Source organism: Pseudomonas sp. AU11447, assembly GCF_001672555.2.
Taxonomy (GTDB): Bacteria; Pseudomonadota; Gammaproteobacteria; order Pseudomonadales; family Pseudomonadaceae; genus Pseudomonas; species Pseudomonas nitroreducens.
In genome coordinates this window covers 111323-167588 of the sequence record NZ_LZDG02000089.1, presented here as the reverse complement: position 1 = coordinate 167588, position 56266 = coordinate 111323, and the positions used below count along the sequence as shown (strand labels likewise).

The 56266-nt window shown below is 65.6% G+C and carries 52 protein-coding genes and 1 other RNA gene (2 of these 53 cut by a window edge); 36 read left to right on the top strand and 17 right to left on the bottom strand.

Annotated features, from left to right (window positions below):
* A protein-coding gene (locus A6723_RS28580; protein WP_054910207.1) for a TIGR02444 family protein crosses the window boundary here: on the bottom strand, positions 1-276 show its 5' portion. The gene continues 189 nt to the left of window position 1, outside the view; the window shows 276 of its 465 coding nt (coding positions 1-276); the start codon lies at positions 274-276; its stop codon lies beyond the left edge, outside the window.
* Positions 277-323: 47 nt separating this feature from the next.
* Here A6723_RS28580 and A6723_RS28575 point away from each other — a divergent pair, with 47 nt between their 5' ends.
* The 6 genes from A6723_RS28575 (at position 324) to A6723_RS28550 (ending at position 7029) form a co-directional block, all read left to right on the top strand.
* Positions 324-2234: an ATP-binding cassette domain-containing protein gene (locus A6723_RS28575; protein WP_054910208.1), complete on the top strand. Its 1911-nt coding sequence runs from the start codon at positions 324-326 to the stop codon at positions 2232-2234.
* Entirely contained in the window at positions 2234-2797 is a 564-nt protein-coding gene (locus A6723_RS28570; protein ID WP_054910209.1) for a mechanosensitive ion channel family protein, read from the top strand. Before A6723_RS28575 ends, A6723_RS28570 begins: the two co-directional genes overlap by 1 nt.
* 15 nt (positions 2798-2812) lie before the next feature.
* A complete protein-coding gene (locus tag A6723_RS28565; protein ID WP_054910210.1) occupies positions 2813-3571 on the top strand; it encodes a TerC family protein in 759 nt (252 codons plus the stop codon).
* 245 nt (positions 3572-3816) lie between these two features.
* Complete coding sequence (locus tag A6723_RS28560) at positions 3817-4446, top strand: LysE family transporter (RefSeq protein WP_054910211.1); 630 nt, start codon at positions 3817-3819, stop codon at positions 4444-4446.
* 139 nt (positions 4447-4585) lie between these two features.
* Complete coding sequence (locus A6723_RS28555; protein ID WP_054910212.1) at positions 4586-6487, top strand: cytochrome c/FTR1 family iron permease; 1902 nt, start codon at positions 4586-4588, stop codon at positions 6485-6487.
* A 71-nt stretch (positions 6488-6558) separates the two neighbouring features.
* Positions 6559-7029: a YaiI/YqxD family protein gene (locus tag A6723_RS28550; protein WP_054910213.1), complete on the top strand. Its 471-nt coding sequence runs from the start codon at positions 6559-6561 to the stop codon at positions 7027-7029.
* 145 nt (positions 7030-7174) lie between these two features.
* Here the strand turns inward: A6723_RS28550 and elbB are convergent, their stop codons facing one another.
* On the bottom strand, positions 7175-7825 hold the full coding sequence (elbB, locus tag A6723_RS28545) for an isoprenoid biosynthesis glyoxalase ElbB (RefSeq protein WP_054910214.1): 651 nt from the start codon (positions 7823-7825) through the stop codon (positions 7175-7177).
* A gap of 127 nt (positions 7826-7952) precedes the next feature.
* Here elbB and A6723_RS28540 point away from each other — a divergent pair, with 127 nt between their 5' ends.
* A complete protein-coding gene (locus tag A6723_RS28540; RefSeq protein WP_054910215.1) occupies positions 7953-9191 on the top strand; it encodes a sterol desaturase family protein in 1239 nt (412 codons plus the stop codon).
* A 13-nt stretch (positions 9192-9204) separates the two neighbouring features.
* Here A6723_RS28540 and A6723_RS28535 read toward each other — a convergent pair whose 3' ends face one another.
* Positions 9205-9765 (bottom strand): DedA family protein, encoded by a 561-nt coding sequence (locus tag A6723_RS28535; RefSeq protein WP_054910216.1) that lies wholly within the window; start codon positions 9763-9765, stop codon positions 9205-9207.
* 232 nt (positions 9766-9997) lie between these two features.
* Here A6723_RS28535 and hemB point away from each other — a divergent pair, with 232 nt between their 5' ends.
* Together hemB and ppk1 are read left to right on the top strand one after the other, a co-directional pair.
* Positions 9998-11017 (top strand): porphobilinogen synthase, encoded by a 1020-nt coding sequence (gene hemB, locus A6723_RS28530; protein ID WP_054910217.1) that lies wholly within the window; start codon positions 9998-10000, stop codon positions 11015-11017.
* 20 nt (positions 11018-11037) lie between these two features.
* Complete coding sequence (ppk1, locus tag A6723_RS28525) at positions 11038-13242, top strand: polyphosphate kinase 1 (protein ID WP_054910218.1); 2205 nt, start codon at positions 11038-11040, stop codon at positions 13240-13242.
* A 199-nt stretch (positions 13243-13441) separates the two neighbouring features.
* Here ppk1 and ppx read toward each other — a convergent pair whose 3' ends face one another.
* The gene (gene ppx / locus A6723_RS28520) at positions 13442-14944 is read right to left on the bottom strand and encodes an exopolyphosphatase (protein WP_054910220.1); all 1503 of its coding nucleotides are present in this window, start codon (positions 14942-14944) and stop codon (positions 13442-13444) included.
* A gap of 190 nt (positions 14945-15134) precedes the next feature.
* Here ppx and trxA point away from each other — a divergent pair, with 190 nt between their 5' ends.
* From trxA to A6723_RS28500, 4 genes are all read left to right on the top strand, one after another.
* Positions 15135-15461, top strand: coding sequence for a thioredoxin TrxA (trxA, locus tag A6723_RS28515; protein ID WP_015475045.1), 327 nt, complete (start codon positions 15135-15137; stop codon positions 15459-15461).
* A 237-nt stretch (positions 15462-15698) separates the two neighbouring features.
* The gene (gene rho, locus A6723_RS28510) at positions 15699-16961 is read left to right on the top strand and encodes a transcription termination factor Rho (protein ID WP_015475046.1); all 1263 of its coding nucleotides are present in this window, start codon (positions 15699-15701) and stop codon (positions 16959-16961) included.
* Positions 16962-17066: 105 nt separating this feature from the next.
* Entirely contained in the window at positions 17067-18533 is a 1467-nt protein-coding gene (gene ubiD, locus A6723_RS28505; protein WP_054910221.1) for a 4-hydroxy-3-polyprenylbenzoate decarboxylase, read from the top strand.
* 120 nt (positions 18534-18653) lie between these two features.
* Positions 18654-19622 (top strand): CDP-6-deoxy-delta-3,4-glucoseen reductase, encoded by a 969-nt coding sequence (locus tag A6723_RS28500; RefSeq protein ID WP_054910222.1) that lies wholly within the window; start codon positions 18654-18656, stop codon positions 19620-19622.
* A 135-nt stretch (positions 19623-19757) separates the two neighbouring features.
* Here A6723_RS28500 and A6723_RS28495 read toward each other — a convergent pair whose 3' ends face one another.
* Positions 19758-20663: a LysR substrate-binding domain-containing protein gene (locus A6723_RS28495; protein WP_054910223.1), complete on the bottom strand. Its 906-nt coding sequence runs from the start codon at positions 20661-20663 to the stop codon at positions 19758-19760.
* Between the two features lie 249 nt (positions 20664-20912).
* On the opposite strand from A6723_RS28495, the gene A6723_RS28490 reads away from it, so the two are divergent.
* The 7 genes from A6723_RS28490 (at position 20913) to A6723_RS28460 (ending at position 29337) form a co-directional block, all read left to right on the top strand.
* Positions 20913-22031 carry an ABC transporter ATP-binding protein gene (locus tag A6723_RS28490; protein WP_054910224.1) on the top strand — a complete coding sequence of 373 codons (1119 nt, stop codon included), beginning with the start codon at positions 20913-20915 and terminating at the stop codon, positions 22029-22031.
* A 12-nt stretch (positions 22032-22043) separates the two neighbouring features.
* Positions 22044-22970 (top strand): ABC transporter permease, encoded by a 927-nt coding sequence (locus A6723_RS28485; RefSeq protein ID WP_054910225.1) that lies wholly within the window; start codon positions 22044-22046, stop codon positions 22968-22970.
* Entirely contained in the window at positions 22970-23776 is an 807-nt protein-coding gene (locus A6723_RS28480; RefSeq protein ID WP_054910226.1) for an ABC transporter permease, read from the top strand. The genes A6723_RS28485 and A6723_RS28480 overlap by 1 nt, the downstream gene beginning before the upstream one ends.
* A gap of 60 nt (positions 23777-23836) precedes the next feature.
* Positions 23837-24832 carry an extracellular solute-binding protein gene (locus A6723_RS28475; RefSeq protein ID WP_371914085.1) on the top strand — a complete coding sequence of 332 codons (996 nt, stop codon included), beginning with the start codon at positions 23837-23839 and terminating at the stop codon, positions 24830-24832.
* A gap of 167 nt (positions 24833-24999) precedes the next feature.
* Entirely contained in the window at positions 25000-26460 is a 1461-nt protein-coding gene (locus A6723_RS28470; RefSeq protein ID WP_054910228.1) for an amidase, read from the top strand.
* Positions 26461-26484: 24 nt separating this feature from the next.
* Entirely contained in the window at positions 26485-27804 is a 1320-nt protein-coding gene (locus A6723_RS28465) for a malonyl-CoA decarboxylase (RefSeq protein WP_054910229.1), read from the top strand.
* Between the two features lie 9 nt (positions 27805-27813).
* Entirely contained in the window at positions 27814-29337 is a 1524-nt protein-coding gene (locus A6723_RS28460; protein WP_065348214.1) for a malonyl-CoA synthase, read from the top strand.
* Between the two features lie 602 nt (positions 29338-29939).
* Here the strand turns inward: A6723_RS28460 and A6723_RS28455 are convergent.
* Entirely contained in the window at positions 29940-30917 is a 978-nt protein-coding gene (locus tag A6723_RS28455; protein ID WP_054907760.1) for an NADPH:quinone oxidoreductase family protein, read from the bottom strand.
* Positions 30918-31076: 159 nt separating this feature from the next.
* On the opposite strand from A6723_RS28455, the gene A6723_RS28450 reads away from it, so the two are divergent.
* From A6723_RS28450 to A6723_RS28435, 4 genes are all read left to right on the top strand, one after another.
* Entirely contained in the window at positions 31077-31490 is a 414-nt protein-coding gene (locus A6723_RS28450) for a flagellar basal body-associated protein FliL (protein ID WP_037013440.1), read from the top strand.
* Positions 31491-31718: 228 nt separating this feature from the next.
* Entirely contained in the window at positions 31719-32792 is a 1074-nt protein-coding gene (locus tag A6723_RS28445; protein ID WP_054907761.1) for an HlyD family secretion protein, read from the top strand.
* Complete coding sequence (gene rbbA / locus A6723_RS28440; RefSeq protein ID WP_054907762.1) at positions 32789-35524, top strand: ribosome-associated ATPase/putative transporter RbbA; 2736 nt, start codon at positions 32789-32791, stop codon at positions 35522-35524. The genes A6723_RS28445 and rbbA overlap by 4 nt, the downstream gene beginning before the upstream one ends.
* Before the next feature lie 3 nt (positions 35525-35527).
* A complete protein-coding gene (locus A6723_RS28435) occupies positions 35528-36652 on the top strand; it encodes an ABC transporter permease (protein ID WP_054907763.1) in 1125 nt (374 codons plus the stop codon).
* Positions 36653-36765: 113 nt separating this feature from the next.
* On the opposite strand, the gene A6723_RS28430 is transcribed toward A6723_RS28435, so the two are convergent.
* Positions 36766-38604, bottom strand: coding sequence for a diguanylate cyclase (locus A6723_RS28430; protein ID WP_054907764.1), 1839 nt, complete (start codon positions 38602-38604; stop codon positions 36766-36768).
* A gap of 44 nt (positions 38605-38648) precedes the next feature.
* Positions 38649-39110, bottom strand: coding sequence for an EVE domain-containing protein (locus A6723_RS28425; RefSeq protein WP_054907765.1), 462 nt, complete (start codon positions 39108-39110; stop codon positions 38649-38651).
* Between the two features lie 307 nt (positions 39111-39417).
* Between A6723_RS28425 and A6723_RS32535 the strand changes: the two genes are divergently transcribed.
* Positions 39418-39552: a hypothetical protein gene (locus A6723_RS32535; protein WP_128082560.1), complete on the top strand. Its 135-nt coding sequence runs from the start codon at positions 39418-39420 to the stop codon at positions 39550-39552.
* A 24-nt stretch (positions 39553-39576) separates the two neighbouring features.
* On the opposite strand, the gene A6723_RS28420 is transcribed toward A6723_RS32535, so the two are convergent.
* From A6723_RS28420 to A6723_RS28405, 4 genes are all read right to left on the bottom strand, one after another.
* Positions 39577-40206, bottom strand: coding sequence for a 5-formyltetrahydrofolate cyclo-ligase (locus A6723_RS28420; protein ID WP_054907766.1), 630 nt, complete (start codon positions 40204-40206; stop codon positions 39577-39579).
* Positions 40207-40215: 9 nt separating this feature from the next.
* Positions 40216-40394: non-coding RNA, 6S RNA (gene ssrS / locus A6723_RS28415), on the bottom strand.
* A gap of 32 nt (positions 40395-40426) precedes the next feature.
* Positions 40427-40756 (bottom strand): cell division protein ZapA, encoded by a 330-nt coding sequence (locus tag A6723_RS28410; protein WP_024765744.1) that lies wholly within the window; start codon positions 40754-40756, stop codon positions 40427-40429.
* Positions 40753-40962: a TIGR02449 family protein gene (locus A6723_RS28405; protein WP_017521390.1), complete on the bottom strand. Its 210-nt coding sequence runs from the start codon at positions 40960-40962 to the stop codon at positions 40753-40755. Before A6723_RS28405 ends, A6723_RS28410 begins: the two co-directional genes overlap by 4 nt.
* A 182-nt stretch (positions 40963-41144) precedes the next feature.
* Between A6723_RS28405 and A6723_RS28400 the strand changes: the two genes are divergently transcribed.
* The 7 genes from A6723_RS28400 (at position 41145) to A6723_RS28370 (ending at position 47563) form a co-directional block, all read left to right on the top strand.
* Positions 41145-41699, top strand: coding sequence for a UPF0149 family protein (locus tag A6723_RS28400; RefSeq protein WP_054907830.1), 555 nt, complete (start codon positions 41145-41147; stop codon positions 41697-41699).
* 8 nt (positions 41700-41707) lie between these two features.
* Positions 41708-43042 (top strand): Xaa-Pro aminopeptidase, encoded by a 1335-nt coding sequence (gene pepP / locus A6723_RS28395; protein WP_054907767.1) that lies wholly within the window; start codon positions 41708-41710, stop codon positions 43040-43042.
* Between the two features lies 1 nt (position 43043).
* On the top strand, positions 43044-44228 hold the full coding sequence (gene ubiH, locus A6723_RS28390; RefSeq protein WP_054907768.1) for a 2-octaprenyl-6-methoxyphenyl hydroxylase: 1185 nt from the start codon (positions 43044-43046) through the stop codon (positions 44226-44228).
* A 4-nt stretch (positions 44229-44232) separates the two neighbouring features.
* A complete protein-coding gene (locus A6723_RS28385; protein ID WP_054907769.1) occupies positions 44233-44715 on the top strand; it encodes a DUF4442 domain-containing protein in 483 nt (160 codons plus the stop codon).
* Between the two features lie 50 nt (positions 44716-44765).
* The gene (locus tag A6723_RS28380; protein WP_054907770.1) at positions 44766-45983 is read left to right on the top strand and encodes a 2-octaprenyl-3-methyl-6-methoxy-1,4-benzoquinol hydroxylase; all 1218 of its coding nucleotides are present in this window, start codon (positions 44766-44768) and stop codon (positions 45981-45983) included.
* 109 nt (positions 45984-46092) lie between these two features.
* On the top strand, positions 46093-46437 hold the full coding sequence (locus A6723_RS28375) for a hypothetical protein (protein WP_139093092.1): 345 nt from the start codon (positions 46093-46095) through the stop codon (positions 46435-46437).
* Positions 46438-46561: 124 nt separating this feature from the next.
* On the top strand, positions 46562-47563 hold the full coding sequence (locus A6723_RS28370; protein ID WP_054907772.1) for an extracellular solute-binding protein: 1002 nt from the start codon (positions 46562-46564) through the stop codon (positions 47561-47563).
* Positions 47564-47579: 16 nt separating this feature from the next.
* Here the strand turns inward: A6723_RS28370 and A6723_RS28365 are convergent, their stop codons facing one another.
* Positions 47580-47918 carry a hypothetical protein gene (locus A6723_RS28365; RefSeq protein WP_024765738.1) on the bottom strand — a complete coding sequence of 113 codons (339 nt, stop codon included), beginning with the start codon at positions 47916-47918 and terminating at the stop codon, positions 47580-47582.
* Positions 47919-48095: 177 nt separating this feature from the next.
* Between A6723_RS28365 and A6723_RS28360 the strand changes: the two genes are divergently transcribed.
* The 4 genes from A6723_RS28360 (at position 48096) to gcvP (ending at position 54318) form a co-directional block, all read left to right on the top strand.
* Positions 48096-49715: an iron ABC transporter permease gene (locus tag A6723_RS28360; RefSeq protein WP_054907774.1), complete on the top strand. Its 1620-nt coding sequence runs from the start codon at positions 48096-48098 to the stop codon at positions 49713-49715.
* Positions 49716-49827: 112 nt separating this feature from the next.
* Positions 49828-50910: a glycine cleavage system aminomethyltransferase GcvT gene (gcvT, locus tag A6723_RS28355; RefSeq protein WP_054907775.1), complete on the top strand. Its 1083-nt coding sequence runs from the start codon at positions 49828-49830 to the stop codon at positions 50908-50910.
* A 66-nt stretch (positions 50911-50976) separates the two neighbouring features.
* The gene (gene gcvH / locus A6723_RS28350; protein WP_054907776.1) at positions 50977-51366 is read left to right on the top strand and encodes a glycine cleavage system protein GcvH; all 390 of its coding nucleotides are present in this window, start codon (positions 50977-50979) and stop codon (positions 51364-51366) included.
* 75 nt (positions 51367-51441) lie between these two features.
* Positions 51442-54318: an aminomethyl-transferring glycine dehydrogenase gene (gene gcvP, locus A6723_RS28345; RefSeq protein WP_054907777.1), complete on the top strand. Its 2877-nt coding sequence runs from the start codon at positions 51442-51444 to the stop codon at positions 54316-54318.
* A 97-nt stretch (positions 54319-54415) separates the two neighbouring features.
* Here gcvP and A6723_RS28340 read toward each other — a convergent pair whose 3' ends face one another.
* The 4 genes from A6723_RS28340 to A6723_RS28325 form a co-directional block, all read right to left on the bottom strand.
* Entirely contained in the window at positions 54416-54637 is a 222-nt protein-coding gene (locus tag A6723_RS28340; protein WP_024765734.1) for a hypothetical protein, read from the bottom strand.
* Between the two features lie 95 nt (positions 54638-54732).
* Positions 54733-55059, bottom strand: a complete 327-nt coding sequence (locus A6723_RS28335; protein ID WP_054907778.1) for a DUF2388 domain-containing protein — start codon at positions 55057-55059, stop codon at positions 54733-54735.
* 111 nt (positions 55060-55170) lie between these two features.
* Positions 55171-55488: a DUF2388 domain-containing protein gene (locus A6723_RS28330; RefSeq protein WP_024765732.1), complete on the bottom strand. Its 318-nt coding sequence runs from the start codon at positions 55486-55488 to the stop codon at positions 55171-55173.
* Positions 55489-55562: 74 nt separating this feature from the next.
* A protein-coding gene (locus A6723_RS28325; RefSeq protein ID WP_054907779.1) for a tetratricopeptide repeat protein crosses the window boundary here: on the bottom strand, positions 55563-56266 show its 3' end. 1684 nt of this gene lie beyond the right edge of the window; the window shows 704 of its 2388 coding nt (coding positions 1685-2388); its start codon lies beyond the right edge, outside the window; the stop codon is at positions 55563-55565.

Here is a 56266-nt window from a genome sequence, read left to right as displayed (position 1 = left end):
TCGCAGCGGCGCCAGTTCTGCGTCCTGCATCGCCGATTCGCGCCAGCGCTGACGCAGCGAACGCAGCGGCACTATCACTTCCTCGCGCCACTCCCGCGCAGCACATTCCAGCGCGCTCATCCGCGATGGCGAGAAGGTCACGCCAGCGCTTCCCAGCCAGGCCGAAGCGAGCAGCAGGCAGACATCCGCACCGCCTTCCTGCAACGACAGGCAAGCCGCTTCAACCCCAGGGCGGGCGTAGAGTTTCAGCGCATACGACCAGACATCATCAGACATAGAGCACCCACAGCGATTGCCAGGCGAAGCTGATAAACTCCGCCGCCATGATTCGACTACAAAATCTTACGCTACAGCGTGGCCCCCAGCGCTTGCTGGAAGGTGCCGAACTCACCCTGCACGCCGGACAGAAAGTCGGCCTGATTGGCGCCAACGGCGCCGGCAAGTCGAGCCTGTTCGCCCTGCTGCGCGGCCAGCTTGGCCAGGATGCCGGCGACTGCTACCTGCCAGCGGACTGGCGTATCGCGCACATGCGCCAGGAGGTCGAGACCCTCGACCGCCTCGCCGTCGACTACGTGCTCGACGGCGACGTGCACCTGCGCAAGATCCAGGCGGACCTTGCCGCGGCCGAAGACGCCCACGATGGCACTGCCCTGGCGCGCCTGCACAGCGAGCTGGACAGTGCCGACGGATACACCGCCGACGCCCGTGCGCGCAAGCTGCTGGCGGGGCTTGGCTTTACGCCCGAGCAGATGGACCGCCGCGTCGGCGACTTCTCCGGTGGCTGGCGGATGCGCCTGAACCTCGCGCAGGCGCTGATGTGCCCGTCCGAACTGCTGCTGCTCGACGAACCGACCAACCACCTGGACCTCGACGCCATCCTCTGGCTGGAAGAGTGGCTCAAGGGCTATCCGGGTACGCTGCTGCTGATCTCCCACGACCGCGATTTCCTCGATGCCGTGGTGGACAACATCGCCCATCTCGAACAGCGCAAGCTGACCCTGTATCGCGGCGGCTACTCGGCCTTCGAGCGCACCCGCGCCGAACGCCTCGCCCAGCAGCAACAGGCGTACGAGAAGCAGCAGGCGCAACGCGCGCACATGGAAAAGTACATTGCCCGCTTCCGCGCCCAGGCCACCAAGGCCCGTCAGGCGCAGAGCCGGATCAAGGCACTGGAACGCCTGGAAGAACTGGCGCCGGCCCACGTCGATTCGCCGTTCGACTTCGCCTTCCGTGAGTCCGACAAGATCTCCAGCCCGCTGCTCAACCTCTCCGAGGCTCGCCTGGGCTACGGCGACAAGACCGTGCTGGAGAAGGTCAAGCTGCAGCTGGTGCCCGGCGCGCGCATCGGCCTGCTCGGCCCCAACGGCGCGGGCAAGTCGACCCTGATCAAGACCCTGTCCGGCGACCTGTCGCTGCTGGACGGCGAGCTCGCCCGCGGTGAAAACCTCGCCATCGGCTACTTCGCCCAGCACCAACTCGACTCGCTGGACCCCAAGGCCAGCCCGCTGCTGCACCTGGCACGCATCGCGCCGGCTGAGCGCGAGCAGACCCTGCGCGATTTCCTCGGCGGCTTTGACTTCCGCGGCGAGCGCTGCGACGAGCCAGTATTGAACTTCTCCGGCGGCGAGAAGGCGCGCCTGGCCCTGGCGTTGATCGCCTGGCAGAAGCCCAACCTGTTGCTGCTCGACGAACCGACCAACCACCTCGACCTGGAAATGCGCCTGGCGCTGACCCTGGCGCTGCAGGAGTTCTCCGGTGCCGTGGTGGTGGTGTCCCACGATCGTCACCTGCTCAAGAGCACCACCGACGAATTCCTGCTGGTGGCCGATGGGCGCATCCGCGAGTTCGATGGCGACCTCGACGATTACGCGCGCTGGCTGGTGGACTTCCGCGCCCGTCAGACGCCGTCTTCGCCCGCTGCTCCCGCCGGCGACAAGACCGACAAGCGCGCCCAGCGTCAGGCGGCCGCTGCGCTGCGCCAGCAACTCGCCCCGCACAAGCGCGAAGCCGACAAGCTGGAGAAGGAGCTGGGCAAGGTCCACGAGCAGCTCGCCGAACTGGAGGAGCGCCTGGGCGACAGCGCCCTCTACGAAGCTGCGCGCAAGGACGAACTGCGTGACCTGCTGGCTCGCCAGGCAACTCTCAAGACCCGCGAAAGCGAGCTGGAAGAGTCCTGGCTGATGGCCCTGGAAACCCTCGAAGAACTGCAGCGCCAGCTCGAGGCCAGTGAGTGATGGGTGACGTGAACCTGCTGGTGGCGTGGAGCGAACCACTGCTGCGTGGCGGGCAGATCATCCTCATCCTGCTGCTGGCCTGGGTGGTGCAGCGCATCGTGACGCGCGCACTCAGTCGCCTCGGTGAGCGCTACCCGATGCCGCCGGAACTGCTGCTGCCCCTGCGCGGCGGCCTGCGCTGGCTGATCATGGGCTCGGCGGTAATGCTGGTGCTGGAGCGCCTGGGTGTGTCCGCGGACGTGCTGTGGGCTGCGCTGACCGGCTTTGCGGCCGTCGCCGCCGTGGCCTTCTTCGCCATCTGGAGCGTGCTCTCCAACCTGTTCTGCGCCCTGATGATCTTCACCATGGGGCCGTTCCGCCTGGGCGACCGGGTGGAAGTCATCGAGTCCGCCGACAAGCCCGGTGTGAAAGGCCGGGTGGTGGCAATCAACCTGCTCTACACCACGCTGGAAGAAGTTGCCGAGGACGGCGCGCCCGGCGCACTGCTGCAAGTACCGAACAATCTGTTCTTCCAGAAGGCCATTCGCCGTTGGCGCGGGCCGAACTTTCCCACCACCCCCTGACGGACGTCTCCCACTATGGAATGGCTCACAAGCCCTGAGATCTGGGTTGCCTTTCTGACCCTGACTGCCCTGGAAATCGTACTGGGCATCGATAACATCATCTTCATCTCGATCCTGGTCGGCCGCCTGCCGCCCGAGCAGCAACCCAAGGCGCGCTTCTTCGGCCTGGCCCTGGCGATGGGCACGCGTATCCTGCTGCTGCTGTCGATCACCTGGGTCATGCGCCTCACCGCGGACCTGTTCACCGTGTTCGATCACGGCATTTCCGGGCGCGACCTGATCCTGTTCTTCGGTGGCCTGTTCCTGCTGTTCAAAAGCACCATGGAAATCTTCCACAGCCTCGAAGGCGCGGAAGAGGGCGGCCAGCAGGGCGGCAAGTCCCGCGGCTTCATGGGCATCATCATCCAGATCGCGATCATCGACATCGTCTTCTCCCTGGACTCGGTGATCACCGCCGTGGGCCTGGTGCAGCATGTACCGGTGATGGTGGCGGCCATCGTCATTTCGGTCGGCGTGATGATGCTGTCGGCCAGCACCATCAGTGCCTTCATCGAGAAGCACCCGTCGCTGAAGATGCTGGCGCTGTCGTTCCTCATCGTGGTCGGCACCGTGCTGATCGCCGAAGCCTTCGAGATCCACGTGCCCAAGGGCTACGTGTACTTCGCCATGGCCTTCTCGCTGGCAGTGGAGGCGATCAACATTCGCCTGCGCGGCGCCCTGGCGCGCAAGCGCGGCGAGGAGCCGGTGAAGCTGCGCAAGGACATTCCGAGCTGATCGGCCTGCGTTGACGAAAAAAAGCCCGGCCTGTTGCCGGGCTTTTTCTTGGGCCCTTCGCAGGAGCGAACTTGCTCGCGAAGAGAGTTTCCAGCGACTCCGCAGCTGAGGCGGTTCGCGAGCAAGCTCGCTCCTGCAAGGTTCACCCGACCTTCGTCGGTAGCGCTGGGCGGCGCAGCCTGACTGAGGCACACTGGGCCTCCGTAACAAATTATTGCGCCTGCCTGGGCGCCGTGAGGTCCGCAATGCTCGCCAGTACCTGGTTCGCCTTCTTCATTGCCTGCTGGGTGATCAGCCTGTCGCCCGGCGCCGGGGCCATCGCCTCGATGTCCTGCGGGCTGCAATACGGCTTCTGGCGCGGCTACTGGAATGCCCTTGGCCTGCAGATCGGCCTCGCCCTGCAGATCGCCATCGTCGCGGCCGGCGTCGGCGCGCTGCTTTCGGCATCGGCAGTGGCCTTCAGCGCGATCAAGTGGTTCGGCGTGGTCTATCTGGTCTATCTCGCCTACCGCCAGTGGACTGCTGCCCCGCAGGTGATGGCGGCGAGTGGCGAGCGCCCCATCGGGCGGCCGCTGACCCTGGTGCTGCGCGGCTTCCTGGTCAATGCCAGCAACCCCAAGGCGGTGATCTTCATGCTCGCGGTACTGCCGCAGTTCGTCGACCCGCATCGGCCGATGGCGATCCAGTACGTGATCATGGGCGCCACCATGATCACCGTCGACCTGATCGTCATGGCCGGCTACACCGGTTTGGCCGCCCGCGTGCTGCGTGCGCTGCGCTCGCAGCGCCAGCAGCGGGTGATGAATCGTACTTTCGCTACCCTCTTCGTGGGTGCCGCCGCGCTGCTTGCTACTGTGCGCCGAGCCCCGGCCTGAGGGCGTTTGAGGGGCGCTGGCGGAAGTGCGGGCGTGGCCGCACGAATACTTCGGGCGCAGCTCTGCGGGACATTGTCCTTGCATAGACGGAAACCTGAGGTGACAATTTAATCTCTTTCATTCTCATTTAACTTCCCGTATGCGCCCCTCCAAACTTTTCGTCTGGCTGTTGCCGCTGGTCGGCCTTTTCAGCCTTGGAGCTCACGCCGACCCGGCTGTCGACCCGGCTCAAGCGCTTCACCTGCTCAGTTACCTCGCTGCTGACTACCCCGCCACCGTCGCCGACGGCAAGGTAATCAACAACAGCGAATACAAGGAGCAGTTGGAATTCGTCGGCAATCTCCATTCGCTGATCCTCACCCTGCCGGCGCGCCCTGAGCGCGCCGACCTGGAAAAGGACGCCGCGAGCCTCAAACAGGCCATCGAGCAGCGTCAGCCGGGCAAGCAGGTTGCCCAGCAGGCTCGTCACCTGGAGGCACGCGTCGCCGACATCTACCAGGTGGTACAGACCCCCGCGATCACCCCGGACCCGGCCCGCGGCGCCGAGGTGTACGCCCAGCAGTGTTCGATCTGCCACGGCGACGCCGGCAAGGGCGATGGCCCGGCCGGTATTGGCCTGGAGCCGCCGCCGGCCAACCTGACCGACCGCGTGCGCCTCGACCAGCTCAGTCTTTACGATCTGCGCAACGTCATCGGCCTGGGTGTTTCCGGTACCGACATGCCGGCCTTCGCCGACCAGCTCGACGAGCGTCAGCGCTGGGACCTCGCGTCCTATGTCGCCAGCCTCAGCGCCGGCCAGGCCAAGGTCGACCCGGCTCACGCCTACCCGCTGGCCACCCTGTCGACCCAGACGCCAGCGGATGTCGCCGATCACGACGGCGAGGCCGCGGCCGAAAGCTTCCGCGCCCTGCGTGCGCACCCGCCGCTGGAACACCGTGGCCCGGCGCAACTGATCGACTACACCAGCGCGACCCTGGACAAGAGCTTCGTCGTGTACCGTTCCGGCGACCACGACCAGGCGTACGACCTGTCCGTCGCCGCGTACCTGGAAGGCTTCGAGCTGGTGGAGTCGTCGCTGGACAACGTCGACGCCGACCTGCGCAAGGCCACCGAGAAGCAACTGATGGCCTACCGCCAGGCGCTGCGTGATGGCCTGCCGGAAGCCGAGGCGGCCCAGCAGCTGGAGCTGGCCAAGGCCAAGCTGGTGGATGCCGCCAAGGCCCTGAGCGGCGACTCGCTGAGCTTCTCCATCAGCTTCCTCTCGGCGCTGCTGATCCTCCTGCGCGAAGGCGTGGAAGCGATCCTGGTGCTGGCGGCGATCCTCGCCTTCCTGCGCAACACCGGGCAGGAGAAGGCCGTGCGCGGCGTGCACATCGGCTGGGGCCTGGCCTTCGTCGCCGGCTTCGCCACCTGGGCAGTCGCGGCGTATGTGATCGATATCGGCGGCGCCCAGCGCGAGCTGATGGAGGGCTTCACCTCGCTGTTCGCCTGCGTGATGGTGCTCTGGCTCGGCGTGTGGATGCACGACCGCCGCCATGCCGCTGCCTGGCAGGACTACATCCGCAGCAGCCTGGTGGGCGGCGGCGGACGCTTCGGCTTCGCCGTGCTGGCATTCTTCTCGGTCTACCGCGAGCTGTTCGAGGTCATCCTGTTCTACGAGACCCTCTGGCTGCAGGCCGGCCCGGCCGGTCACAACGCGGTGATCGCCGGTGCGGGCACCGCCGTGGTGGTCCTGATCGCGATTGCCTTCGTGATCCTGCGCGGCTCGGCGAAGCTGCCGCTGAAGCTGTTCTTCACCGTCAACGCCGCGCTGCTCTGCGCCTTGTCGGTGGTCTTCGCCGGCCACGGCGTGGTCGCCCTGCAGGAAGCCGGCGTGATCGGCACCCGCCCGGTGCCGTTCTTCGACTTCGACTGGCTCGGCATCAAGGCCGACGCCTATTCGCTGTCGGCCCAGGTCGCGGCATTGCTGGCAGTGGCTGTGCTTTACGGGCGCAGCTACTTCTCCGAGCGCCGCAAGGCGGCCGAGGTGGCCTCTTCCTGAGGCGATAGCTGAGCGATACACGACGGCCAGTGCGATACTGGCCGTCGTGCTTTCTGGAGAATGGTTTTCCGATGCGTATCTGGATCGATGCCGACGCCTGCCCGCGCGCGGCCAAGGACCTGGTGGCGAAGTTCGCTCTCAAGCGCAAGCTGGAGGTGGTGATGGTCGCCGGGCAGCCCGTGGCCAAGCCGCCGTTCGCCTGCGTCAGCCTGATTGTCGTGCCCAGCGGGATGGACGCCGCCGACGATTACCTGGTGGAGCAGGCTGAGCCGGGCGACCTGGTGATCTGCAGCGACGTGCCGCTGGCCGACCGGCTGGTGAAGAAGGGAGTCGATGCGCTGGACCCGCGAGGCCGCGAGTTCGACGAGAAGAACATGGGCGAACGCCTGGCCGTGCGCAACCTGTTCACCGACCTGCGCGAGCAGGGCCAGGTGGGAGGAGGGCAGGCGCCCTACGGCGACAAGGACCGCCAGGCCTTCGCCAACAGCCTGGACCGCCTGCTGACGCGCCTCATGCGCGAGGCGGAGAGCCGCAAGGCCTGAAACGAAAACGCCCGGCAATGCCGGGCGTTTTTATTCCGCTGGGCTACGTCGGCGTTGCGGCAGTTCGCGAGCAGGCTCGCTCCTGCAGGTCGCAGCCGCTCTTCGCAGGAGCGAGCTTGCTGGCGAACGCCTCAGTCGAGGAGCCTCAGGCCAGCTCCAGCACCCGATCGACCGCCTTGTTGATGCCGCTGGCGGCTTCGGCGATGGATTGCGCGAGCATGTAGGCGGGAGTGGTGACCAGCTTGTGCTCCTTGTCTTCGACTATGTCTTCCACGGCACAGTCGATGTGCTTGGCGCCCATGCTGGTCAGCGCTTGGGCAGTGCTCTCGTCGGTGCCGATGGTGCACTCGACGCCTTCACCGAAGATGCGCGCGGCCATGGCCGGGGCGATGCAGATCAGGCCAACCGGCTTCTTCGCGGCGGCGAAGGCTTTGGCCAGCGCCAGCACGTCCGGCTGCACCTGACACTGGTCGCCCTTGAAGGCGAAGTCGCTGAGGTTCTTCGCCGCGCCGAAGCCGCCGGGCACGATCAGAGCGTCGAAGTCCTCGGCCTTGGCCTCGAGAATATCCTTCACCTCGCCACGGGCGATACGTGCAGACTCCACCAGGACGTTGCGCTTCTCGGCCATTTCCTCACCGGTCAGGTGGTTCAGCACGTGGTGCTGCTCGATGTTCGGCGCGAAGCACTGTACCTGGGCGCCGCGCTGGGACAGGCGCAGCAGGGTGATCACGCTTTCATGGATTTCCGCGCCGTCGTAGACGCCACAACCGGAAAGGATAACGGCAACTTTCTTCATGGACTGCTCCTGTTCAAGGGGGCCGGGGCTGTCGCGATATGCCGCCCGGGCTGTCGCCGGCGGCCGTGGCCGGCGGCGGGCAAGGGACTAGGATCCTTCCTCATAAGCATAACGATTCGGTCGTGCCATGAACTACATCCTCTTCGCCGTGCCATTCTTTTTCCTGCTGATTGTGGTCGAGTTGCTCGCTGACCGCTGGCGCGGCCTGCGCACCTATCGCCTGAGCGATGCGCTGAACAGCCTCAGTGCGGGGGTCCTGTCGACCACCAGTGGCCTGCTGACCAAGGGGCTGGCAGTGGTGACCTACACCATCGCCTGGCAGCACCTCGCGCTGTTCGACCTGTCGGCGAAAAGCCTGTGGGTCTGGGCGTTCGCCTTCGTCTTCTACGACTTCTGCTACTACTGGAACCACCGCCTCGGCCATGAGCGCAACGTGCTCTGGGCCGCGCATTCGGTGCACCACCAGAGCGAGGACTACAACCTCTCCACCGCGCTGCGGCAGACCAGCACCGGCTTCCTCTTCGGCTGGATCTTCTACCTGCCCATGGCCATCGCCGGGGTGCCGCCGCTGGTGTTTCTTACCGTCGGCGCGCTGAACCTGCTCTACCAGTTCTGGGTGCACACCCGGCACATTCCCAAGCTGGGCTGGTTCGAATGGGTTTTCATTACCCCGTCCAACCACCGCGTGCACCACGCACAGAATCCTGTCTATATGGATCGCAACTACGGTGGCGTGTTCATTCTCTGGGATCGCCTGTTCGGCACCTTCCAGGAAGAGCTGGACGAAGAGCCGGTGGTGTTCGGCGTGACGGTCCCCCTGGCCAGCTGGAACCCGCTGTGGGCCAACCTGCAGGTCTATGCGCACCTGTGGAACGATGCGCGCCGTGCCGGCAGCCTGTGGGACAAGCTGCGCATCTGGTTCATGCGCACCGGCTGGCGCCCCGAGGACGTCGCCCAGCGTTATCCCATGGCCAAGCCTGACCTGGCGGCCTTCCGCAAGTTCGAGGTGCCGCTGACGCGCGGCCGGCAGTGGTACGCCGCTCTGCAGTTCGCCACCTATGTGGTGGTCGGTACCTGGTTGCTGGGCGTGGGGGAGGGCTGGCAAGTGCTGCCCCTGGTGATCGGCTGGGGCTGGATGGCTTTCGGTCTCTACGCCATCGGCTGCTGGCTGGAGAACCGCGCCTGGGCGTTGCGCCTGGAACTGCTGCGATTGGCGCTGAACGTGCCGGCAGTCGCGGCGCTGGCGCTATGGGGAGGGATTGAGTTGCCGCAGTGGGCGCCCTGGGCGCTGGCGGTCTACTCGCTGCTCAGCCTGATCGGTCTGCTCGGCCTGCGGCGCGCCGAGCGTCTGCCGCAGGCGGCCTGATCAGTCAGCGCGATTACTCGGACTTGCTGGCCTTGTAGCGGCGGCGGAGCCAGAACAGCAGGCCGATCACCACGAGTCCGCCAAGGACCATGAGCTCGTACTTCTTGATGTTGCCCAGCACACCTTCGAGCACGCTGCCGAAGTAGAAGGCGGCGCTGCCCAGTACTGTGGCCCAGACGATGGCCCCGATGCCGTTGAGCAGCAGGTAGCGCGCCGGCGGGTAGCCGGACAGGCCGATGGCCACCGGCATCACGGTGCGCAGGCCGTAGACGAAGCGGAAGCTCAGCACCCATAGGTCGGGATGCTTGCGCACATGCTCCAGCGCCTTGTCACCCATCTTCTGCCAGCGCGGCTTGCGCGCGAGCAGCTTGCGACCGTGGCGGCGGCCGAGGAAATACCAGAGCTGGTCGCCCGCGTAACTGCCGAAGAACGCCACCGCGATGACGTACTCCAGCTGCATGTAGCCGCGGAAAGCCAGGAAGCCGGCCAGGACCAGAATGGTCTCACCCTCGAAGAACGTGCCGAGAAACAGCGCGAAGTAGCCGAAATCCTGCAGGAATTGTTGGAGCATTATCGAGGCAACGCAGCGAAATGAACGCGAAGCCTAACCCGGTTGTCGCCCGCAGGGAAGGTATCCCGGTCCGCACAACTGACCTGGAACAAGTCTGTGCCCGTGCAGAGCGGCGGCATGCCGCTGCGGCAGGATGCCGCGACCAAGGGTCACTGTTACCGGTTGTTACCAATCGGTCATAATTCAGGGCTATAACTGTCAGACTGTGCCTGCTGTTCAGGCCCTGGAGTACGCCGTGAGCTTCATTCCCGCCGATCGTGCCTTCCCCTTCACTCGACTGCGTCGTAACCGTCGTGACGAATTTTCCCGCCGCTTGGTGCGCGAAAACGTCCTGACCGCCAACGACCTGATCCTTCCGGTGTTTGTCCTCGACGGCAAGAACCAGCGTGAAGCAGTGCCCTCGATGCCTGGTGTGGAGCGCATGTCCATCGACCTGCTGCTCAAGGAAGCCGAAGAGCTGGTGGAGCTGGGCATCCCGGCACTGGCGCTGTTCCCGGTGACCCCGCTGGAGAAGAAATCCCTCGATGGCGCCGAAGCCTTCAACCCCGATGGCATCGCCCAGCGCGCCACCCGCGCCCTGCGTGAGCGCTTCCCGGAGCTGGGCATCATCACCGACGTGGCGCTGGACCCGTTCACCAGCCACGGCCAGGACGGCATCCTCGACGAGGACGGCTACGTTCTGAACGACATTTCCGTCGATGTGCTGGTCAAGCAGGCGCTTTCCCACGCCGAAGCCGGCGCCCAGGTCGTGGCTCCGTCGGACATGATGGACGGCCGCATCGGCGCCATCCGTGAGGCCCTGGAGTCCACCGGCCACATCAACACCCGCATCATGGCCTACTCGGCCAAGTACGCCAGCGCCTACTACGGCCCGTTCCGCGACGCCGTCGGTTCCGCCGCCAACCTGGGCAAGGGCAACAAGGCCACCTACCAGATGGACCCGGCCAACAGCGACGAAGCGCTGCACGAGATCTACGCTGACCTCGCCGAAGGCGCCGACATGGTCATGGTCAAGCCGGGCATGCCCTATCTCGACATAGTGCGCCGTGCCAAGGACGAATTCCGCGCCCCGACCTTTGTCTACCAGGTCAGCGGCGAGTACGCGATGCACATGGCCGCGATCAACAATGGCTGGCTCAGCGAGGCGGTGATCCTCGAATCGCTGTTGGCCTTCAAACGCGCGGGCGCAGATGGCATCCTGACCTACTTCGCCAAGCGCGCGGCACAACAATTGAAAATGAAAAGCGGGGGCTGACCCCGTCGATGAGACGAGCGATGAATACCGAAGGCATTAGCGAAACCGAAGTTATCGAAGCTGACACCACTGCTGAAGTCACCGAAGTCGTCGTAGCGGAGGTGGTCGAGACGCCGGCACCGCCCGTCGAACCGGCGGTGCCGGCAATCAACGTGGACGACAGTGCCCTCTACATTCATCGCGAACTCTCGCAGCTGCAGTTCAACATCCGCGTGCTGGAGCAGGCGCTGGATGAGTCCTACCCGCTGCTGGAACGCCTGAAGTTCCTGCTGATCTTCTCCAGCAACCTCGACGAATTCTTCGAGATCCGCGTTGCCGGCCTGAAGAAGCAGATCACCTTCGCCCGCGAGCAGGCCGGCGCCGACGGCCTGCTGCCGCACCAGGCGCTGGCTCGCATCAGCGAGCAGGTGCACGAGCAGGTTGCCCGCCAGTACAGCATCCTCAACGACATCCTGTTGCCGGAGCTGGCCAAGCACGACATCCGCTTCATCCGCCGCCGCTACTGGACGCCGAAGATCAAGGCCTGGGTCCGTCGCTTCTTCCGCGACGAAATCGCCCCCATCGTCACCCCGATCGGCCTCGACCCGACCCACCCGTTCCCGCTGCTGGTGAACAAGAGCCTGAACTTCATGGTCGAGCTCGAAGGCCTGGACGCCTTCGGTCGCGACTCCGGCCTGGCGATCATCCCGGCGCCGCGCTCGCTGCCGCGGATCATCCGCTTGCCGGAAGAAGTCGCAGGGCCGGGCGACAACTACGTGTTCCTGTCGTCGATGATCCACGCCCACGCCGACGACCTGTTCCACGGCATGAAGGTGAAGGGCTGCTACCAGTTCCGCCTGACCCGTAACGCCGACCTCTCGGTGGACGCCGAGGACGTCGAGGACCTGGCCCGCGCGCTGCGCGGCGAGCTGTTCTCGCGCCGCTACGGCGATGCCGTGCGCCTGGAGGTAGTGGATACCTGCCCGGTGCCCCTGTCCAACTACCTGCTCAAGCAGTTCGGCCTGTCCGAGACAGAGCTGTACCGCGTCAGCGGGCCGGTCAACCTGACGCGCCTGTTCAGCGTCACCGGTTTGGCCAGCCATCCGGAGCTGCAGTCGCCGCCGTTCACCCCGACGATCCCCAAGCTGCTGCAGAAGAAGGAAAACCTGTTCAACGTGCTGGGCAAGCTCGACGTGCTGCTGATGCACCCGTTCGAGTCCTTCACCCCGGTGGTCGACCTGCTGCGACAGGCTGCCAAGGACCCCAGCGTGCTGGCGATCAAGCAGACGCTGTACCGCTCCGGCGCCAACTCCGAGATCGTCGACGCGCTGGTGGAAGCCGCGCGCAACGGCAAGGAAGTGACCGTGGTGATCGAGTTGCGGGCGCGCTTCGACGAAGAGTCCAACCTGCAACTGGCCAGCCGTCTGCAGCAGGCCGGTGCAGTAGTGATCTACGGCGTGGTCGGCTTCAAGACCCACGCCAAGATGATGCTCATCCTGCGTCGCGAGGATGGCGAGCTGCGCCGCTACGCGCACCTGGGTACCGGCAACTACCACGCCGGCAACGCGCGCCTGTACACCGACTACAGCCTGCTGACCGCCGATGTGGCGCTCTGCGAGGACCTGCACAAGCTGTTCAACCAGCTGATCGGCATGGGCAAGACGCTGCGCATGAAGAAGCTCCTGCACGCGCCCTTCACCCTGAAGAAGAACCTGCTGGAGATGATCAACCGCGAGGCTGCCCAGGCCGCCGAGGGCAAGCCGGCGCACATCATGGCCAAGGTCAACTCACTGACCGATGCCAAGGTCATCCGTGCGCTGTACAAGGCCAGCCAGGCCGGCGTGAAGATCGACCTGGTGGTGCGCGGCATGTGCTGCCTGCGTCCGGGCGTGCCGGGGGTTTCGCACAACATCCAGGTGCGCTCGATCATCGGCCGTTTCCTCGAGCACAGCCGGATCTACTACTTCCTCAATGGCGGCGAGGAGAAGCTCTACCTCTCCAGCGCCGACTGGATGGAGCGCAACCTCGACATGCGCGTGGAGACCTGCTTCCCGGTGGAAGGCAAGAAGCTCGTGCTGCGGGTGAAGAAGGAGCTGGAGTCCTACCTGACCGACAATACCCAGGCCTGGGTGCTGCAGTCCGACGGCAGCTACGTTCGGCAGAGCCCCAGCGGCAACCAGAACGCCCGCAACGCCCAGGCGACGCTGCTGGAGCGCCTGTGCACGCCGGTGATCAGCGTTCGCTGATCAGGCTGGTGGTATCGAAAGCCCTGCCTCGGCAGGGCTTTTTCTTGGGCTGTTCGCAGGAGCGAGCAATTCCTGCTGCGGGCTTGCGGTTCGCGAGCAAGGACTGGGCATCCCCCTCGGTCCTACAGGTCATGGTGACGCTCGAAATGAAAAGGCCCCGGCGTTTGCGCGCCGGGGCCTTTGTCTTTCGCGGGCGCGATCAGCTCACACTGAGCGAATAACCCACGCGCTTGAGCCATTCGGCTTCCTGCTCGAAGTCCGCCTGGGTCAGCGGGTTGGCCGCCAGCCAGCCGTCGGGGAAGCGCACGTCCAGCGATTTGCCCGAAGCCTTCAGGGCCACCGCCGGCATTTCCTGGGTACCACGGATGTGGTGGAAGAGAATGGCGAAGCGCAATACGACGCACAGGCGGATCAGCTTGTCGCCCTCATCGCCCAGCTCGTTGAACTTGTCCACCGGGATGTTGCGGCGGTGGCCGCGCACCAGCAGCGCCAGGGTCAACTGGTCCAGGCGCGAGAAACCGGCCAGGTCCGAGTGCTCCAGCAGGTAGGCGCCGTGCTTGTGGTAGTGATAGTGGGCGATGTCCAGGCCGAGTTCGTGCACGCGGGCGGCCCACATCAGCAACTCGCGGTGGCCTTCGTCGGTCAGGTCCCAGGCCTTGGCGACCTGTTCCAGGGACTCCAGCGCCTTGGCCTCGACGCGCGCGGCCTGCTCCGGGTCGACGTGGTAGCGCTCCATCAGCGCGCCGATGGTGCGCTCGCGGACGTCCTCGTGGTGGTGGCGGCCCAGCAGGTCGTAGAGCACGCCTTCGCGCAGGGCGCCTTCGGAATGGGTCATGCGGGTCAGTTCGAGGGCGTCGAACAGTGCCTCGAGGATCGCCATGCCGGCCGGGAAGATCGGCCGGCGGTCAGGCTTGATGCCGTCGATGTCGAGCTTCTCGACCTCGCCCAGCTTGAACATCTTGCGCTTGAGCCAGGCCAGTCCTTCGGGGTTGATCTCGCCGTTGCCGTGACCGCCGGCCTGGATCGCCAGGCAGATGGCGCGGATGGTGCCGGAGGCGCCGACCGCCTCGTCCCAGCCCAGGCGTCGCAGGCTGTTCTCGATGCTCATCAGCTCCAGGCGGGCCGAGGTATAGGCCTGGGCGTAGCGCGCCGGGGTGATCTTGCCGTCCTTGAAGTAGCGTTGGGTGAAGCTCACGCAGCCCATCTGCAGGCTCTCGCGCAACTGCGATTCGAACTGCTGGCCGATGATGAACTCGGTGCTGCCGCCGCCGATGTCGACCACCAGGCGCTTGCCGGGGTTGTCCGGCAGGGTGTGGGAAACGCCCAGGTAGATCAGGCGCGCCTCTTCACGGCCGGAGATGACCTCCACCGGATGACCGAGGATCTGGTCGGCGACGCGGATGAATTCGGCGCGGTTGCGAGCCTCGCGCAGGGCGTTGGTGCCCACGACACGCACCGAACCGGGCGGCATGCCGTTGATGAACTGGGCGAACTGCTTCAGGCAGTCGTAGCCGCGCTGCATCGCTTCGGCGGTGAGCATGCGGTCTTCACCGATGCCCGCGGCCAGCTGGACCTTTTCCCCCAGGCGCTCGAGGATGCGGATCTCTCCGTGATCGGCCTTCGCCAAAACCATGTGGAAGCTGTTCGAGCCAAGGTCAATGGCCGCGATCATCGGGAAGGTCTTGGCAGGGGTATGGGGCATAGGGGCAGGTCCGGAAAAATACGAGAGACATCCTGCCATTTTAGGCAGGTAGTGCCAATGAAGGGGTTGTCACCGATCAGAAGTCGCCGCGGCAGCGATAGATATACTCAATCGGCTGCGCCTTTCGGTGTGGGCCGAGGCGGGATATGATGGCGGACACTTTTTCGCATCCGATTGACGGAGAGAATACATGAGCGAACATATCGTCAATGTTACCGATGCCAGCTTCGAGCAGGACGTACTGAAGTCCGACGGTCCCGTGCTGGTCGACTACTGGGCCGAATGGTGCGGCCCGTGCAAGATGATCGCCCCGGTACTCGACGAGATCGCCAAGGACTATCAGGGCAAGCTGAAAGTCTGCAAGCTGAACATCGACGAGAATCAGGACACCCCGCCGAAGTATGGCGTGCGTGGCATTCCGACCCTGATGCTGTTCAAGGGCGGTAACGTCGAAGCCACCAAGGTCGGCGCACTGTCCAAGTCGCAGCTGGCTGCCTTCCTCGACAGCAACATCTGAGTCGACGAAGTCCGAAAAGCCCCGCAGATTCGCGGGGCTTTTTTCTTTCTGCCCCTAGACGCTCCGAAACTCGGGTGTTAAATTCGGGCCACAACGAGTTTTTCGTTGTCCCCTGCAAGCCGTCGCCGACGCACTTCCCATTCGAATTCCAAGCGATCCTGTCCGTCATCTACGGCGCGGCTCTTCAAGCATCACGCTTGTTCCCTTTTCCCCTTTCAGCGTATTTACGTCCCTTCTATGAATCTGACCGAACTCAAGCAAAAGCCGATTGCCGAATTGCTGGAAATGTCCGATGCCATGGGCCTGGAAAACATGGCTCGTTCGCGCAAACAGGACATCATCTTCGCGCTGCTGAAGAAGCACGCGAAAAGCGGCGAGGAAATCTCCGGTGACGGCGTGCTGGAGATTCTCCAGGATGGCTTCGGCTTCCTGCGCTCCGCCGATTCCTCGTACCTGGCCGGCCCGGACGACATCTACGTCTCGCCCAGCCAGATCCGTCGCTTCAACCTGCGCACGGGCGATACCATCATCGGCAAGATTCGTCCGCCGAAGGAAGGCGAGCGTTACTTCGCCCTGCTGAAAGTCGACTCGATCAACTTCGATCGTCCGGAGAACGCGAAGAACAAGATTCTCTTCGAGAACCTGACGCCGCTGTTCCCGACCAAGCGCCTGACCATGGAAGCCGGCAATGGCTCCACCGAGGACCTCACCGGCCGTGTGATCGACCTCTGCTCGCCGATCGGCAAGGGCCAGCGCGGCCTGATCGTCGCCCCGCCGAAAGCGGGCAAGACGATCATGCTGCAGAACATTGCCTCGAACATCACCCGCAACAACCCCGAGTGCCACCTGATCGTCCTGCTGATCGACGAGCGCCCGGAAGAAGTGACCGAGATGCAGCGCACCGTGCGCGGCGAAGTGGTCGCTTCCACCTTCGACGAGCCGCCGACCCGCCACGTGCAGGTTGCCGAGATGGTGATCGAGAAGGCCAAGCGTCTGGTCGAGCACAAGAAGGACGTGATCATCCTGCTCGACTCCATCACCCGTCTGGCCCGTGCCTACAACACCGTGATCCCGAGCTCCGGCAAGGTGCTTACCGGTGGTGTCGACGCCCACGCCCTGGAAAAGCCCAAGCGCTTCTTTGGCGCCGCGCGCAACATCGAGGAAGGCGGTTCGCTGACCATCCTCGCCACCGCGCTGATCGAAACCGGCTCGAAGATGGACGAAGTGATCTACGAGGAATTCAAGGGTACCGGTAACTCGGAACTCATCCTCGACCGTCGCATTTCGGAAAAACGCGTATTCCCGGCGATCAACATCAACCGTTCGGGCACCCGTCGCGAAGAGCTGCTCACCGGTGAGGAAGAGCTGCAGCGCATGTGGATCCTGCGCAAGATCCTCCACCCGATGGACGAGATCGCCGCGGTCGAGTTCCTGCTGGACAAGCTCCGCCAGACCAAGACGAACGACGAGTTCTTCGACTCGATGAAGCGCAGCAAGTAAGCGCGGTTCGAACCACACAAGGCCGGGGAAACCCGGCCTTCGTGTTTCTGCCCGGCGCTGATAGGCGGTAGACTGTCGCATCATCCTGCCGCCATCGAGACCCTCATGCAGTATCGCGACCTGCGCGAGTTCATCGCTGCCCTGGAGCAGCGCGGACAGCTCAAGCGCATCCAGGCGCCGGTATCCCCGGTGCTGGAAATGACCGAGGTGTGCGACCGCACCCTGCGCGCCAAGGGCCCGGCCCTGCTGTTCGAAAAGCCCACCGGCTTCGACATGCCTGTGCTCGGCAACCTGTTCGGCACGCCCGAGCGCGTGGCCCTGGGCATGGGTGCGGAAGACGTCTCCGAGCTGCGCGAGATCGGCAAGCTGCTGGCCTTCCTCAAGGAGCCGGAGCCGCCCAAGGGGCTGAAGGACGCCTGGTCCAAGCTGCCGATCTTCAAGAAGGTCATCAACATGGCGCCCAAGGTCCTGAAGGACGCGCCGTGCCAGGAAGTGATCGAGGAGGGCGACGACGTCGACCTGTCGAAGCTGCCGGTGCAGACCTGCTGGCCCGGCGACGTCGCTCCGCTGATCACCTGGGGCCTGACCGTCACCCGCGGGCCGAACAAGGAACGGCAGAACCTGGGCATCTATCGCCAGCAGGTGATCGGCCGCAACAAGGTCATCATGCGCTGGCTGAGCCACCGTGGCGGCGCGCTGGACTTCCGCGAGTGGTGCCAGAAGCATCCCGGCCAGCCCTATCCGGTGGCCGTTGCCCTTGGAGCGGATCCGGCGACCATCCTCGGCGCTGTCACTCCGGTGCCGGATAACCTCTCCGAATACGCCTTCGCTGGCCTGCTGCGTGGCCACAAGACCGAACTGGTCAAGTGCATTGGCAGCGACCTGCAGGTGCCGGCGAGTGCCGAAATCGTCCTCGAAGGGGTGATCCACCCCGGCGAGATGGCCGACGAAGGCCCGTATGGCGACCACACCGGCTACTACAACGAGGTGGACCACTTCCCGGTATTTACCGTCGAGCGCATCACCCGCCGGCAGAAGCCGATCTACCACAGCACCTACACCGGCCGCCCGCCGGATGAGCCGGCGATCCTCGGCGTGGCGCTGAACGAAGTGTTCGTGCCGATCCTGCAAAAGCAGTTCCCCGAGATCACCGACTTCTACCTGCCGCCCGAAGGCTGCTCCTACCGCATGGCGGTGGTGACCATGAAGAAGCAGTACCCCGGCCACGCCAAGCGCGTGATGCTCGGTGTCTGGTCGTTCCTGCGACAGTTCATGTACACCAAGTTCGTTATCGTCACCGACGACGACATCAACGCCCGCGACTGGAACGACGTGATCTGGGCCATCACCACGCGCATGGACCCCAAGCGCGACACGGTGATGATCGACAACACGCCGATCGACTACCTGGACTTCGCCTCGCCGATTTCCGGCCTGGGCTCGAAGATGGGCCTGGACGCCACCCACAAGTGGCCGGGCGAAACCAGCCGCGAGTGGGGCCGGGTGATCGAGAAGGACCCGGCGGTAACCCGTCGGGTCGATGAAATCTGGGCGAGCCTGGGCATCGATTGATGTGGCCGCCCGCCTGTAGGACCGAGGGGGACGCCTAGTCCTTGCTCGCGAACCCAACTCCGCTACTGGGGGTGTTCGCGAGCAAGCTCGCTCCTACAACTAAAAGAACGAGAACATCGCTTGAAAGTGACCTTGCAACCCTCCGGCGCCCAGCTCGAGCTGACGCCCGGGGAACGTATCCTCGACGGTGCGCGGCGCCTGGGCTACGAGTGCCCGCAGAGCTGCCGCAACGGCAACTGCCACATCTGTGCGGCGCTGCTGGTGGAAGGCCGCGTGCGCCAGGATGGCGAGGTGCGTGACCATGGCGAACTCTTTACCTGCCTGGCCGAGCCGCTGGAAGACTGCGTGCTGCACTGGGATGGCGTGCTGGCGCCCGGCGAGTTGCCGGTGCGTGCGCTGTCCTGCCAGCTGACGCTCTGCGAGCCGGTGGGCGGCGACGTCTGGCGCGTGCGCCTGCGCGCCCCGGCCGGCAAGCCGCCGCGCTACCACGCCGGGCAGTACCTGCTGATCGAGCGCGAGGGCAGCGATCCGGCGGCCTTCTCCCTGGCCTCCGCGCCGCAGGAAGGGCGTGACCTGGAACTGCACATCCTGGCCCGCGAGAACAGCGCCATCGACCTGCTGGCGCAACTCCAGCGCGACCGTTTCGCCCGCGTGCAGATGCCCTTCGGCGACGCGCACCTCGCCGACCTGCCAGACGGCCCCCTGGTGCTGATCGCCGCCGGCACCGGCATGGCGCAGATGCACAGCCTGATCGAGTTCTGCCGCGCCGCCGGCTTCGCCCACCCGGTGCACCTGTACTGGGGCGTGCGCCGCCCGGAAGACTTCTACGATCTGCCCCATTGGGATCAGTGGGAAAGCGTGCCCAACCTGCACCTGCACAAGATCGTCAGCGACCTGTGCGGCTGGCAGGGGCGCTGTGGCCTGCTGCATGAGGCGGTGTGCGAGGACTTCGCCGAGCTGGCCGGCCTGCGCGTCTACGCCAGCGGCTCGCCGGCGATGGTCTATGGCACGTTGGATGCGCTGGTCGCGGCGGGCATGGACCCGCATCAAATGCGCGCGGATGTCTTCGCCTACGCCCCACGCGGCTGATTCAGCTCAGGGGCTGGGCTTTCTGTAGGAGCGAGCTTGCTCGCGAACGATGTGCCCGGCAGCGTCGGTGTTGGGCGTGTTCGCGAGCAAGCTCGCTCCTACAGGGTGACGCCTTGGCTGCGTTACCCCGGCGGCTCAGTCACGCGGAGACTCGATGGAAAACTCCTCCTGCAGCGCCGCACGAATCCAGTCCTCGAACCAGGCGACGTCGGCGCTTACCGCGCCGGTGGGCAGCAGCAACTGGTAGCTTTCCAGCGGCACTTCCTCGGGCAGCGGCCGCACCAGCGTGCCGGCGGCCAGCTGGTGCTTCACCAGCACCAGATTGGCCAGGGCGATACCGTGGCCGGCCTCGGCCATGGACAGCGCGTGGTCGTTGCTGACGTAGAGCACGTCGGAGTTCACCCGCAGGTCGAGGCCGATGGTGGACAACCAGAGGTTCCACCATTCGCCGTCGTCGACGTGGATCAGCTTGTGCTGCGCCAGCTCGTGCACGCTGGTCAGCGGGCCGTGCTCCTCGAGATAGGCGGGTGAACACACCGGGAACACCGCCGGCCGCACCAGGGTGCTGTGGCACTGCGGATAGACGCCGGGAAGCCCGTAGACAATCCCCAGATCGGCGCTTTTACCGTCCACTTCGCTGAAAGTCGGGTTGGGTTCCACTGCCACCTTCAGGCCGGGCCGCTGCTGGCGCAGGGTTTCCAGGCGCGGCATCAGCCAGCGCTTGGCGAAGGCCGGCACCACGAGGATCTTCAGCCAGCGCGCGGTGCCACCGGGGGCCAGTTCATGGCCGGCATCGGCGATCTGCTGCAGGGCTGTGGATATCTTCGCGTAGTAGCGTTGCCCGGCGGGCGTCAGGCTGACTCCGCGCGGGGTGCGCTCGAACAACTGCACGCCCAGCCAATCCTCCAGCAGCTTGACGTGTCGGCCGATGGCCGGCTGCGTCACATGCAGGTCTTTCGAGGCGGCGACGTAGCTGCCCAGGCGTGCGGCGGCCTCGAAGGCGCGGACGGCATTGAGCGGCGGAAGACGCTGGATGGACATGGCTGGACCTCGAAGGCGGGCTGAGCTGTTAAATTTAAGCTGTTAAATTATTTAATATCGAATGTAAGAAAATTGAGCTTTTCGCTCAACCACCTTTCTTCGAATATCCGCTCCAGCAGCATCACCACAATATCGAGCCGAACCCACGGCCAGCGCTGCATCCAGCGTTTACTCCAGCCCTGCCAGAACAACTACAAGATCCCCCGAACGCCAGCGTGCGGCGGACGGGAAGGATGCGGAGGTTTCACCATGAATGCCCTGCACAGCCTGCAGACGGCGGCGGTTTCGATCCGCTCCGTGCGCAAGGTCTACGGCGATCCGGCCAGCGGTCCCGTCGCGCTCAAATGCGTCGACCTGGACATCCGCGACAATGAATTCTTCACCCTGCTCGGCCCTTCGGGCTGCGGCAAGACCACTCTGCTGCGGATGATCGCCGGCTTCGAATTCCCCACCGCCGGGGAAATCCAGCTGTACGGCGAGAACATCGCTGACCGCCCGCCGTTCGAGCGCCCGGTCAACACGGTGTTCCAGCACTACGCGCTGTTCCCGCACATGACCATCGCCGAGAACCTCGCCTTCGGCCTGGAATCCCACCCGATGGGCCAGCGCATGAGCAAGGCGCAAGTCGCCGAGCGCGTCCGCGAGATGCTCGCCCTGGTGCAGATGGAACGCTTCGCCCAGCGCAAGCCGACCCAGCTTTCCGGCGGCCAGCAGCAACGCGTCGCCCTGGCCCGTGCGCTGGCGCCGCATCCCAAGGTGCTGCTGCTCGATGAGCCGCTTTCCGCCCTCGATCTCAAGCTGCGCCAGGCCATGCGTGAAGAGCTCAAGGCGATCCAGGCCAAGACCGGCATCACCTTCATCTTCGTCACCCACGACCAGGAAGAAGCGCTGACCATGTCCGACCGCATTGCCGTGCTCTCCGAGGGCGAAGTGCAGCAGGTCGGTCGCCCGGACGATATCTACGAGCATCCGCGCAACCGCTTCGTCGCCGACTTCATCGGCGAGACCAACTTCCTCCCGGCCCGCGTCGAGAACTTCGACGGCGACCGCGCTTACTACCGCATCGGCGGTGAGCAGTTGATCGAGGCTGGCTCCCGCGAGGGCCTGAAGGTCGGCGCTGAAGTCACCCTGTCGATCCGCCCCGAGCGCCTGCAACTGGTGGCCGAGGACACGTCGTCCGCCGCGCCCTGCACCGTCGTCCAGCAGATCTATCTGGGCACCGACCTGCAGTACCAGGTGGCGCTCGCCGATGGCAGCAAGCTGACCGTCCGTGCGCCCAACAGCGCCGGCCAGCGTCAGCGCCTGGTAGCCGGGCAACGCGCCGGGCTGCTGTTCGAAAAAGGCAGCGCCAGCGTCCTGGTGGACTGAGCGGAGGTGAGCATGAACCCGTTATCCACAACCGCCGGCAATGCGCTGGAGCGGCGCCAGGCGCTGCGCAGCTTCCTTGGCGTGTCGCCTGCGCTGGTGTCCATCGGCCTGTTCCTGATCGTGCCGATCTTCATCGTCATCGGTTACTCGCTGATGCAGGCCAACCCCTATGGCGGCGTGAACCCGCACTTCAGCGTCGATGCCTACGTTTCGCTGCTGTTCGAGCGCCAGCTCGACGACAGCCTGGCCTTCGCCGACTCCTACGTGATGATCGCGCTGCGCTCCATCGGCATCGCCGCGGCGACCACCGTGATCACCCTGCTGGTGGGCTTCCCGGTGGCGGTGTGGCTGGCCATGCAGCCGGCGCACCGTCGCGGCCTGCTGATCTTCCTGATCACCGTGCCGTTCTGGGCCAATCTGCTGATCCGCACCTACGCGTGGATCCTGCTGCTGCGCGGCACCGGGGTGGTCAACGGCACGCTGATGAGCCTCGGCATCATCCACCAGCCGCTGAACCTGCTCTACACCGACGGCGCCGTGCTGCTGGGCCTGGTCTACACCTACGCGCCCTTCGTCGTGCTGCCGATCTACGCGACCCTCGAGAAGATGGACATGCGCCTGCTCGAAGCGGCCCAGGACCTTTACGCCGGGCGTATCCGCACCCTGCGCAAGGTGGTCCTGCCGATTGCCCGGCCGGGGATTCTCGCCGGCGCCATCCTCACCTTCGTGCCCTGCCTGGGCGCGATGATCGCCCCCGAGCTGCTCGGCGGCGGCACCAAGATGATGCTCGGCAACCTGATCTTCCGGCAGTTCAGCGACTCGCGGAACTGGCCCTTTGGCGCGGCGCTGTCGTTGGTGCTCATGGGCGCCGTGATGCTGGTGCTGATGTTCTACGCGATGCGCGCCGAGCGCCTGCGCATCGCCCGGGGAGGTGAATGATGCTCTCGCTGCTGACCAAGCGCCGTCTGGGCGTGCAGGACTTCCGTGGCTTCGGCGTCCTGAGTTTCCTGTTCTACCTGTACCTCTACGCGCCCATCGTGGTGCTGGTGGTGCTGTCGTTCAACGCCAACCAGTCCGCCACCGTGTGGACCGGCTTCAGCCTCGACTGGTACCGCAGCGCCTTCGCTAATCAGGCGTTGCGCCAGGCCGCCGGCAACAGCCTGCTGATCGCCGTGTGCGCCAGCGTGATCGCCACGGCGATCGCCACCCTGGCCGCGCTGGGCACCTCGCGCGGGGCCAAGTTCAAGGGCCTGCGCCTGTCCATGGGAGCGATCATGCTGCCGCTGGTGCTGCCCGAGATCGTCGTCGGCGTCGCCACCCTGGCGCTGTTCTCCACCCTCGGCCTGTCGCTGGGCTATGGCAACCTGATCATCGCCCACACGGTGTTCTGCATCCCGTTCGCCTACCTGCCGATCCGCGCTCGCCTGAACGACATGGACCTGTCCCTGGAACAGGCCGCCGCCGACCTCTACGCCGGGCCCTGGCGGACCTTCCGCAAGGTCACCCTGCCGCTGCTGATGCCGGGGATCTTCTCCGGGGTGATGCTCGCCTTCATCGTCTCGCTGGATAACTTCGTGATCTCGATGATGGTCTCCCAGGCCGGCACCACCACCTTGCCGATCTTCATCTTCGGCCTGCTGCGCATGGGCGTGACGCCCGATGTGAACGCGGTGTCGACCCTGATCCTCGGCGTTTCCGTGCTGTTCGTAACGTTGTCTTTTTTGCTCGGCAAGAAGAAGGCCTGAGCCCACATACCGGAGTAGAAGATGAGCAAACTGATCGCTGCTGTAGGTGCCTCGCTGGCCATGGGCCTGGTGGCAAACGTGCACGCCGCCGAACAACTGAACGTGGTGAGCTGGAGTGGCTATTTCACCCCGCAGATCCTGGAGAAGTTCGAGAAGGAAACCGGTATCAAGGTCACCGTGGATTCCTATGACTCCAACGAGACCCTGCTGGCCAAGCTCAAGCAGGGCGGCACCGGTTACGACGTGGCGATTCCCTCGCACCAGTTCGTGCCGATCCTGATCCAGGAGAAGCTGCTGGAGCGCTTCGACCCGGCCGGCCAGCCGTACTACGCCAACGTCGAGGACAACCTGAAGAAGCCCGCCTGGGACCCGGAAGGCGCCTACGCCGTGCCCTTCATCTGGGGCACCACCAGCGTGGTGCTGGACAGCGCGAAATACAGTGGCCCGGCCGACAGTTACTCGGTGCTGTTCACCCCGCCGAAGGAGCTGCAGGGCAAGATCAACATGTTCGACTCGGCCAGCGAAGTCATCGATACCGCCAGCCTCTACCTGGGCATCCCGCTGTGCAGCGAGGACCCCAAGCAGATGCAACAGGTGCTGACCCTGCTGAAGACCCAGAAGCCCTTCGTGAAGACCTACAGCTCCAAGGCCGGCTCGATCCGCGAGAACCTGGCCTCGGGCGAAGTCGACATGTCGATGTTCTGGGGCGGCTCGTCGATGCGTGCGCGTGAGATGAAATCCAGCCTGAAGTACCTCTACCCGAAAGAGGGCGTGATGGCCTGGGTGGACAACCTGGTGATCCCGGCCGGCGCCAAGCACCCGGAGAACGCGAAGAAGTTCATCGCTTTCCTCAGCCAGCCGGAAAACTCGGCGATGACCCAGAACTTCCTCAAGCACCAGAGCCCGATCAAGGGCGTGGAACCCTTCCTCGATGCCAGCCTCAAGGATGCGCCGGAACTGCACATCCCCGAGGGCACCAAGGTGGTGTTCAGCAAGACCTGCGGCGAAGGCGCGATCCGCCTGGCCGACCGCATCTGGACCAACCTGATGCGCTGATCCCGCCAGACGGGAATACGGCACAGCGATGCACGCGTGCGCCAGCTCGGCGCAGCGGCATCGCTCGGCCTGAAGAACGCAACAAGCCTCGCCTGCCGGCGGGGTTGCTGAACCCGACATAGGCTTCCCATCTGCCGGAAGCTCCCGATGAAAGAAGGCCGCGCTCCATGAGCCAGTACAAGCACAACAACGAACTCGTCCAGCTCCAGGCCCATGAACTGGCCCAGCGCATCCGCCTGCGCCAGGTGTCCTGCCGCGAAGTCATGCAGGCGCACCTGGCGCAGATCGAACGCTACAACCCGGCGGTCAACGCCATCATCAGCCTGCAGCCCGAAGAGCAGCTGCTCGCCGAGGCCGACCTGCGCGACGCCGAGTTGGCGCGCGGCGAATACCGTGGCTGGATGCATGGCCTGCCCCATGCGGTGAAGGACCTGTCGCTGACCCAGGGCATCCGCACCACCCTCGGCTCGCCGCTGTTCCGCGACTATGTGCCCGAACGCGACGGCATCATGGTCGAGCGCATCCGCGCGGCCGGCGCCGTGCTGATCGGCAAGACCAACACCCCGGAATTCGGCCTCGGCTCGCACAGCTACAATCCGATCTTCGGTGCCACCGGCTGCGCCTACGCGCCCGACCGCACTGCCGGCGGCAGCAGCGGTGGCGCGGCGGCCGCGCTGGCGCTGCAGATGGTCCCGGTAGCCGACGGCAGCGACATGATGGGCTCGCTGCGCAACCCGGCGGCGTTCAACAACATTGTCGGCTTCCGTCCGTCCCAGGGCCGCGTGCCCTTCGACGACAGCGCCGACCTGTTCATCGACCAGCTCGGCTACGAAGGCCCGATGGGCCGCAGCGTGCGTGATGTGGCGCTGCTGCTGTCGGTGCAGGCCGGCGGCGATGCCCGTGCCCCGCTGTCCATTGCCGAGAGTGGCGAGCAGTTCGCCGGCAGGCTGGAGCGCGACTTCAAGGGCGCGCGCCTGGGCTGGCTGGGCGACCTGGGCGGCCACCTGTCGATGGAGCGGGGTGTGCTGGAGCTGTGCCGCAAATCCTTCGCCGACTTCGAAGCCATTGGCTGCCACATCGAAGACACCGCCATGGGCTTCTCCGCCGAGCGTCTCTGGGACACCTGGCGCACCCTGCGTCACTGGATGGTCGCCGGCTCCCTCGGCGCCGCCTATACCGATCCGGCCAAGCGCGAGCTGCTCAAGCCCGAGGCCATCTGGGAAGTGGAGAACGGCCTGAAGCTGTCCGCCATGGACGTGTTCCGTGCCTCCGCCGCGCGCAGCGACTGGTACCGCGCCATCAGCCAGCTGTTCGAGCGCTATGACTATCTGCTGCTGCCCAGCGCGCAACTGTTCCCGTTCGACAAGAGCTGGGACTGGCCGAAGGAAGTCGCCGGCAAGGCCATGGACACCTACCACCGCTGGATGGAGGTGGTGATTCCGGCCACCCTGTCCGGATGCCCGGTGGCCAACGTGCCGGTAGGCTTCAATGAACAGGGCCTGCCCATGGGCATCCAGATCATCGGCAAGCACCAGGCCGACATGGCCGTGCTGCAACTGGCCCACGCCTACGAGCAGGCTTCGCGCTGGTACCAGCGCTGCCCGCCGCCGATGCTGAAAGGCGACTGATTTATCCACAAGCGAGGGGGACGCATGAACATCAGCTTCTTCCAGGAACTGCTGCAGAGCATCAGCGAGCGCGGCCGGCAATTGCTGGAGTCGCGCGAGCCGGCGCCGGGCAATGCCCAGGCGCTGGCGCAGGCGTGCCGCAAACTGATCTCCGGCCATGGCGAGGCTTCCGGCGTGGCGCTGGCGCGGCAGGTGCTGTGCGCCTACCGCGACTGTCCGGAGGAGCAGCAGAAGGCTTTCTTCGACACGCTGCTCATGGATTTCGCGCCGCCTCATGACGCGCTGGCCGAAGCCTGCCAGCGCTATCTCGACGATCCTTCGTCGGCTAACACCACCCAGCTGTTCGAGGCCAGCGAACCACCGCGCCAGGAACTGTTCCGCCGCCTTAATCAGGCGCCGGGCGGCACCGCCGAGCTGATCGCCATGCGCCGCAGGCTGCTGGGGGAACTCAAGGGCAAACCCGAGTTGGCGGCCGTGGACCACGACCTGCAGCACCTGCTGGCGTCGTGGTTCAACCGTGGCTTCCTGGTGCTGCGGCGCATCGACTGGTCGACCCCGGCGTCGATCCTGGAAAAGATCATCAAGTACGAGGCCGTCCACGCGATCAAGGACTGGGACGACCTGCGCAGCCGCCTGCAACCGGCCGACCGCCGCTGCTTCGCCTTCTTCCACCCGGCGCTGGCGGAAGAGCCGCTGATCTTCGTCGAGGTGGCGCTGACCCGCGCGATGCCGGGCGCGATTGCAGACATTCTCGAGCCGGCGACAGACGTTCAGCCGGCAGAGGAACCCGATACGGCGGTGTTTTATTCCATCAGCAACTGCCAGGACGGCCTGCGCGGCATTTCCTTCGGCAACTTCCTGATCAAGCAGGTGGTGGAAGAGTTGGCGCGGGAGATTCCCGGCCTGCGCCAGTACGTCACCCTGTCACCGGTACCCGGCTTCCGTCGCTGGCTCGACGGGCTGGGCGACGACCCGCAACTGGGCGCGGCCGCCGCCGACCTGCTCAAGGCGCTCAAGCCCGACGCGCCGCCACCGCCGCGCACCGAGCAGCCGCTGCTGGCGCTGGCCGCCGAATATTTCCTGCACGCCAAGAACGGCACCGGGCTTCCGCTGGACCCGGTGGCGCGCTTCCACCTCGGCAACGGTGCCCGTCTGGAGCGCCTGAACTGGCGTGGCGACCTCTCCGCCAGCGGCCTGCGCCAGGCTGCTGGGCTGATGGTCAATTACCGCTACGAACTGCGCCAGATCGAAAAGAACCACGAAGCCTACGCCAACCAGGGCGCGGTCGCGGCCTCACCCGAGGTGCGCAAGCTCGCGACGCTGTCGGCGAAAACAAAACGCTAGGACCTCACCATGAACCAGAGTCTTTTCGCCGAAGTCGGCAAACACCTGCCCAGCGACCTGTCCAAGCCCTTCATCCGCACCCCATTGGGTGGCGACTACAGCTATGCCGACATGCTGCGCAGCACTTCGCAGTTCGCCCATGCGCTGGTGGAACTTGGCGTGCAGCCGGGCGACCGCGTTGCCGTGCAGGTCGACAAGAGCCCCGAGACGGTGATGCTCTACCTCGCCGTGCTGCGCGTCGGTGCGGTCTACCTGCCGCTCAACAGCGGCTACACCGGCGATGAGCTGCGCTACTTCCTCGACGACGCCGAGCCCTCGCTGTTCGTCTGCGCGCCGGCCTTTGAAGCCCAGGCCCGCGAACTGGCCGAAGCCAGCGGTGTGGCTCGTGTGGCGACCCTGGGCGACCAGGTCGACGGCTCGCTGATGGACGCCGTGCATGGCAAGCCGGGGCGCTTCGTCGACGTGCCGCGCGCCTCCAGCGACCTCGCCGCGATCCTCTATACCTCCGGCACCACCGGGCGTTCCAAGGGGGCGATGATCAGCCACGGCAACCTCGTCTCCAACGCCCGCGCACTGGTGGATGCCTGGCAGATTACCGGCGAGGACTGGCTGCTCCATGCGCTGCCGATCTTCCATATCCACGGCCTGTTCGTGGCCTGCAACAGTCTGTTGATGGCGGGCGGTTCGATGCTCTTCCTCAGCAAGTTCGACGCCGCGCAGATGCTTCGCCTGCTGCCGCAGGTGAACCTGCTGATGGGCGTGCCGACCTTCTACACCCGCCTGCTCGACCAACCCGGCCTGACCCGCGAGGCGGTGGCGCACATGCGCCTGTTCATCTCCGGCTCCGCGCCACTCACCGCCGAGACCCACAAGGCGTTCTCCGAGCGCACCGGCATGGCGATCCTCGAGCGTTACGGCATGACCGAGACGGGCATGAACACCTCCAACCCGCTGGATGGCGAGCGCATTGCCGGCACTGTCGGCTTCCCGCTGCCGGGCGTCGAACTGCGCATCACCGATCCTTCGCAGTCCGCGCCGACCCCGCTGTCCCAGGGCGAGCCGGGGATGATCGAGGTGCGTGGGCCGAACGTGTTCCAGGGCTACTGGCGCATGCCGGAGAAGACCGCCGAGGAGCTGCGCGCGGACGGCTACTTCATGACCGGCGACATTGGCTTCATCGACGACAAGGGCTACGTGCAGATCGTCGGCCGCAACAAGGACATGATCATCAGCGGCGGCTTCAACGTGTATCCCAAGGAGCTGGAGGAAATCCTCGACACCCTGCCGGGCGTGGTCGAGTCGGCGGTGATCGGCGTGCCGCACCCGGACTTCGGCGAGGGCGTTACCGCCGTGCTGGTGGCCAGCCAAGGGCAGGCACCGAGCGAGGCCCAGGTGCTCGCCGCGCTGGACGGCAAGCTGGCGCGCTTCAAGCAGCCCAAGCGGGTGATGGTGGTCGATGCGCTGCCGCGCAATGTGATGGGCAAGGTGCAGAAGAACGTGCTGCGTGAGCAGTTCAAGGCGCTGTATTCCTGAACCTTGCGTACCTGAAAAAGCCCCGTTCGCGGGGCTTTTGCTTTCGTAGGAGCGGAGCTTCTACGCGAAATCAGCTCCTATTGGAGATATCAGGTGCATCGAGCCCGCGTAGGAGCGGACTCCGTCCGCGATGTGCCTGCCTCGCGCCGGGCTTTCCGGCGTCGCGCCAGTGTGCGCGCGGACTTCTTGTTTCGCCCCCTCGGGCGACCCACTTTGGCAAACGMCCCAAAGTGGGCAAAGGTCTTGCCCCRRWCATCCGGTTTTTCGCTTGGGGCGAAAAATKCCCTCGTTGAAGCGAAGTTTCAGGGGCCCGAACTAGGCGTCCCCCCACGAAGGGCCATCCCTGGCCCATCGYGGCTCTCGCGRCATCCATGYCGCTCAACCCCTGAAACTCCGCTTCAACGAGGCCTCCTGAACGGGGCGATTCGGAGTGCGCAGATGTTTCGCTGGAAATCTTTTTAAAGCCAAAGCCAAAGCCAAAGCCAAAGCGGCAGAAGTAGGGCTCTTCGTAGGAGCGAGCTTGCTCGCGAATTGCTCAACGCCGGAGCGACGCAATGAAAAAGCCCCGCATCAGCGGGGCTCTTTCATGTTGCACAAATCGATCAGCGAACCGTCACCACCACCTTGCCCACCGCCTTGCGCTGGCCCAGGTGGTTGATCGCGTCGGCGGCTTTCTCCAGCGGGAAAGTCTGCGACACCAGCGGCTTGATCTTGCCTTCGGCGAACCATTTGAACAGCTGCTGGAAGTTCGCCGCGTTGTCCTGCGGCTGGCGCTGGGCGAAGGAGCCCCAGAACACGCCGACCAGGGAGGCACCCTTGAGCAGGGTGAGGTTGGCCGGCAGCGACGGGATGGTGCCGCTGGCGAAACCGACCACCAGCATACGGCCGTTCCAGGCGATGGAGCGGAAGGCTTCCTCGAACAGGTCGCCGCCAACCGGGTCGTAGATCACGTCCACGCCCTGGCCGCCGGTGATTTCCTTGAGCTTGTCCTTCAGGCTGCCTTCGCTGTAGTTGATCAGCACGTCGGCACCGGCGGCCTTGGCCACTTCCAGCTTGGCCTCGCTGCTGGCGGCGGCGATCACCTTGGCGCCCATGGCCTTGCCGATTTCCACGGCAGCCAGGCCCACGCCACCGGAGGCGCCGAGCACCAGCAGGGTCTCGCCCGGCTGCAGGTTGGCGCGCTGCTTGAGTGCGTGCATGGAGGTGCCGTAGGTCATGCCGAAGGCCGCGGCGCTGGCGAAGTCCATGCCGTCGGGAATCGGCATCACGCTGTAGCCGGGCACCGCCACTTCCTCGGCGAAGCTGCCCCAGCCGGTCAGCGCCATCACGCGGTCGCCGGGCTTCACATGGGTGACTTTCTCGCCGACCGCGCCGACTACGCCGGCAGCCTCGCCACCCGGGGAGAACGGGAAGGGCGGTTTGAACTGGTATTTGCCCTCGATGATCAGCGTATCGGGGAAGTTAACCCCGGCGGCATGCACCTGCAGCAGGACTTCGTTCTTCTTCGGCTCGGGGCTGGCGATGTCTTCCAGCACCAGGGTTTCGGCGGGGCCGAAGGCTTTGCACAGCACGGCTTTCATTCGAAGTACTCCGTTGGCGGGTTCTTGTTTCCGAGTGGGGCAGTGTAGGAGTGCAGGGGCAGGGGGCAAATCACCATGGTCTGGGCTTATGCCCCGATATAGCTTGGGCGGCGGCGCGACTGTGGCTATCCTTTGCCCATCGAATCCGGAGACATCGCCTTGAGAGCTTTCCTCGCCCTGTTGCTGGTCCTTTCCTTCAGCCCCTTCGTCATCGCCTCCGAGTCCGAAGAGGCCAAGCCGGAAGACGCCAACAAGCCGGTCTTCGTCGACCTGACGCCGGCCCTGGTGGGTAACTACGGCAGCGGCCCGCGGCTGAAGTACTTCAAAGCCGACATCGCCCTGAAGGTCATCGGCAAGGAAGCGTCGGAGAAGGTCGAGCACCACGAGCCGCTGATCCGCAACCAACTGGTGATGCTGTTTGCCCAGCAAACGGATGAATCCCTCGGCAGCGTCGACGGCAAGGAAAAACTGCGCCAGGAAGCGCTGAAGCAGGTGCAGACCGTGCTGCAGCAGGAAGAGGGCAAGCCACTGGTCGACGACCTGCTGTTCAACAACCTGATCGTCCAGCCCTGAGCGCTTCCCGAGGCGCCTGCATGAGCGCAACTCATCTGCGCACCGCAGGCGCCTCCGTTTTCCGGCTGCGGCCACCCGCCGCAATGCCGGTCTGAAAGTCCCGCCTCGCAAGGCGCGTAGGAAATTTCCTCTGCACGCCTGACCTGAATCAAACCCCATTTGCCGCCGGTCGCCGAACATCCCCTCATGATTCGCTCGAATTCGAGCGCCTGGACAAGGGGAAATCGGATGACAGGAAACGCAAAAAGCTGGCGCACCCGCGGTCTCGCGGTGCTGGTGGTGGCCGTGCTCGCCGCGCTGGCCTGGCAGACGTTCAAGCCGACCGGGCTGGGCGAAGGTTTTGCCAGCGGCAACGGGCGCATCGAAGCCACCGAGGTGGACGTTGCGACCAAGCTCGCCGGGCGGGTGGCGGAAATCCTCGTGGACGAAGGTGACTTCGTGAAGACCGGCCAGGTCGTCGCGCGCATGGATACCCAGGTGCTCAAGGCCCAGCTGGCGCAGGCCGAGGCCGAGGTGCGGCGGGCGCAGAACGCCAAGCTCACCGCCGAGTCCCTGGTGGCCCAGCGGCACAGCGAGAAGGCCACCGCCGAAGCCATGGTCGCCCAGCGCCAGGCCGAGCTCACCGCTGCGCAGAAGCGCTTCACCCGCACCGAGCAGTTGGTCAAGCGCAACGCCCTGCCGCAACAGCAACTCGACGATGACCGCGCTGCCCTGCAGAGTTCCCAGGCGGCGCTGGCCGCTTCGCGCTCCCAGGTTATCTCGGCTCAGGCCAGCATCGCTGCTGCCAGCTCCCAGGTGATCGAGGCGCAGTCGGCCATCGAGGCCGCCACTGCGAGCACCGTGCGCCTGCAGGCCGACATCGACGACAGCGACCTCAAGGCCCCGCGCAACGGCCGCGTGCAGTACCGCGTGGCGCAGCCGGGCGAGGTCCTGCCGGCCGGCGGCAAGCTGCTCAACATGGTCGACCTGGCCGATGTCTACATGACCTTCTTCCTGCCCTCGGGCCAGGCCGGCAAGGTCGAGCTGGGCCAGGAAGTGCACCTGGTGATCGATGCGGTGCCGGAGTACGTGATCCCGGCCAAGGTGTCCTACGTCGCCAGCGTCGCGCAGTTCACGCCCAAGACCGTGGAGACTGCCAACGAGCGCGAGAAGCTGATGTTCCGCGTCAAGGCGCGCCTCGATCCGGGCCTGCTGGAGAAGTACATCACCTACGTGAAGACTGGCGTGCCGGGCATGGCCTATATGCGCCTCGACCCGCAGGTGGAATGGCCGGCTGACCTGCAGATCAAGGTCCCGCAATGAGCGGCGCCGGCTGCGTGGCTCATCTCACCGGCGTCTCGCTGCGCTACGGCGAGACCCGCGCGGTGGACGACGTCAGCCTGGCAATCCCGGCCAATCGCATGGTTGGCCTGATCGGCCCGGATGGTGTCGGCAAGTCCAGCCTGCTGGCGCTGCTGGCCGGCGCGCGGAAGATGCAGGACGGCGAAATCCAGGTGCTCGGCGGCGACATGCGCGACGTGCGCCATCGCCGCGCCGTGTGCCCGCGCATCGCCTACATGCCGCAAGGGCTGGGCAAGAACCTCTACCCGACGCTCTCGGTGTTCGAGAACGTCGATTTCTTCGGTCGCCTGTTCGGCCACGACAAGGCCGAGCGCGAGCGGCGCATCGCCGACCTGCTGCAGAGTACCGGGCTGGCGCCTTTCGCCGAGCGGCCGGCGGGCAAGCTGTCCGGTGGCATGAAGCAGAAGCTCGGGCTGTGCTGCGCGCTGATCCATGACCCCGACCTGCTGATCCTCGACGAACCCACCACCGGCGTCGACCCACTGTCGCGCAACCAGTTCTGGGAATTGATCGGCCGTATCCGCGCCGGTCGCGAAGGCATGAGCGTGCTGGTGGCCACCGCCTACATGGAGGAGGCCGAGCGCTTCGACTGGCTGGTGGCGATGGACGAGGGCAAGGTGCTCGCCACCGGGACACCCGCCGAGTTGCGCGAGCAGACATCGACGCAGAACCTCGAGGAGGCGTTCATTGCGCTGCTGCCCGAGAGCAAGCGTGCCGGCCACCACAAGCTGGTGATTCCCCCGCGTCCGCAGAATGACGGTGCACCGCAGATCGCCATCGAGGCCGAGGGGCTGACCTGTCGCTTCGGCGATTTCGTCGCGGTGGACCATGTGAGCTTTCGCATCGAGCGCGGGGAAATCTTCGGCTTCCTCGGTTCCAACGGCTGCGGCAAGTCCACCACCATGAAGATGCTCACCGGCCTGTTGCCGGCCAGCGAAGGCACCTGTGCGCTGTTCGGCCAGCCGGTCAACGCCAACGACATGGAGACTCGCCGCCGTGTGGGCTACATGTCCCAGGCGTTCTCGCTGTACGCCGAGCTGACGGTGCTGCAGAACCTCGAGCTGCACGCGAAACTCTTCCACCTGCCGCCTGAACAGATCGGCCCGCGCGTGGAGGAAATGCTCCAGCGCTTCGACCTCGGCAAGGTCCGCAATGAGCTGCCCGACAGCCTGCCGCTGGGCATTCGCCAGCGCCTGTCGCTGGCCGTGGCGGTGATCCACAAGCCGGAAATCCTGATCCTCGACGAGCCCACCTCGGGCGTCGACCCGGTAGCCCGCGACGGCTTCTGGGAGCTGATGGTGGAGCTGTCGCGCAATGACGGCGTGACCATCTTCATCTCCACCCACTTCATGAACGAGGCCGAGCGCTGCGACCGCATCTCGCTGATGCACGCCGGCAAGGTGCTCGACAGCGATACCCCGCAGGGGCTGATCGACAAGCGCGGCTTGCCGACCCTGGAAGCCACCTTCATCGCCTACCTGGAAGAAGCCGCCGGCAGCGCGCCAGTGCCGGAAACGGCCCCTGCGCCGGAGCCGGCCACTGAATCCACGCGCTACAAGGGCAGCGATCGCTTCAGCTGGCTGCGCCTATTCAGCTACGCGCGCCGCGAGGCCATGGAGCTGCGCCGCGACCCGATCCGCCTGACCCTGGCGCTGGTCGGCACTGCGCTGCTGATGTTCATCATCGGCTACGGCATCAACATGGATGTCGAGGACCTGACCTACGCCGTGCTCGACCGCGACCAGACCACCACCAGCCAGGCCTACGCGCTTAACATCGCCGGCTCGCGCTACTTCATCGAGAAGCAGGCGATCCAGGACCCGGACGACCTGGAGCGGCGCCTGCGCAGCGGCGACATCAGCCTGGCGGTGGAGATCCCGCCGAACTTCGGCCGCGACCTCAAGCGTGGCGCCGACCCGGCCATCGGCGTGTGGATCGACGGCGCCATGCCGACCCGCGCCAACACCGTGCTCGGCTACGTGCAGGGGCTCCACGCCAGTTACCTCGCCGACCTTGCCCGGCAGAACGGCAGCGCCGCTGCCAGCGCGGCCGCAAGCACCGAGGTGCGCTACCGCTACAACCCGGATGTGGAGAGCCTCAAGGCCATGGTGCCGGCGGTGATCCCGCTGCTGCTGATCATGATCCCGGCGATGCTCACCGCCCTGGGCGTGGTGCGTGAGAAGGAGCTGGGCTCGATCACCAACCTCTACGTCACGCCGGTCACGCGCCTGGAGTTCCTGCTGGGCAAGCAACTGCCCTACATCGGCATGGGCATGATCAACTTCGTGCTGATGCTGGCGATGGCCGTGCTGTTGTTCCAGGTGCCACTCAAGGGCAGCTTCCTCGCACTGCTGGTCGGCGCGTTCCTCTACGTGGTGACCAGCACGGGGCTGGGGCTGCTGCTCTCGACCTTCATGAAGAGCCAGATCGCCGCGGTGTTCGGCACCGCCATCGCCACCATGATCCCGGCGATCCAGTTCTCCGGGTTGATCCACCCGGTGTCGTCGCTGGAAGGCGCGGCAGCCTTCATCGGCCAGCTCTACCCGACCTCGCATTTCCTGATCATCAGCCGTGGCGCCTTCTCCAAGGCGCTGGGCTTCCCCGACCTGTGGGTCTACTACCTGCCGCTGGCGGCGATGATCGTGGTGCTGACGCTGCTCAGCGTGGCCTGCCTGAAGAAGCAGGAGGACTGAGCCATGAAGAAGCTGGCGAACATCTTCAACCTTGGCATCAAGGAATTCCGCAGCCTGGGCCGCGACTACGCGATGCTGATCCTGATCGCCTGGGCCTTCACCCTGGGTGTCTACAGCTCCGCCACCGGCGTGCCGGAAACCTTGCACCACGCGCCCATCGCCATCGTCGACGAGGACCAGTCGCAGCTCTCCTCGCGCATCGTCAACGCCTTCCAGCCGCCGTATTTCCGCACGCCGGAGATGATCGGCCACGCGGAGATGGACCGTGGCATGGACGTCGGCCTGTACACCTTCACCCTGGATATCCCGCCGGACTTCCAGCGCGACGTGCTGGCCGGGCGGCAGCCGGCGATCCAGGTCAACGTCGATGCGACGCAGACCGGTCAGGCCTTCTCCGGCGCCGGGTACATCCAGAACATCGTCGGCACCGAGGTGCGCGAGTTCGTCAGCCGCTACCGTGCCGAGTCGGCGATGCCGGCGGAGCTGGCGGTGCGCATGGAGTTCAACCCGAACCTGACGCAGGCCTGGTTCGGCGCGGTGATGGAGGTGATCAACCAGATCACCATGCTGTCGATCATCCTCACCGGCGCCGCGCTGATTCGCGAGCGCGAGCACGGCACCGTCGAGCACCTGCTGGTGATGCCGCTGACCGCCTTCGAGATCATGATGGCCAAGGTCTGGTCGATGGGCACCGTGGTGCTGGTGGCGGCGGCGATCTCGCTGCAACTGGTGGTGCGCGGTTGGCTGGACGTGCCGATCAGCGGCTCGGTGGGGTTGTTCCTGCTGGGCGCGGCGCTGCACCTGTTCGCCACCACATCGATGGGCATCTTCCTCGGCACCGTGGCGCGCTCGATGCCGCAGCTGGGGTTGCTGGTGATCCTCACGCTGATGCCGCTGCAGATTCTGTCCGGCGGCACCACGCCGCGCGAGAGCATGCCGGAGCTGGTGCAGACCATCATGCTGGCGGCGCCGACCACGCACTTCGTCAGCCTGGCCCAGGCGATTCTTTATCGTGGGGCCGACCTGTCCATCGTCTGGCCACAGCTGCTGGCCATCGTCGGGATCGGTGCGGCGTTCTTCAGCGGCGCGCTGTGGCGCTTCCGTCGGACCATCGGGCAGATGGCCTAGGCCGGCTTTTCGTAGGAGCGAGGGGGACGCCTAGTTCTTGCTCGCGAACCTGCCCGACGCCGACGCTGCCGGTCAATCCGTTCGCGAGCAAGCTCGCTCCTACAGGGGAACTGTTACTCCACCGGCCACACACACGTCTGGTTCCGCCCCTTGTGCTTGGCCGCGTACAGCGCGCGGTCGGCCTGGGCGATCAGCTGGTCCGGCTCGGCGTCCTGGCCGGGCGTGGCAATGGCCAGGCCGATGCTGACCGTCAACCGACCCAGCTCCGCTGCCGGATGGGCGATGGCGAGTTCCGCCACGTGCTGGTGGATGCGCGCTGCGACGTGGCCGGCGCCCTCGGCACCGGTGTCGGTGAGGATGATCACGAACTCTTCGCCGCCAAAGCGGCAGGCAACGTCGCCCTCGCGTTGCAGGCACTCCTGCAGGCAGCTGGCAACGCGGCGCAGGGCGTCGTCGCCAGCGAGGTGCCCGAGGCAGTCGTTGAAGCGCTTGAAGTGGTCGACGTCGAGCATCAGCACCGCCAGCGGCGCGTCGGCCCGGCGCAGGCGGCGCCATTCGCTCTGCAGCTGGCGGTCGAAGTAGCGGCGGTTGTACAAGCCGGTCAGCCCGTCCTGCTGCGACAGCTTCTGCAGCTGTGCCTCGAGCTGCAGGCGTTCGCTGTTATCACGAGCCACGGCGATCAGGTAGTCGCGGTCGCCCTGGTGGATCAGCTGGGTATTGATCTCCGCAGGCTGCAGGCTGCCGTCGCGGCGCTGCATTTCGCGCTGGAAGATCATCGACAGGTTCAGTCGGTGCGCCTGCTGTACCAGCTGGATCCAGGCGTGGAAGCCGGGAACCAGCCGTTCGGGGTCTTCGCGCAGCAGATGGCGGAAGTCCTCGGCGCTGTAGCCCAGGGCATTGTAGGTGGCGCGGTTCATGTGCAGCAGCTCGCGGTGCTGCAGGTCGAAGATGAACAGCGCGTCGCGGCTGGAGTCGGTGAGGTCCAGCGCCAGCTGCAGGCGTTCGCGGCTCTCGTGCAGGGTGGCCTCGACGGACTGGCGCTGTTCCGCCTCCTGGTTGAGCAACTGGTTGCTGGCGCTCAGGGCGGTGGCGCGGCGGGCGTTCTCTCGGGCGAGGAACAGCGCTGCCACCAGCAGGAGGCTGATCGCGACGCCGCCGCCAAAAACCACCAGCGGCAACGGCGAGGACAGCGACCTGACCAGTTGCGCCGTCGGGCTGAGCTCCAGTTCGAAGCTGCGGTTGTTGAGCAGGCGCAGCGGTACGCGCAGGGTCTGGTCGGCATCGCTGTCGGGCTGCTCGCGTACGTAGAGCGGCCGACCATGCTCCAGCAGGCGGACGGTGAACAGCTGGTTGTCGAGCTGTTGCAGCAGGTTGTCCATCAGGTTGCCGACGCGAAACACGCCCTGCATGAACCCGTCGAATTGCAGCTCATTGTCCGTGCCACGGATGAACACCGGCGTATACAGGACGAAGCCGCGGCCGCCCTGGAGCAGCTCCACACTGTCGCTCAGGCGCGGCTTGCCGCTGTCGCGGGCGGCAATGGCGGTGGCGTAGTTGGGGTGATGGTCGGTGAGTTGGAAGTTCAGCGCCGCCTCGTTGCCCTGCAAGGGCTCCAGCCAGCGGATACGCAGGTCCGGCCCTGACCACTGGATCGACTGGTAGCCGGGGAAGCTGCGCACGTAGAAGCGTGCGTCCAGCTCCCATTCGGCGCGGGGCATGCGGCCGTGGTGGGTCCACAGTTGGGCGAGCAGGTCCAGGCCCTGGACCTGCTCGTGGAGGTTGGCTTCCAACCGGTGTGCCAGGCTGCGCCCCTGGTAGGTCAGGCGCTCCTGCACGCGCTGCCGTTCACTGCCTGCCAGCTCCTCGCCGAGCCAGGCGCTGGCGAGCAGAAGCACGCAGAGCAGACCGCCAAGCCCGAGGTAGGTAGCTAGTGAGGACTGAAGGCGGTGCATGTGGCGAATTCCGGGAGCTTCAGTAACCTAATAGCACAATGCCTCTATTTGTGCGCCAGGCCGACGACAATCGCCCATTGTTCAGCGGTGACCGGCATGACCGACAGGCGGCTGCCCTTCTGCACCAGGGGCATCTCCTCCAGCCCGGCCTGGGCCTTGAGCGTGCCGAGCGGCAGCACCGAGTGGAAGGCCTCGACGAAACCGACATCGCGGGCCGTCCAGGGGTTCTTCTCTGCACTGGCCTTGGGGTCGTGGTAGTGGCTTTTCGGGTCCAGCGCGGTTGGGTCCGGGTAGGCCTCGCCCGTTATCTCGGCAATGCCGGCAATGCCCGGCTCCGGGCAGCTGGAGTGGTAGAAGAAGAACAGGTCGCCCGGCTGCATGCTGCGCATGAAGTTGCGTGCCTGATAGTTGCGCACGCCGTCCCAGCGCGCGGTCTTCAGGCGCTGGAGGTCATGGATCGAAAGTTCGTCGGGCTCGGATTTCATCAGCCAGTAAGCGCGTGCCATCCGCGAGGGTCTCCTTGTGCGTGGCGGTTCGTGATCGTTTTTACTAACGATAGGTGGTTCCCTGCGACAAGCTGCCGACTCGCCGGAAACAAATTGTAGGAAGAATATGTAGGAACATCGGCATGAACATTGCCTGAAAGTGCCGGGAGTTTCGGGGGCGGCCGATCCTCCGACGACCGGTTGGCGCCAGAATTGCGAGACGCCCCGCATTGTCGGAGAATGCCGCCGTTTTTAGCTTGGCCTGCCGGACGGACCAAAAACCACCGCCGGCCGTCATGAACAATTGCCTGGAAGGGGGAGGCAATCGATGAAGCGCAAGCCTGATCTTTTGTGGGTGTTGGTAATACTTTTCGGTCTGGGTGTCGTCACGACCGGTTACACCCAGAGCCTGTGGGAACAACGCCAGGGCAACGCCCCGGTGCAGGTCACCCAGCAGCCCTGATTCGCCGGGGTGCTATCGAGACGGCTATCGCAAGGACCGCGATGCCGTAGCGAGACGGCCATACCAGCCGCCATCCGTCACAATGCCCATCAGCGGCACATCCCAGCTCGCCAGCTCCAGCTTATCGACCTTCTGGCATTCATGCGCCAGGCCCAAAAGCGTCGGTTTCTGCCAATTTTTGCGCATTCCCAGGTAGGCCAGGGTACGGTCGTAGAACCCCTTGCCCATGCCTAGCCGGCCGCCTTGCGGATCGAAGCCCACCAGTGGCAGCAACAGCAGGTCCAGCGCCCAGGCCGGGCGTTGGCGCTGACGGTCGGCCTGCGGTTCGGCGATGTTGAAGCGATTGCGTACCCAGCGCTCACCAATGCCGACCTGCTGGAAGGTCATGTGCGTGCGTGGCCAGTCCGAAAGCACCGGCAGGTAGATCGCCTTGCCACGCTGCTGCGCAGCCTTCATCAGGGGGCGCGGGTCGATCTCGCCGTCAGCTGGCAGATACAACGCAATGTGCTTCGCCCGGCGAAACAGCGGATGTTGCGCAAGCTGGCGGTACAGGGCTTGTGCGGCGAGGCGTTGCTGGAGGGGAGTGAGTGCGCGTCTGGCCTGGCGCAGCTGGCGGCGCAGGGCAGGGCGGGAGAGGGAATCTGCGTGGATCATGGAAGGGTAAAGCTCCCCGGACATGCCGCTGTCGGGTTAGCCCTTGAACCCGAGAGTTCAAGGTGGTGGTTGCAGTAGGCTTTAAGGCTTTCCGTCGTGCGGACATGCACACCAGCCCAACTGGCAACCCCCGTTGTTGCAATTATCGGCTCAGGGACATCACCGACTGGCCAACACACCAGGGAGCGAGACGGATTATACCCCAAGGAAATTTCCGGGGTCAGACTTCACCCTGCTCTTTATCGGTGGTAAGGGGTTCGGTCGTCAGTGCACGGTCCACGCGTTCGAGCAGTTCACGCACGCGCTCGCGGGTGGAACCGCTGTCCTGCTCGACGCGCTCCTGCTTGTGCAGCAGGTCGTGGGTGATGTTCAGGGCGGCCATCACCGCGACGCGGTCGGCACCGATCACCTTGCCGCTGGAGCGGATCTCGCGCATCTTGCTGTCCAGATAGCGCGCGGCGCTTTCCAGGTTGACGCGCTCGTCCGGAGGGCAGGCGATGCAGTACTCCTTGTCGAGGATTTGGACGTTCAGGGTATTCGACTGGCTCATGAGTCCTGCTCCAGGGCTTTAAGACGCAAAATCATCGCTTCGACCTTCTGCCGAGCCAAATCGTTCTTCTCGATCAGATGGGCGCGTTCTTCCCGCCAGCTTTTCTCGTTCGCCCGCAGCAGCCGGTTCTCGGCCTTGAGCTGTTCCAGGCGCTGGAGCAGCAGGTCGAACTTGGCGATCAGCGCGTGCAGGTCGGCGTCTTCCATGGGCTCTCGCTTGGGAGTTGCTTAAGTAATCGAGAACTATATAGGACTGCCGTGGGGGTGGGTCAACGCACGGCGGCCCGGCGAGTCGTCACATGGTCTTGCGGTGTGCGCCGGTGCTAGGATAACGGACCATATTCTATGCGCGGCGCCTGATGGCGCCTAGCCGTCATCCGGGTTCGATCATGTCCACTTCCAGCTCCGCCTACACCGCTTTCGCCGCCCTGCTTGCCGAGGCCGCCCTGCCCATTTCCCCTGCCGAACTGCACGGCCACCTGCTCGGTCGCGTCTGCGCCGGCAGTGGCTTCGACCAGGCAGAGTGGCTGCAGGCCGCCAGCGACCTGCTCGGCGGCGAGCCGGGCGAACGCCTGGGCGCGGCTCTCGGCGGCCTGCTGGGCATGGTCCAGCAGGACTTCAGCCAGGGCGAGATGGCCGTGGTGCTGATGCTGCCCAACGACGACGCGCCGCTCGCCGAGCGCGCCGTGGCCCTGGGCCAGTGGTGCCAGGGCTTCCTCGCCGGCTTCGGCCTGGCGCTGCGTGCCCCCAGCCTGTCGGACGAAGCCGACGAAGTGCTGCAGGACATCGCCGCCATCGCCCAGGTCGGCGGCCAGCTGGAAGAATCCGAAGACGGCGAGGCCGACTACATGGAAGTGCAGGAATACCTGCGCGTGGCCCCGCTGCTGCTGTTCTCCGAATTCGGCAAGGTGCCGGCACCGGCCGAGAAACCCTCCCTGCATTGAGGTCGCGCATGATCCGTATCGCCAAGTCGGAATACGCCCGTCGTCGCAAGGCGCTGATGGCGCAGATGGAACCCAACAGCATCGCCATTCTCCCGGCGGCGCCGATGTACATCCGCAACCGCGACGTCGAGCACGTCTACCGGCAGGACAGCGACTTCCAGTACCTCACCGGCTTCCCCGAGCCGGAAGCGGTGCTGGCGCTGATCCCCGGTCGCGAGCACGGCGAGTACGTGCTGTTCTGCCGCGAGCGCGATCCGGAGCGTGAACTCTGGGACGGCCTGCGCGCCGGCCAGGACGGTGCCATCAGCACCTTCGGCGCCGACGATGCTTTCCCCATCGGCGATATCGACGACATCCTGCCGGGCCTGATCGAGGGCCGCGACCGCGTGTACTACGCGCTGGGCGCCAACCAGGAATTCGATCGCCGGCTGATGGAGTGGATCAACGTGATCCGCTCCAAGGCGCGCCAGGGTGCGCAGCCGCCGAACGAGTTCGTTGCCCTCGACCACCTGCTGCACGACCAGCGCCTGTACAAGAGCGCCGGTGAGGTGAAGGTGATGCGCTACGCCGCGGAAGTCTCCGCCGGCGCCCACATCCGCGCCATGCAGGCCTGCCGTCCGGGGCTTTACGAGTACCACCTGGAAGCCGAGCTGGAATACGCCTTCCGCCTGGGCGGCGCGAAGATGCCGGCCTATGGCTCCATCGTCGCCACCGGCCGCAACGCCTGCATCCTGCATTACCGGGAGAACGACGCACAGATCAAGGATGGCGACCTGATCCTGATCGACGCCGGCTGCGAGATCGACTGCTACGCCAGCGACATCACTCGCACCTTCCCTGCCAGCGGCGTGTTCAGTCCCGAGCAGAAGGCCATCTACCAGCTTGTTCTGGATGCGAATATGGCGGCCTTCGACTACATCGCCCCGGGCCGTCACTGGAACGAAGCCCACGAGGCCACCGTGCGGGTCATCACCGCCGGACTGGTGGAACTGGGCCTGCTCAAGGGCGACGTCGACGAACTGATCGAGCGCGAAGCCTACAAGGCCTTCTACATGCACCGCGCCGGCCACTGGCTGGGCATGGACGTGCACGACGTCGGCGAATACCGTGTCGGCGGTGAATGGCGCGTGCTCGAACCGGGCATGTCGATGACCGTCGAGCCGGGTATCTACATTTCGCCGGACAACACCGACGTGCCGAAGAAGTGGCGCGGCATCGGCGTGCGCATCGAGGACGACGTGGTCGTGACCAAGACCGGCTGCGAAGTGCTGACCAACGGCGTGCCGAAAACCGTTGCCGAGATCGAAGCACTGATGGCCGAAGCCAAGGCCCAGGCCGCCTGACATGCAACGTACGCAACTGGCCATCATCGGTGGCGGGCTCGTCGGTGCAAGCCTTGCGCTGATTCTCCAGGCCGGCGCCCGCGCGCGCGGCTGGCAGATCGTGCTGGTCGAGCCCTTCGCCCCTGGTGACGCCTACCAGCCCAGCTATGACGCGCGCTCCTCGGCGCTGTCCTTCGGCAGCCGGCAGATCTACGAGCGCCTGGGGCTCTGGCAGCAGATATCCCAGCGCGCCGAACCCATCACCCAGATCCACGTGTCCGACCGCGGCCGCTTCGGCGCCGCGCGCCTGACGGCGGTGGAAGAGGGCGTTCCGGCGCTGGGCTACGTAGTCGAGAACGCCTGGCTCGGCCAATGCCTGTGGCATGCGCTGGACCCGGAAGTGGTGAGCTGGCGCTGCCCGGCCGAGGTGCGACGGATGGACGCCCTGGGCGATGGCTACCGCCTGACCCTGGACGACGACTCGCAGCTGGATTGCGACCTCGCCGTGCTGGCCGATGGCGGCCGCTCCGGCCTGCGCGAGCAGCTGGGCATCAACGTGCGCTCCTCGTCCTACGGACAGACTGCGTTGATCGCCAACATCAGCCCGTCCGAAGCCCATCGCGGGCAGGCCTTCGAACGCTTCACCGAAAACGGCCCGCTGGCCCTGCTGCCGCTGCCGGAAAACCGCTGCGCGCTGGTCTGGACCCGCAATGGCAGTGACGCCGAGCGTCTGCGCGAGCTACCCGACGCGGCCTTTCTCGCTGAATTGCAGGATGCCTTCGGCTACCGCCTGGGCACCCTGCGCCAGGTTGGTGTGCGCCATGGCTACCCGCTGAGCCTGACCGAGGCCGACGAACAGATTCGCCCGCACCTCGTGGTGCTGGGCAACGCTGCCCACAGCCTGCACCCCATTGCCGGGCAGGGCTTCAACCTGTCGCTGCGCGATGCCAAGGCGCTGGGTGACCGCTTGCTGCAGGAAGACGCTGCGCCGGGCGATTTCTCCGTACTGCAGCGTTACCTGGACGGCCAGCGTCTCGACCAGCAGATGACCGTCGGCTTCTCCGATCGCGTCACCCGCCTGTTCTCCAACGACCAGCCGTTGCTGGCCACCGGCCGCAACATCGGCCTGCTCGGCCTTGACCTGCTGCCGCCGGCCAAACGCTGGTTCGCCCGCCAGGCCATGGGCCTGGGCGCCCGGCCGGTCTGATTCGATGGATTCTCGCAAAAGCGCCCGCCGCGCCCGCCTGCTGCGTTTCGGCCTGAACCTCTACCCGCCGTATCTCGGCGCCGGGGTGCGGGTGCGCCACATCAGCGCGGATTTTCGCGAGGTGCGGGTGAAGATGGGCCTGAACCTGTTCAACCGCAATTACGTCGGCACCCAGTTCGGCGGCAGCCTGTACAGCATGACCGATCCCTTCTTCATGCTGATGCTGATGGAGAACCTGGGGCGCGAGTACATCGTCTGGGACAAGGCCGCCAACATCGAATTCGTCAGCCCCGGCAAGGGCCCGGTGTACGCCGAGTTCCGCATCGACCAGCACCTGCTCGATGAAATCCGCGAGCACACCGCCAGCGGCGCGAAGTACCTGCCGCGCCTGCACGCCGAAGTGCGTGACGGCGAAGGCACCCTGGTGGCGCGGGTGCAGAAGACCCTGTACGTCCGGCTCAAGCCGCGCGCGCGGCAGGCCGCTTGAATTTCGATGCCCGCGCCGACGCTGCGCGGGCCGCTGAAGAAGGAACGCACATGCACGCGGATCTGGTAATCGTCGGGGCGGGAATGGTCGGCAGTGCGCTGGCCCTGGCCCTGGAAGGCAGCGGGCTGGATATCCTGCTGCTGGACGGCTCGCCGCTGAGCGTCGCGCCGTTCGACCGCGAAGCACCCTTCGAGCCGCGCGTCAGTGCGCTGTCCGAGGCCAGCCGGCGGATTCTCCAGCGCCTGCACGCCTGGGACGGCATCGCTGCGCGCCGCGCCGAACCTTACCGCGAGATGCAGGTGTGGGACGGCTCCGGCACCGGGCAGATTCATTTCAGCGCCGCCAGCGTGCATGCCGAAATGCTCGGCCATATCGTCGAGAACCGCGTGGTGCAGGATGCCCTGCTGGAACGGCTGCATGACTCCGCTCTGGGCCTGCTGCCCAATGCGCGCCTGGAACAGCTGCGCCACTCCGGTGACGACTGGCTGCTGAGCCTTTCCGATGGCCGCGAAATCCGCACGCCGCTGGTGGTCGCCGCCGACGGCGCGAATTCCGCCGTGCGCCGTCTGGCCGGCTGCGCCACCCGCGAATGGGATTACCTGCACCACGCCATCGTCACCAGCGTGCGCGTCGAGAAACCCCACCAGGCCACCGCCTGGCAGCGCTTCACCGACGACGGCCCGTTGGCCTTCCTGCCGCTGGCGAAGGAGGGCGACGCGCACTGGTGTTCGATCGTCTGGTCGACGACCCCCGAGCAGGCCGAGAAGCTCATGGCGCTGGACGACGAAGGCTTCTGCAAGGCTCTCGGGCTTGCCTTTGAGCACCGCCTGGGTGCCATCGAACACGCCGATCGCCGCCTATGCATCCCGCTGCGCCAGCGCCACGCGAAACGCTATGTGGAGCCGGGGCTGGCGCTGATCGGCGATGCTGCACACACCATCCACCCGCTCGCCGGGCAGGGCGTGAACCTGGGCTTCCTGGATGCCGCGGTGCTCGCCGAGGTGATCGAGCACGCCCACGCCCGTGGCGAGAACATCGCCGAGGAGCGCGTGCTGAGCCGCTTCGAACGTCGTCGCATGCCGCACAACCTGGCGATGATGGCAGCGATGGAAGGCTTCCAGCGCCTGTTCCAGGCCGACCCGCTGGCTGTGCGCTGGCTGCGCAATGCCGGGTTGCGGCTGGTGGACAAGCACCATGAGGCTAAAGGCGTGTTCGTGCGCCAGGCGCTGGGGCTTTCCGGGGATCTGCCGGGGTTGGCGCGAGTGTGAAACCGTCGAGATTGAATACCGCCATGGCCAAACTTTATCGTCTCTCCGCAAAGTAGGGCCTGACCGGTCCGCATCAATCTACTTTCGGTCTTACGATAGGAGTTGCCCTATGGAAGGAAATCGACAGAACTCATCGTCCCTTGTCCCGATGGCCCTTTCTCGAGCATGGCTTGGGTATGCGATAGGGTGGGTTGCGTTACTGGGCGTCTGGTTGTTGGGAGGTGCCTTGCAATGGCTAACTGGCTCTGGCGGCTGGTCGTTCCTGTTGCTTGTATGTGGCTATGTTGCGATCGGTGCGGTGCTCAGCCGAAAGTTGCTGGCTCAATTGATTGAATGGCACCCGGTAAATGCCACGTTGGCAAATGTCGCCTCGACGAAGCTACGCATGATGCTTCTGTGGCCAATCACGTATCCCATTCTGTTTTTCCAGCTGGCAGTCAACCGACATTTGTGAGCTTGAGTCGTAGCGACTGACTTATTAAGCATTTACTGACACACCTGGACACAACTGGAGCGCTCAAGCGCAAATGATGTTTTTTATCATTTGTTGTTCCATCCATTGTCCAGGAGTTGTTCGGATGTCGGTACGCAAAGGCCTTTTTTTACTTTTTGCCCTGTTCGGATTAACTGGTACCGCCCAGGCCGCCGACGAGGTGGTGGTCTATTCCTCGCGCATCGACGAGCTGATCAAGCCGGTGTTCGACGCCTACACCCAGGCCACCGGGGTGAAGATCAAGTTCATCACCGACAAGGAAGCGCCGCTGATGGCGCGGATCAAGGCCGAGGGCGCCAATACACCGGCCGACCTGCTGCTTACCGTGGACGCCGGCAACCTCTGGCAGGCCGAGAAGATGGGCATCCTGCAGCCCTTCGATTCGCCGACCCTGGACGCGAACATCCCGCCGCAGTACCGCTCCGGCACCGACAGCTGGACCGGCCTGTCGCTGCGCGCACGGACCATCGCCTATTCGACCCAGCGGGTGAAGCCCGAGGAACTGTCGACCTATGAGGAACTGGCCGATGCGAAATGGGAAGGCCGCCTGTGCCTGCGGACCGCGAAGAAGGTCTACAACCAGTCGCTGACCGCCACCCTGATCGAGACCCATGGCGCCGAGAAGACTGAGGAAATCCTCAAGGGCTGGGTGAACAACCTGGCTACCGATGTGTTCTCCGACGATAACGCGCTGCTGCAGGCCATCGCCGCCGGGCAGTGCGACGTCGGCATCGTCAACACCTACTACTACGGGCGCATGCACAAGGACAATCCGCAGCTGCCGGTGAAGCTGTTCTGGCCGAACCAGGGCGACCGGGGCGTGCACGTCAACCTGTCGGGCATCGGCCTGACCAAGTACGCGCCGCACCCGGAAGAAGCCAAGAAGCTGGTGGAATGGATGACCGGCGCGGACGCCCAGGCGCTGTTCGCCGGCATTAACCAGGAGTTCCCGGCCAACCCGAAGGTCGCGCCGTCGCAGGAAGTGGCCGCCTGGGGTGAGTTCAAGGCCGACAGCATTCCGGTGGAGATCGCCGGTAAGCGCCAGGCCGAAGCGATCAAGCTGATGGACCGCGCCGGCTGGAACTGATGAAAGCGCCGGCGCCTTACTGGCTGTCCGCGTCGCCCTTGTGATCCACTGAAAGCGCCTTGCCGTTCTCCGCCAGCAGGCAGATGAACTGGCCGTCCGACTGATCGCCGCGGCGCAGTTGGGCGGTCAGGCGCTTGCTGGCGTGCTGCCCGTCCACCTCGCCGTCGTAGGCTTCTTCGCGGATCGACGATGGTTCCACCCAGGTCTGCTGCCAGCGCTCCTGTACTTGCGGATTCTCGGCCAGGAGCGTCATTGCCATCTGCAGGCAGGCTTCCATGGGAGTGGGCTCGTCGGCCTGAACGGCGCCGCACAGTGTCAGAAGCAGCAGTCCGCAGAGAGAGCGAGGGGAGGACATGGGCTTTTTCCTTGGCAGGTTGGAAATGGCAAAGTGGCGGATTCGACCGCACTAGCTTGAGCTTTATCCCTATCGCATGAGGATCAGGCGAATTCGATACCAATGAGGGAAGTTTCCGTCAATTCTTCGGTGACATTTCCTGCGAACACCGGCTGATCTCCTGGAATAACGCAACGCATGCGCACCCACCGCTGGACCCCCATCACCTTTGCCGTCGCCGCCCTGGTTTTGCTGCCCATCAGCGTCCTGCTGCTGAGCTGGGCGGAAATTGACCGCGAAATCTGGTCGCACCTGTGGGAAACCCAGATGACGCGCCTGCTGGGCAACACCCTGGTGCTGGTGGCCGGCGTAGGCGTGGGCGTGACTGTACTGGGCGTCAGCCTTGCCTGGCTCACCAGCCTCTGCGAATTCCCCGGCCGACGCTGGCTGGACTGGGCGCTGATGCTGCCCTTCGCGGTGCCGGCCTATGTGCTCGCGTTCGTCTTCGTAGGCCTGCTGGATTTCTCCGGCCCCGTGCAGACGCTGCTGCGCGAGTGGTTTGGCAGCGGCCTGCGGCTGCCGCGCGTGCGCTCCACCGGCGGCGTGATCACCGTGCTGGTGCTGGTCTTCTACCCCTACGTCTATCTGCTTGCGCGCACCGCCTTCCTCGCCCAGGGGCGCGGCCTGACGGAGGCTGCGCGGGTGCTCGGCCTGTCGCCCCTGGCCGCCTTCTGGCGCGTCGCCCTGCCGATGGCGCGGCCGGCCATCGGCGCCGGGCTGGCGCTGGCGATCATGGAAACCCTGGCAGATTTCGGCACCGTCTCGGTGTTCAACTTCGACACCTTCACCACCGCCGTCTACAAGACCTGGTACGGCTTCTACAGCCTTTCCAGTGCCACCCAGCTGGCCAGCCTACTGTTGCTGTTCGTCATGCTGGTGCTGCTGGGCGAGCGCTACAGCCGCGGCCGCAGCGGTGTGCCCAACGAGCGCCCACGTGGCGCGGCGCTGTATCGGCTGCATGGCTGGAAGGCCATCGCCGCCAGCGCCTGGTGCCTGCTGGTATTCGCCTGCGCCTTCGTCATCCCGGTGCTGCAACTGGTGGTGTGGGTCTGGCAGAAGGGACGTTTCGACCTCGACGAGCGCTACTGGGGGCTGATCCTCCACAGCCTGTACCTGGGCAGCTTCGCGGCACTGATCACGGTGGCCGTCGCGCTGTTGCTGGCCTTTGCCCGGCGGCTGTCGCCAACGCCCGCGGTGCGCTCGGCAGTCGGCATCTCCAATCTGGGCTACGCGCTGCCCGGCTCGGTACTGGCGGTGGCAATCATGCTGGCCTTCAGCTGGCTGGATAACCATGCGGTAATTCCGCTGTCCAGCGCCCTGGGCGGCGCCGGCAAGCCTTTGTTGCTAGGCAGCCTCGGAGCGCTGCTGGTCGCCTACCTGATCCGTTTCATGGCAGTGGCCTACAGCCCGTTGGAGGGTGCGCTGGCGAGAATTCGACCTTCGCTACCGGAAGCTTCCCGCAGCCTGGGCGTCGGCGGAGCCGGGTTGTTCTTCCGCGTCTACCTGCCGCTACTGGTGCCGGGAGCCTTGAGCGCCGCGCTGCTGGTGTTCGTCGACGTGCTCAAGGAAATGCCCGCGACCCTGCTGATGCGTCCGTTCGGCTGGGACACCCTGGCCGTGCGCGTCTTCGAGATGACCAGCGAAGGCGAGTGGGCGCGCGCCGCGCTACCGGCGCTGACGCTGGTGCTGGTGGGACTGTTCCCGGTGATCGGGCTGATCCGTCGCTCGGCGCGACCGAGCGGTTCTGTGCGGCCCTGAGAATCGGCCGTCGGACAAGCTGTCCAGAGTCCGGTCATGCGACTACAATGCGCGCGTTTCGTGCGGGCCGTACTCGCGCTCCGCACCCGCCTCGCCCGGAAGGAGAACACCCATGGGACAGCGCACGCCGCTCTATGATTTGCACGTCGCCCTCGGCGCCAAGATCGTCGATTTCGGCGGTTGGGACATGCCGTTGCACTACGGTTCGCAAGTCGAAGAGCACCACCAGGTACGTCGCGATTGCGGCGTGTTCGACGTTTCCCACATGACCGTGGTCGACGTCACCGGTCCGCAGGCCAAGGAATACCTGCAGCGACTCCTGGCCAACGATGTCGAACGACTGCAGGTTCCGGGCAAGGCGCTGTACAGCGGCATGCTCAACGAGCGTGGCGGCGTGGTCGACGACCTGATCGTCTACCTCGGCGTGTACGGCTACCGCGTGGTGGTCAACGCCTCGACCCGCGACAAGGACATGGCCTGGATGCAGGCGCATACCGAGGGCTTCGACGTCACCCTGACCGAACGTCCCGACCTCGCGATGCTGGCCGTCCAAGGCCCCAATGCCCGCGAGAAGACCGCCGAGCTGGTCACGCCCGCCCGCGCCGCGCTGATCCGCGAGCTCAAGCCCTTCCAGGGCAAGGCCGACGGTGACTGGTTCATCGCCCGCACCGGCTACACCGGCGAGGACGGCCTGGAAATCATGCTGCCGGCCGTCGAGGCGCAAGGTTTCCTCAACGACCTGGTCGGTGCCGGTATTTCCCCGGCGGGCCTGGGCGCGCGCGATACCCTGCGCCTGGAAGCCGGGATGAACCTCTACGGCCAGGACATGGACGAAGACGTCACCCCGCTGGCCGCCAACATGGGCTGGACCATCGCCTGGGAACCCGAAGGCCGCGACTTCATCGGCCGCAAGGCCCTGGAAGCGCAGAAAGCCGCCGGCGATGCACCCAAGCTGGTCGGCCTGGTGCTGGAAGAGCGCGGCGTGCTGCGCGCCCACCAGGTGGTCCGCGTCGCCGGCGTCGGCGAGGGCGAGATCACCAGCGGCAGCTTCTCCCCGACGCTCGGCAAGTCCATCGCCCTGGCCCGTGTGCCGGCGGCCACCGGAGACCGCGCCGAGGTGGAAATCCGCGGCAAGTGGTACCCGGTCCGCGTCGTTCAACCGAATTTCGTGCGTCATGGCAAAGCCCTGATCTAAATTGCATGATCTAACTTGCATGGTGCGGCGCCGCCGCCCGTCGTCCAGTCCTCGAGGAAAAACAAGATGAGCAATATCCCCGCCGACCTGCGTTATGCCGCCAGCCACGAGTGGGCGCGCCTGGAATCCGACGGTACCGTCACCGTGGGCATCTCCGACCACGCCCAGGAAGCCCTGGGCGACGTGGTCTTCGTCGAACTGCCGGAAGTGGGCAAGACCCTCGCCGCCGGCCAGGAAGCCGGTGTGGTCGAGTCGGTGAAGGCCGCCTCGGACATCTACGCCCCGGTGAGCGGCGAAGTCATCGCCGTCAACGACGTGCTGGCCGACACCCCCGAAGAAGTGAACAACGATCCGTACGGTTCCTGGTTCTTCAAGCTCAAGCCGAGCAACCCGGCCGAGCTGGACAAGCTGCTCGATGCCGCCGGCTATCGCGCTGCCAGCGACGCCGACGCGTAAGACACTGCTGTACACACAGGCCTCGATTCGTCGGGGCCTGTTCTTTTCAGGGAACGCCCTTTCGAGACCGTGGCCATGTCGAACACCCCTTCGCTTTCCCAGCTGCACCAGCCTGATGCCTTCCTCGCCCGCCACCTGGGCCCCGACGCCGCCGAGCAGCAAGCCATGCTCGACACCCTGGGCCTGAACAACCGCGACGACCTGATCGTGCAGACGGTACCGCCGGCCATCCGCCTGAACCGGCCGCTGGACCTGCCGACCGCCCTCGACGAGCAGGGTGCACTGGCCAAGCTGAAGGGCTACGCGCTGAAGAACGAGTTGTGGACCAGCCTGATCGGCACCGGCTACTACGGCACCCTGACGCCGACCGTCATCCTGCGCAACGTGCTGGAGAACCCGGGCTGGTACACCGCCTATACCCCGTACCAGCCGGAAATCGCCCAGGGCCGTCTCGAATCCCTGCTGAACTTCCAGCAGATGACCATCGACCTCACCGGCCTCGATCTCGCCAGTGCCTCGCTGCTGGACGAAGCCACCGCCGCCGCCGAGGCCATGGCGCTGGCCAAGCGCGTGGCCAAGGCGAAGAGCAACCTGTTCTTCGTCGACAGCCACTGCCACCCGCAGACCATCTCCGTGGTGCAGACCCGCGCCGAAGCCTTCGGCTTCGACGTGGTGGTCGACGAGGTGGACAACCTCGGTCAGCACCAGGTGTTCGGCGCGCTGCTGCAGTACCCGGATACCCGTGGCGAGGTGCGTGACCTGCGCCCGCTGATCGATGCGCTGCACGCCCAGCAGGCGATCGCCTGCGTCGCCAGCGACCTGCTCGCGCTGCTGCTGCTCACCCCGCCGGGCGAGCTGGGTGCAGACGTGGTCCTGGGCAGCGCCCAGCGCTTCGGCGTGCCGATGGGCTACGGCGGCCCGCACGCAGCCTTCTTCGCCTGCCGCGATGAGTACAAGCGTGCCATGCCGGGCCGGATCATCGGCGTGTCCAAGGACGCCCGTGGCAACACCGCGCTGCGCATGGCCTTGCAGACCCGCGAGCAGCACATCCGCCGCGAGAAGGCCAACTCCAACGTCTGCACCTCGCAGGTGCTGCTGGCCAACATCGCCAGCCTGTACGCCGTGTACCACGGCCCGCAGGGCCTCAAGCGCATCGCCCAGCGCGTGCACCGCCTGACTTCCGTGCTGGCCGCCGGCCTCGCCGCCAAGGGCCTGAAGCCGGTTAACCAGCACTTCTTCGATACCCTGACCGTCGACGTCGGCGCGCAGCAGCAGGCCATCGTCGAGCGCGCCCGCGCCGCCCGCGTCAACCTGCGCATCGTCGGTGAGGACCGCCTGGGCGTGAGCCTGGACGAAACCACCAGCGCCGAGACCCTCGCCACGCTGTTCGACATCCTGCTGGGTGCCGGCCATGGCCTGGACGTCGCCCAACTCGATGCCGGCAAGGTCGCCGAGGGTATTCCCGCAGCCCTGCAGCGCAGCAGCGGCTACCTGAGCCACCCGGTGTTCAACCGCCATCACAGCGAAACCGAGATGCTGCGCTACCTGCGCCAGCTCGAGGGCAAGGACCTGGCGCTGAACCAGGCGATGATCCCGCTGGGCTCCTGCACCATGAAGCTCAACGCCACCAGCGAGATGATCCCGATCACCTGGCCGGAATTCGCCACGCTGCACCCCTTCGTGCCGCGCGAGCAGGCCGAGGGCTACCGCCTGATGATCGAGGAGCTGGAAAGCTGGCTCTGCGCGATCACCGGCTTCGACGCCATCTGCATGCAGCCCAACTCCGGTGCCCAGGGCGAGTACGCCGGTCTGCTGGCGATCCGCAAGTACCACGAGAGCCGTGGCGATGCGCACCGCAATATCTGCCTGATCCCGTCCTCGGCCCACGGCACCAACCCGGCCTCGGCGATCATGGCGAGCATGCGCGTGGTCATCGTCGAGTGCGACAAGGGTGGCAACGTCGACATGGAGGACCTCAAGCGCAAGGCGGCCGAAGCCGGCGAGCAGCTGTCCTGCCTGATGATCACCTACCCGTCCACCCATGGGGTGTACGAGGAAGGCATCCGCGAAATCTGCGAGGTCATCCACGGCCACGGCGGCCAGGTCTACATGGACGGCGCCAACCTCAACGCCCAGGTCGGCCTGGCGCGTCCGGCGGACATCGGTGCCGACGTGTCGCACATGAACCTGCACAAGACCTTCTGCATTCCCCACGGCGGTGGCGGCCCGGGCATGGGCCCGATCGGCGTGAAGAAGCACCTCGCGCCCTTCGTCGCCAACCACCCGGTGATCCGCATCGAAGGCCCGAACCCGCTCAACGGCGCGGTCAGCGCCGCGCCCTGGGGCAGCGCCAGCATTCTGCCGATCAGTTGGATGTACATCGCCATGATGGGCCCGCAGCTGGCCGACGCCACCGAGGTGGCGATCCTCAACGCCAACTACCTGGCCCAGCAGCTCGATGGCGCCTTCCCGGTGCTCTACCGTGGCCGCAACGAGCGCGTTGCCCACGAGTGCATCCTCGACCTGCGTCCGCTCAAGGCGCAGACCGGGATCAGCGAGGAGGACGTTGCCAAGCGCCTGATGGACTACGGCTTCCACGCCCCGACCATGTCCTTCCCGGTGCCGGGCACGCTGATGATCGAGCCTACCGAGAGCGAGTCCAAGCACGAGCTGGACCGCTTCATCGAGGCGATGCTGTCGATCCGCGCGGAGATCGCCAAGGTCGAGACCGGCGAATGGCCGGCCGAAGCCAACCCGCTCAAGGGCGCGCCGCACACCCTGGCGGATGTGACCGGGTTGTGGGATCGCCCCTACCAGATCGCCGAAGCGGTGACCCCCACCGAGCACACCCGTGCCTTCAAGTACTGGCCGGCAGTGAACCGTGTGGACAACGTCTACGGCGACCGCAACCTGTTCTGCGCCTGCGTGCCGGTGGACGATTACCGCGATTGAGCGGTGCGTTGAATTGAAAAAGCCGCCTTCGGGCGGCTTTTTTGTTTTTCGTACGGGTTCGTTCGGGCGTGGGAGCGAGCTGGTCCGGCAGAGGGCCTCAGGGCTTCAGCTGCAACCGGCCGATCAGGCGGATCAGTAGCGCAAACAGCACGATCATCAGCACATTGCTGAGCATGCCGATCAGGTTGTAGACGGCGGATGGCAGCAGCGAATAGATCTCCAGGCCGACCACGCTGAGCAGGCGGCTGAGCAGCCAGAAGCCTTCACTGACGATCAGCAGGATCAGGGTGATCTTCAGCGGCTGGATGGGATCGTTCATGGGACACTCCGTGTCGGAATTGGAGTGTCAGTAGAACACAGCCGCGCCCCGCCGGCTTGGCCCGCGGCGAGCGCCACGGGCCGCGCCGGTGGGTATCACTGGGCGGGTGCGTCATCTCGGCGGACGAGAATGGCGTTGGCCAGTTCCATGTCGCTGCGATCCTGCAGCGCGGCGTCGTCGCTGCGCAGGCGGGTGATGGCTGCTTCCAGGTACGGGCCGCGGATCGCACCGTCACTGGCGACGAACGCGCTCGCATCGTCCTGGGCGGCGACGATCAGCTTGTCGTGCTTGAAGGTCAGGTAGGTCGACGCGGTTGTGGCGCCGGATGAGATGACGTCGCGCCAGAAGTCGCCGTCGGCCATGGCCGAGGCAACGGGCAGGGCGAGAAGGGCAAAGGCAGTGGCCAGTTTCGCGGTACGCATCGGTTACACCTCCGGAAGGTCCGTGTACAGGTGAGAGGCGCAGCGGCTGGCGGGAGTTCCAAGATTATCCGCGCGAGGTGCGCGAGCGGTTGCCCGCGCGCCTCGCGTGGGTCAGCGCTGGGCGGCCAGGATTGCCGAGGCCAGCTCCGCGTCGCTGGCTTGCGCCAGGGCCGGGTCGGCGCTGCGCATCTGCTGCAGCGTGGCTTCCAGGTAGGGGCCGCGGATGGCGCCATCGGTGGCGATGAAGCTGGCGGCGTCGTCCTGGGCCGGGCCGATCAGCTTGTGATCGTCGCGGCTGGTCAGGTAGCTCGAGGCGGTGGTGGCGCCGGAGGTGAGGACGCCGCGCCAGAAGCTGCGGTCCTCGGCCATGGCCGAGGCGAGGGGGAGAAGGGTGAGGGCTACGACGACAGGGGCGAAACGGCGACGCATGGTGTCTCCTTGGATGATTGCGCGCCAATCAGAGCCTTGGAGGCTTCAGCGGTTCCGGCCTGTCGTCGGAATTTTCACTCACGTTTTAGCGCGGGATCGTCCGGATTCTGCTGCTCCAGTTCTGCGGTGAACTGCTGCACCTTCTGGAACTGCCCGGTTTCGCGCAGGTAGTCGATCAGCGCCAGGCGTGCCGAGCGGTTGGCAGGGTGGCGCTGCAGCAGTAATTCCAGCTCGTGGCAGGCGCCGTCGCTGTCGCCGGTGTCATGCAGGGCGATTGCCAGGACGAAGCGGAACTGGTCGTCGTCCGGGCTCAGGCGCACCGCTTCGCGCAGTTCCTTGAGCGCCTGCGTACGTTGCCCCTGGCGCACCAGGCCGAGGCCATTGACGTGGTGCAGCAGGCCGGAGGTGGGGAACAGGCGCAAGCCTTCATCCAGCGCTTGCCTGGCTTCGGCTGCCCGGCCATTGCCCTCCAGCCACTGGATCAGCGTGACCCGCGCGGGCAGGAAGTCGGGGTTGCGCTGAATGGCGGCGCGCAGCGCCGGTTCCACCTGATCGCCCCGATCGGTCTGCTGGTAGAGCATGGCGAGGTTGAGATTGGCCTCGGCGCGCTCGGCAAGCTCGTGCTGAACCTGTTCGTACTCTTCGAGACCCTTGCCCAGGGCCGCTCCGATGCTGGCGCGAACTGGTGGCGGGAGCTGGGCCAGTTGCCAGGCTGCGGCGATACGTACGGCGCGGATCGGGTCATTGAGCAACGGCGCCAGCAGCATGGCCTGCTGTG

Excerpts from the sequence above, each read along its gene's own strand:
- A6723_RS28575 (WP_054910208.1), top strand. The coding sequence starts at position 324 with ATGATTCGACTACAAAATCTTACGCTACAGCGTGGCCCCCAGCGCTTG.
- A6723_RS28570 (WP_054910209.1), top strand. The coding sequence starts at position 2,234 with ATGGGTGACGTGAACCTGCTGGTGGCGTGGAGCGAACCACTGCTGCGT.
- A6723_RS28565 (WP_054910210.1), top strand. The coding sequence starts at position 2,813 with ATGGAATGGCTCACAAGCCCTGAGATCTGGGTTGCCTTTCTGACCCTG.
- A6723_RS28560 (WP_054910211.1), top strand. The coding sequence starts at position 3,817 with ATGCTCGCCAGTACCTGGTTCGCCTTCTTCATTGCCTGCTGGGTGATC.
- A6723_RS28555 (WP_054910212.1), top strand. The coding sequence starts at position 4,586 with ATGCGCCCCTCCAAACTTTTCGTCTGGCTGTTGCCGCTGGTCGGCCTT.
- A6723_RS28550 (WP_054910213.1), top strand. The coding sequence starts at position 6,559 with ATGCGTATCTGGATCGATGCCGACGCCTGCCCGCGCGCGGCCAAGGAC.
- elbB (WP_054910214.1), bottom strand. The coding sequence starts at position 7,825 with ATGAAGAAAGTTGCCGTTATCCTTTCCGGTTGTGGCGTCTACGACGGC.
- A6723_RS28540 (WP_054910215.1), top strand. The coding sequence starts at position 7,953 with ATGAACTACATCCTCTTCGCCGTGCCATTCTTTTTCCTGCTGATTGTG.
- ppk1 (WP_054910218.1), top strand. The coding sequence starts at position 11,038 with ATGAATACCGAAGGCATTAGCGAAACCGAAGTTATCGAAGCTGACACC.
- ppx (WP_054910220.1), bottom strand. The coding sequence starts at position 14,944 with ATGCCCCATACCCCTGCCAAGACCTTCCCGATGATCGCGGCCATTGAC.
- trxA (WP_015475045.1), top strand. The coding sequence starts at position 15,135 with ATGAGCGAACATATCGTCAATGTTACCGATGCCAGCTTCGAGCAGGAC.
- rho (WP_015475046.1), top strand. The coding sequence starts at position 15,699 with ATGAATCTGACCGAACTCAAGCAAAAGCCGATTGCCGAATTGCTGGAA.
- ubiD (WP_054910221.1), top strand. The coding sequence starts at position 17,067 with ATGCAGTATCGCGACCTGCGCGAGTTCATCGCTGCCCTGGAGCAGCGC.
- A6723_RS28495 (WP_054910223.1), bottom strand. The coding sequence starts at position 20,663 with ATGTCCATCCAGCGTCTTCCGCCGCTCAATGCCGTCCGCGCCTTCGAG.
- A6723_RS28490 (WP_054910224.1), top strand. The coding sequence starts at position 20,913 with ATGAATGCCCTGCACAGCCTGCAGACGGCGGCGGTTTCGATCCGCTCC.
- A6723_RS28485 (WP_054910225.1), top strand. The coding sequence starts at position 22,044 with ATGAACCCGTTATCCACAACCGCCGGCAATGCGCTGGAGCGGCGCCAG.
- A6723_RS28480 (WP_054910226.1), top strand. The coding sequence starts at position 22,970 with ATGCTCTCGCTGCTGACCAAGCGCCGTCTGGGCGTGCAGGACTTCCGT.
- A6723_RS28475 (WP_371914085.1), top strand. The coding sequence starts at position 23,837 with ATGGGCCTGGTGGCAAACGTGCACGCCGCCGAACAACTGAACGTGGTG.
- A6723_RS28470 (WP_054910228.1), top strand. The coding sequence starts at position 25,000 with ATGAGCCAGTACAAGCACAACAACGAACTCGTCCAGCTCCAGGCCCAT.
- A6723_RS28465 (WP_054910229.1), top strand. The coding sequence starts at position 26,485 with ATGAACATCAGCTTCTTCCAGGAACTGCTGCAGAGCATCAGCGAGCGC.
- A6723_RS28460 (WP_065348214.1), top strand. The coding sequence starts at position 27,814 with ATGAACCAGAGTCTTTTCGCCGAAGTCGGCAAACACCTGCCCAGCGAC.
- A6723_RS28455 (WP_054907760.1), bottom strand. The coding sequence starts at position 30,917 with ATGAAAGCCGTGCTGTGCAAAGCCTTCGGCCCCGCCGAAACCCTGGTG.
- A6723_RS28445 (WP_054907761.1), top strand. The coding sequence starts at position 31,719 with ATGACAGGAAACGCAAAAAGCTGGCGCACCCGCGGTCTCGCGGTGCTG.
- rbbA (WP_054907762.1), top strand. The coding sequence starts at position 32,789 with ATGAGCGGCGCCGGCTGCGTGGCTCATCTCACCGGCGTCTCGCTGCGC.
- A6723_RS28435 (WP_054907763.1), top strand. The coding sequence starts at position 35,528 with ATGAAGAAGCTGGCGAACATCTTCAACCTTGGCATCAAGGAATTCCGC.
- A6723_RS28430 (WP_054907764.1), bottom strand. The coding sequence starts at position 38,604 with ATGCACCGCCTTCAGTCCTCACTAGCTACCTACCTCGGGCTTGGCGGT.
- A6723_RS28425 (WP_054907765.1), bottom strand. The coding sequence starts at position 39,110 with ATGGCACGCGCTTACTGGCTGATGAAATCCGAGCCCGACGAACTTTCG.
- A6723_RS32535 (WP_128082560.1), top strand. The coding sequence starts at position 39,418 with ATGAAGCGCAAGCCTGATCTTTTGTGGGTGTTGGTAATACTTTTCGGT.
- A6723_RS28420 (WP_054907766.1), bottom strand. The coding sequence starts at position 40,206 with ATGATCCACGCAGATTCCCTCTCCCGCCCTGCCCTGCGCCGCCAGCTG.
- A6723_RS28410 (WP_024765744.1), bottom strand. The coding sequence starts at position 40,756 with ATGAGCCAGTCGAATACCCTGAACGTCCAAATCCTCGACAAGGAGTAC.
- A6723_RS28405 (WP_017521390.1), bottom strand. The coding sequence starts at position 40,962 with ATGGAAGACGCCGACCTGCACGCGCTGATCGCCAAGTTCGACCTGCTG.
- A6723_RS28400 (WP_054907830.1), top strand. The coding sequence starts at position 41,145 with ATGTCCACTTCCAGCTCCGCCTACACCGCTTTCGCCGCCCTGCTTGCC.
- pepP (WP_054907767.1), top strand. The coding sequence starts at position 41,708 with ATGATCCGTATCGCCAAGTCGGAATACGCCCGTCGTCGCAAGGCGCTG.
- ubiH (WP_054907768.1), top strand. The coding sequence starts at position 43,044 with ATGCAACGTACGCAACTGGCCATCATCGGTGGCGGGCTCGTCGGTGCA.
- A6723_RS28385 (WP_054907769.1), top strand. The coding sequence starts at position 44,233 with ATGGATTCTCGCAAAAGCGCCCGCCGCGCCCGCCTGCTGCGTTTCGGC.
- A6723_RS28380 (WP_054907770.1), top strand. The coding sequence starts at position 44,766 with ATGCACGCGGATCTGGTAATCGTCGGGGCGGGAATGGTCGGCAGTGCG.
- A6723_RS28375 (WP_139093092.1), top strand. The coding sequence starts at position 46,093 with ATGGAAGGAAATCGACAGAACTCATCGTCCCTTGTCCCGATGGCCCTT.
- A6723_RS28370 (WP_054907772.1), top strand. The coding sequence starts at position 46,562 with ATGTCGGTACGCAAAGGCCTTTTTTTACTTTTTGCCCTGTTCGGATTA.
- A6723_RS28365 (WP_024765738.1), bottom strand. The coding sequence starts at position 47,918 with ATGTCCTCCCCTCGCTCTCTCTGCGGACTGCTGCTTCTGACACTGTGC.
- A6723_RS28360 (WP_054907774.1), top strand. The coding sequence starts at position 48,096 with ATGCGCACCCACCGCTGGACCCCCATCACCTTTGCCGTCGCCGCCCTG.
- gcvT (WP_054907775.1), top strand. The coding sequence starts at position 49,828 with ATGGGACAGCGCACGCCGCTCTATGATTTGCACGTCGCCCTCGGCGCC.
- gcvH (WP_054907776.1), top strand. The coding sequence starts at position 50,977 with ATGAGCAATATCCCCGCCGACCTGCGTTATGCCGCCAGCCACGAGTGG.
- gcvP (WP_054907777.1), top strand. The coding sequence starts at position 51,442 with ATGTCGAACACCCCTTCGCTTTCCCAGCTGCACCAGCCTGATGCCTTC.
- A6723_RS28340 (WP_024765734.1), bottom strand. The coding sequence starts at position 54,637 with ATGAACGATCCCATCCAGCCGCTGAAGATCACCCTGATCCTGCTGATC.
- A6723_RS28335 (WP_054907778.1), bottom strand. The coding sequence starts at position 55,059 with ATGCGTACCGCGAAACTGGCCACTGCCTTTGCCCTTCTCGCCCTGCCC.
- A6723_RS28330 (WP_024765732.1), bottom strand. The coding sequence starts at position 55,488 with ATGCGTCGCCGTTTCGCCCCTGTCGTCGTAGCCCTCACCCTTCTCCCC.